At 63.6% G+C, this 56,644-nt stretch carries 56 protein-coding genes and 1 tRNA gene (1 of these 57 cut by a window edge); 30 read left to right on the top strand and 27 right to left on the bottom strand.

The genetic code is table 11. The annotated features are described in order from the left end of the window. From GR167_RS01650 to mazG, 6 genes are all read right to left on the bottom strand, one after another. Positions 1–1,182, bottom strand: the 5' portion of a protein-coding gene (locus GR167_RS01650) for a protein adenylyltransferase SelO (protein ID WP_160971692.1). Its footprint begins 237 nt before the window's first position; the window shows 1,182 of its 1,419 coding nt (coding positions 1–1,182); it begins with the start codon at positions 1,180–1,182; its stop codon lies beyond the left edge, outside the window. 181 nt (positions 1,183–1,363) lie between these two features. Beyond that, positions 1,364–1,810: a GNAT family N-acetyltransferase gene (locus GR167_RS01645; RefSeq protein ID WP_160971691.1), complete on the bottom strand. Its 447-nt coding sequence runs from the start codon at positions 1,808–1,810 to the stop codon at positions 1,364–1,366. Continuing rightward, positions 1,807–2,811 carry a restriction endonuclease gene (locus GR167_RS01640; protein WP_212769791.1) on the bottom strand — a complete coding sequence of 335 codons (1,005 nt, stop codon included), beginning with the start codon at positions 2,809–2,811 and terminating at the stop codon, positions 1,807–1,809. Before GR167_RS01640 ends, GR167_RS01645 begins: the two co-directional genes overlap by 4 nt. Continuing rightward, positions 2,808–3,749, bottom strand: coding sequence for a nucleoside hydrolase (locus GR167_RS01635; protein WP_160971690.1), 942 nt, complete (start codon positions 3,747–3,749; stop codon positions 2,808–2,810). Before GR167_RS01635 ends, GR167_RS01640 begins: the two co-directional genes overlap by 4 nt. A 199-nt stretch (positions 3,750–3,948) precedes the next feature. Further along, positions 3,949–4,962 carry a Fe(3+) ABC transporter substrate-binding protein gene (locus tag GR167_RS01630; protein WP_160971689.1) on the bottom strand — a complete coding sequence of 338 codons (1,014 nt, stop codon included), beginning with the start codon at positions 4,960–4,962 and terminating at the stop codon, positions 3,949–3,951. Positions 4,963–5,043: 81 nt separating this feature from the next. Next, complete coding sequence (gene mazG / locus GR167_RS01625) at positions 5,044–5,889, bottom strand: nucleoside triphosphate pyrophosphohydrolase (protein WP_160971688.1); 846 nt, start codon at positions 5,887–5,889, stop codon at positions 5,044–5,046. Between the two features lie 64 nt (positions 5,890–5,953). Between mazG and GR167_RS01620 the strand changes: the two genes are divergently transcribed. The 3 genes from GR167_RS01620 (at position 5,954) to GR167_RS01610 (ending at position 8,630) form a co-directional block, all read left to right on the top strand. Beyond that, entirely contained in the window at positions 5,954–7,120 is a 1,167-nt protein-coding gene (locus GR167_RS01620) for a M20 aminoacylase family protein (RefSeq protein WP_160971687.1), read from the top strand. 75 nt (positions 7,121–7,195) lie between these two features. Next, positions 7,196–8,155 (top strand): agmatinase, encoded by a 960-nt coding sequence (gene speB / locus GR167_RS01615; RefSeq protein ID WP_160971686.1) that lies wholly within the window; start codon positions 7,196–7,198, stop codon positions 8,153–8,155. Between the two features lie 70 nt (positions 8,156–8,225). Then, positions 8,226–8,630 (top strand): DUF1499 domain-containing protein, encoded by a 405-nt coding sequence (locus tag GR167_RS01610; protein ID WP_370741217.1) that lies wholly within the window; start codon positions 8,226–8,228, stop codon positions 8,628–8,630. Here GR167_RS01610 and GR167_RS01605 read toward each other — a convergent pair. Next, on the bottom strand, positions 8,568–8,852 hold the full coding sequence (locus tag GR167_RS01605; RefSeq protein WP_160971685.1) for a hypothetical protein: 285 nt from the start codon (positions 8,850–8,852) through the stop codon (positions 8,568–8,570). The two genes, GR167_RS01610 and GR167_RS01605, sit on opposite strands and share 63 nt — an antisense overlap. 62 nt (positions 8,853–8,914) lie before the next feature. Here GR167_RS01605 and prfA point away from each other — a divergent pair, with 62 nt between their 5' ends. The 3 genes from prfA to GR167_RS01590 all read left to right on the top strand — a co-directional run bounded on the left by prfA (position 8,915) and on the right by GR167_RS01590 (position 11,634). Then, a complete protein-coding gene (gene prfA, locus GR167_RS01600) occupies positions 8,915–9,964 on the top strand; it encodes a peptide chain release factor 1 (RefSeq protein ID WP_160971684.1) in 1,050 nt (349 codons plus the stop codon). Then, entirely contained in the window at positions 9,961–10,818 is an 858-nt protein-coding gene (gene prmC, locus GR167_RS01595) for a peptide chain release factor N(5)-glutamine methyltransferase (protein WP_370741216.1), read from the top strand. The genes prfA and prmC overlap by 4 nt, the downstream gene beginning before the upstream one ends. A 222-nt stretch (positions 10,819–11,040) precedes the next feature. Beyond that, positions 11,041–11,634, top strand: coding sequence for a DUF4167 domain-containing protein (locus tag GR167_RS01590; protein WP_160971683.1), 594 nt, complete (start codon positions 11,041–11,043; stop codon positions 11,632–11,634). Positions 11,635–11,697: 63 nt separating this feature from the next. Here GR167_RS01590 and rsmA read toward each other — a convergent pair whose 3' ends face one another. From rsmA to lptF, 6 genes are read right to left on the bottom strand one after another with little or no spacing between them, the layout of a single operon-like run. Then, positions 11,698–12,540, bottom strand: coding sequence for a 16S rRNA (adenine(1518)-N(6)/adenine(1519)-N(6))-dimethyltransferase RsmA (gene rsmA, locus GR167_RS01585; RefSeq protein WP_160971682.1), 843 nt, complete (start codon positions 12,538–12,540; stop codon positions 11,698–11,700). Continuing rightward, entirely contained in the window at positions 12,537–13,511 is a 975-nt protein-coding gene (gene pdxA, locus GR167_RS01580) for a 4-hydroxythreonine-4-phosphate dehydrogenase PdxA (RefSeq protein WP_160971681.1), read from the bottom strand. The genes rsmA and pdxA overlap by 4 nt, the downstream gene beginning before the upstream one ends. Before the next feature lie 8 nt (positions 13,512–13,519). After that, on the bottom strand, positions 13,520–14,734 hold the full coding sequence (locus tag GR167_RS01575) for a peptidylprolyl isomerase (protein ID WP_235915808.1): 1,215 nt from the start codon (positions 14,732–14,734) through the stop codon (positions 13,520–13,522). A gap of 17 nt (positions 14,735–14,751) precedes the next feature. After that, positions 14,752–16,917, bottom strand: a complete 2,166-nt coding sequence (locus tag GR167_RS01570; RefSeq protein ID WP_306419540.1) for an LPS-assembly protein LptD — start codon at positions 16,915–16,917, stop codon at positions 14,752–14,754. Then, positions 16,917–18,014, bottom strand: coding sequence for an LPS export ABC transporter permease LptG (gene lptG, locus GR167_RS01565; protein ID WP_160971678.1), 1,098 nt, complete (start codon positions 18,012–18,014; stop codon positions 16,917–16,919). Before lptG ends, GR167_RS01570 begins: the two co-directional genes overlap by 1 nt. Next, positions 18,011–19,123, bottom strand: a complete 1,113-nt coding sequence (lptF, locus tag GR167_RS01560; protein ID WP_160971677.1) for an LPS export ABC transporter permease LptF — start codon at positions 19,121–19,123, stop codon at positions 18,011–18,013. Before lptF ends, lptG begins: the two co-directional genes overlap by 4 nt. A gap of 149 nt (positions 19,124–19,272) precedes the next feature. Here lptF and GR167_RS01555 point away from each other — a divergent pair, with 149 nt between their 5' ends. Continuing rightward, positions 19,273–20,754, top strand: coding sequence for a leucyl aminopeptidase (locus GR167_RS01555; RefSeq protein WP_160971676.1), 1,482 nt, complete (start codon positions 19,273–19,275; stop codon positions 20,752–20,754). Between the two features lie 4 nt (positions 20,755–20,758). Further along, entirely contained in the window at positions 20,759–21,220 is a 462-nt protein-coding gene (locus GR167_RS01550) for a DNA polymerase III subunit chi (RefSeq protein WP_160971675.1), read from the top strand. A gap of 678 nt (positions 21,221–21,898) precedes the next feature. On the opposite strand, the gene GR167_RS01545 is transcribed toward GR167_RS01550, so the two are convergent. Together GR167_RS01545 and hemB are read right to left on the bottom strand one after the other, a co-directional pair. Then, positions 21,899–22,459, bottom strand: a complete 561-nt coding sequence (locus GR167_RS01545) for a lipid-binding SYLF domain-containing protein (RefSeq protein WP_160971674.1) — start codon at positions 22,457–22,459, stop codon at positions 21,899–21,901. Positions 22,460–22,568: 109 nt separating this feature from the next. After that, positions 22,569–23,576 (bottom strand): porphobilinogen synthase, encoded by a 1,008-nt coding sequence (gene hemB, locus GR167_RS01540; RefSeq protein ID WP_160971673.1) that lies wholly within the window; start codon positions 23,574–23,576, stop codon positions 22,569–22,571. Positions 23,577–23,693: 117 nt separating this feature from the next. Between hemB and GR167_RS01535 the strand changes: the two genes are divergently transcribed. Genes GR167_RS01535 through GR167_RS01525 form a run of 3 tightly spaced genes read left to right on the top strand, consistent with a single transcriptional unit; the run spans position 23,694 to position 28,298 of the window. Further along, complete coding sequence (locus GR167_RS01535) at positions 23,694–24,293, top strand: component of SufBCD complex (protein WP_235915807.1); 600 nt, start codon at positions 23,694–23,696, stop codon at positions 24,291–24,293. Next, on the top strand, positions 24,250–27,708 hold the full coding sequence (gene mfd, locus GR167_RS01530; protein WP_160971672.1) for a transcription-repair coupling factor: 3,459 nt from the start codon (positions 24,250–24,252) through the stop codon (positions 27,706–27,708). Before GR167_RS01535 ends, mfd begins: the two co-directional genes overlap by 44 nt. Then, entirely contained in the window at positions 27,705–28,298 is a 594-nt protein-coding gene (locus tag GR167_RS01525) for a GNAT family N-acetyltransferase (protein ID WP_160971671.1), read from the top strand. Before mfd ends, GR167_RS01525 begins: the two co-directional genes overlap by 4 nt. A gap of 80 nt (positions 28,299–28,378) precedes the next feature. On the opposite strand, the gene GR167_RS01520 is transcribed toward GR167_RS01525, so the two are convergent. Genes GR167_RS01520 through GR167_RS01510 form a run of 3 tightly spaced genes read right to left on the bottom strand, consistent with a single transcriptional unit; the run spans position 28,379 to position 30,427 of the window. Continuing rightward, positions 28,379–29,530, bottom strand: a complete 1,152-nt coding sequence (locus GR167_RS01520; RefSeq protein WP_160971670.1) for an HD domain-containing protein — start codon at positions 29,528–29,530, stop codon at positions 28,379–28,381. Continuing rightward, positions 29,527–29,766 (bottom strand): hypothetical protein, encoded by a 240-nt coding sequence (locus GR167_RS01515; RefSeq protein WP_160971669.1) that lies wholly within the window; start codon positions 29,764–29,766, stop codon positions 29,527–29,529. The genes GR167_RS01520 and GR167_RS01515 overlap by 4 nt, the downstream gene beginning before the upstream one ends. A 4-nt stretch (positions 29,767–29,770) precedes the next feature. Beyond that, positions 29,771–30,427, bottom strand: coding sequence for an alpha/beta hydrolase (locus GR167_RS01510; RefSeq protein WP_160971668.1), 657 nt, complete (start codon positions 30,425–30,427; stop codon positions 29,771–29,773). 158 nt (positions 30,428–30,585) lie between these two features. On the opposite strand from GR167_RS01510, the gene iscR reads away from it, so the two are divergent. From iscR to GR167_RS01450, 12 genes are all read left to right on the top strand, one after another. Beyond that, complete coding sequence (gene iscR / locus GR167_RS01505) at positions 30,586–31,047, top strand: Fe-S cluster assembly transcriptional regulator IscR (protein WP_160971667.1); 462 nt, start codon at positions 30,586–30,588, stop codon at positions 31,045–31,047. Between the two features lie 115 nt (positions 31,048–31,162). After that, positions 31,163–32,206 carry a cysteine desulfurase family protein gene (locus tag GR167_RS01500; RefSeq protein ID WP_160971666.1) on the top strand — a complete coding sequence of 348 codons (1,044 nt, stop codon included), beginning with the start codon at positions 31,163–31,165 and terminating at the stop codon, positions 32,204–32,206. Between the two features lie 25 nt (positions 32,207–32,231). Beyond that, entirely contained in the window at positions 32,232–33,779 is a 1,548-nt protein-coding gene (gene sufB / locus GR167_RS01495) for a Fe-S cluster assembly protein SufB (RefSeq protein WP_160971734.1), read from the top strand. A 30-nt stretch (positions 33,780–33,809) separates the two neighbouring features. Continuing rightward, a complete protein-coding gene (locus GR167_RS01490) occupies positions 33,810–34,004 on the top strand; it encodes a hypothetical protein (protein ID WP_160971665.1) in 195 nt (64 codons plus the stop codon). Beyond that, positions 34,001–34,315, top strand: coding sequence for a heavy metal-binding domain-containing protein (locus GR167_RS01485; RefSeq protein WP_160971664.1), 315 nt, complete (start codon positions 34,001–34,003; stop codon positions 34,313–34,315). The genes GR167_RS01490 and GR167_RS01485 overlap by 4 nt, the downstream gene beginning before the upstream one ends. A gap of 2 nt (positions 34,316–34,317) precedes the next feature. Further along, positions 34,318–34,917 (top strand): hypothetical protein, encoded by a 600-nt coding sequence (locus GR167_RS01480; RefSeq protein WP_370741214.1) that lies wholly within the window; start codon positions 34,318–34,320, stop codon positions 34,915–34,917. 35 nt (positions 34,918–34,952) lie between these two features. Continuing rightward, complete coding sequence (gene sufC, locus GR167_RS01475) at positions 34,953–35,708, top strand: Fe-S cluster assembly ATPase SufC (RefSeq protein ID WP_160971663.1); 756 nt, start codon at positions 34,953–34,955, stop codon at positions 35,706–35,708. Then, complete coding sequence (gene sufD, locus GR167_RS01470) at positions 35,708–36,991, top strand: Fe-S cluster assembly protein SufD (RefSeq protein ID WP_160971662.1); 1,284 nt, start codon at positions 35,708–35,710, stop codon at positions 36,989–36,991. Before sufC ends, sufD begins: the two co-directional genes overlap by 1 nt. After that, a complete protein-coding gene (locus GR167_RS01465) occupies positions 36,991–37,488 on the top strand; it encodes a YIP1 family protein (protein ID WP_160971661.1) in 498 nt (165 codons plus the stop codon). Before sufD ends, GR167_RS01465 begins: the two co-directional genes overlap by 1 nt. Continuing rightward, a complete protein-coding gene (locus GR167_RS01460) occupies positions 37,475–38,056 on the top strand; it encodes a Yip1 family protein (RefSeq protein WP_160971660.1) in 582 nt (193 codons plus the stop codon). The genes GR167_RS01465 and GR167_RS01460 overlap by 14 nt, the downstream gene beginning before the upstream one ends. A gap of 1 nt (position 38,057) precedes the next feature. Continuing rightward, a complete protein-coding gene (locus tag GR167_RS01455; RefSeq protein ID WP_160971659.1) occupies positions 38,058–39,278 on the top strand; it encodes a cysteine desulfurase in 1,221 nt (406 codons plus the stop codon). Between the two features lie 100 nt (positions 39,279–39,378). Further along, positions 39,379–39,455 (top strand) — tRNA-Arg (locus GR167_RS01450). A 70-nt stretch (positions 39,456–39,525) separates the two neighbouring features. Here GR167_RS01450 and GR167_RS01445 read toward each other — a convergent pair. Further along, the gene (locus GR167_RS01445; protein WP_160971658.1) at positions 39,526–40,263 is read right to left on the bottom strand and encodes a glutamine amidotransferase; all 738 of its coding nucleotides are present in this window, start codon (positions 40,261–40,263) and stop codon (positions 39,526–39,528) included. A 186-nt stretch (positions 40,264–40,449) separates the two neighbouring features. Between GR167_RS01445 and GR167_RS01440 the strand changes: the two genes are divergently transcribed. Next, positions 40,450–42,102, top strand: a complete 1,653-nt coding sequence (locus tag GR167_RS01440) for a tetrathionate reductase family octaheme c-type cytochrome (protein WP_160971657.1) — start codon at positions 40,450–40,452, stop codon at positions 42,100–42,102. Further along, positions 42,095–42,757 carry a cytochrome b/b6 domain-containing protein gene (locus GR167_RS01435; RefSeq protein WP_160971656.1) on the top strand — a complete coding sequence of 221 codons (663 nt, stop codon included), beginning with the start codon at positions 42,095–42,097 and terminating at the stop codon, positions 42,755–42,757. Before GR167_RS01440 ends, GR167_RS01435 begins: the two co-directional genes overlap by 8 nt. A 94-nt stretch (positions 42,758–42,851) precedes the next feature. Here the strand turns inward: GR167_RS01435 and mepK are convergent, their stop codons facing one another. Further along, complete coding sequence (gene mepK, locus GR167_RS01430) at positions 42,852–43,397, bottom strand: peptidoglycan L,D-endopeptidase MepK (RefSeq protein ID WP_370741225.1); 546 nt, start codon at positions 43,395–43,397, stop codon at positions 42,852–42,854. A gap of 350 nt (positions 43,398–43,747) precedes the next feature. Here mepK and GR167_RS01425 point away from each other — a divergent pair, with 350 nt between their 5' ends. From GR167_RS01425 to GR167_RS01410, 4 genes are read left to right on the top strand one after another with little or no spacing between them, the layout of a single operon-like run. Next, positions 43,748–45,358, top strand: a complete 1,611-nt coding sequence (locus GR167_RS01425) for a L,D-transpeptidase family protein (protein ID WP_503169877.1) — start codon at positions 43,748–43,750, stop codon at positions 45,356–45,358. A 33-nt stretch (positions 45,359–45,391) separates the two neighbouring features. Continuing rightward, positions 45,392–46,483: a UDP-3-O-(3-hydroxymyristoyl)glucosamine N-acyltransferase gene (lpxD, locus tag GR167_RS01420; RefSeq protein ID WP_160971654.1), complete on the top strand. Its 1,092-nt coding sequence runs from the start codon at positions 45,392–45,394 to the stop codon at positions 46,481–46,483. 33 nt (positions 46,484–46,516) lie between these two features. Then, on the top strand, positions 46,517–46,777 hold the full coding sequence (locus tag GR167_RS01415; RefSeq protein WP_160971731.1) for an acyl carrier protein: 261 nt from the start codon (positions 46,517–46,519) through the stop codon (positions 46,775–46,777). After that, the gene (locus GR167_RS01410) at positions 46,774–47,982 is read left to right on the top strand and encodes a beta-ketoacyl-[acyl-carrier-protein] synthase family protein (RefSeq protein ID WP_160971653.1); all 1,209 of its coding nucleotides are present in this window, start codon (positions 46,774–46,776) and stop codon (positions 47,980–47,982) included. Before GR167_RS01415 ends, GR167_RS01410 begins: the two co-directional genes overlap by 4 nt. Positions 47,983–48,062: 80 nt before the next feature. Here GR167_RS01410 and GR167_RS01405 read toward each other — a convergent pair whose 3' ends face one another. Beyond that, positions 48,063–48,650 (bottom strand): invasion associated locus B family protein, encoded by a 588-nt coding sequence (locus GR167_RS01405; RefSeq protein ID WP_160971652.1) that lies wholly within the window; start codon positions 48,648–48,650, stop codon positions 48,063–48,065. A gap of 424 nt (positions 48,651–49,074) precedes the next feature. On the opposite strand from GR167_RS01405, the gene GR167_RS01400 reads away from it, so the two are divergent. Then, complete coding sequence (locus GR167_RS01400; protein ID WP_160971651.1) at positions 49,075–50,625, top strand: helicase HerA-like domain-containing protein; 1,551 nt, start codon at positions 49,075–49,077, stop codon at positions 50,623–50,625. A gap of 119 nt (positions 50,626–50,744) precedes the next feature. On the opposite strand, the gene GR167_RS01395 is transcribed toward GR167_RS01400, so the two are convergent. The 6 genes from GR167_RS01395 to GR167_RS01370 form a co-directional block, all read right to left on the bottom strand. Then, positions 50,745–52,049 (bottom strand): branched-chain amino acid ABC transporter permease, encoded by a 1,305-nt coding sequence (locus GR167_RS01395; RefSeq protein WP_160971650.1) that lies wholly within the window; start codon positions 52,047–52,049, stop codon positions 50,745–50,747. Continuing rightward, positions 52,046–53,056: a branched-chain amino acid ABC transporter permease gene (locus GR167_RS01390; RefSeq protein WP_160971649.1), complete on the bottom strand. Its 1,011-nt coding sequence runs from the start codon at positions 53,054–53,056 to the stop codon at positions 52,046–52,048. The genes GR167_RS01395 and GR167_RS01390 overlap by 4 nt, the downstream gene beginning before the upstream one ends. Next, positions 53,056–53,415: a hypothetical protein gene (locus tag GR167_RS01385; RefSeq protein ID WP_160971648.1), complete on the bottom strand. Its 360-nt coding sequence runs from the start codon at positions 53,413–53,415 to the stop codon at positions 53,056–53,058. Before GR167_RS01385 ends, GR167_RS01390 begins: the two co-directional genes overlap by 1 nt. A 3-nt stretch (positions 53,416–53,418) precedes the next feature. Beyond that, the gene (locus tag GR167_RS01380) at positions 53,419–54,243 is read right to left on the bottom strand and encodes an ABC transporter ATP-binding protein (protein WP_160971647.1); all 825 of its coding nucleotides are present in this window, start codon (positions 54,241–54,243) and stop codon (positions 53,419–53,421) included. Beyond that, on the bottom strand, positions 54,240–55,022 hold the full coding sequence (locus GR167_RS01375) for an ABC transporter ATP-binding protein (protein WP_160971646.1): 783 nt from the start codon (positions 55,020–55,022) through the stop codon (positions 54,240–54,242). Before GR167_RS01375 ends, GR167_RS01380 begins: the two co-directional genes overlap by 4 nt. A gap of 105 nt (positions 55,023–55,127) precedes the next feature. Further along, positions 55,128–56,309: an ABC transporter substrate-binding protein gene (locus GR167_RS01370; RefSeq protein WP_160971645.1), complete on the bottom strand. Its 1,182-nt coding sequence runs from the start codon at positions 56,307–56,309 to the stop codon at positions 55,128–55,130. Positions 56,310–56,644 lie beyond the last annotated feature (335 nt).

Below are 56,644 nucleotides of genomic sequence, written 5' to 3'. Positions count from 1 at the left end.
TTCGCGCCACTTGGTCGCCCAGGTGTCGAACACCACCGGATCGAGGAACTGATCGCGCCCGCCGCCCTGGATCAGCGCCCGGAACGTGTTGGTGAAATCGGCCTTGTTTTCCGCCATCCCGGTCAGCAATTCGCCGATCAGGTCCATGTCGTCCTCACCGGCCTGCGCCAGCCCGATCTTTCGCCCGAAGGCCGCGGCCCATTCGGCCCGGATCAGCCCCGGCATCGCGTTGACGGCAACGGTGAAATCGCGGATCGCCGCGTCGCTGTCGGGCATCAGCGGCACCAGCGATGAGGCCAGCTGCGCCATGTTCCAGGCGATGATATTGGCCTGGTTGTCATAGGCATAGCGGCCGCCGTGATCGATCGAGCTATAGACCGTGACCGGGTGATAGACATCCATGAAGGCCGCCGGCCCGTAATCGATGGTTTCGCCGGACACCGAGGTGTTGTCGGTGTTCATCACCCCGTGGATGAAGCCGATCGACAGCCATTGCACCACCAGCTTCACCTGCCGGTCGATCACCGCGCGCAGGAAATCCAGCGGGGTTTCGGCCTGCGGATAATGGCGGTCGCGGGCATAGGTGAACAGCGCCTGCAGCGCCTCGACATCGCCGCGCGCGGCGAAATACTGGAACGTGCCCACCCGGATATGGCTGTCTGCCACCCGGGTCAGCACCGCGCCGGGCCGGGCGGTTTCGCGGAACACCGGTTCGCCGGTGGTCACCATCGCCAGCGCCCGCGTGGTCGGCACGCCAAGCGCATGCATCGCCTCGCTCAGCACGTATTCGCGCAGCACCGGGCCCAGCCAGGCGCGCCCGTCGCCGCGCCGCGAATAGGGCGTGCGCCCCGAACCCTTGAGCTGAATATCGCGGCGGATGCCGTTTTGATCCACCACCTCGCCCAGCAGCACCGCGCGGCCGTCGCCCAGCTGAGGCGAGAAGCCGCCGAACTGGTGCCCGGCATAGACTTGCGCCAACGGCACCGCGCCCTCGGGCATCGCGTTGCCGGAAAACACCTCGGCCATTTCCAGCGCGCTTCCCGGCGTGATCCCAAGTTCCGTGGCCAGCGCGTGGTTGAACTTCACCAGGTCCGGCCGGTCGACCGGTTCGGGCAAATGCCGGGTGAAGAAACGCGGCGGCAGCGTGATATAGCTGTTATCGAAAGGGATATGCAGGTTCATGGCTTAAACATATGCGTTGAATGCCATTTTCCCAATGGGTCGGGTCGAAGATTGTCGCCGTGACGCGGCGAAATTTGCGAAAATCCATTGCAGGTTGCGCAGGGATGCGGCTTTTAGCGCCGCATCGCGGCAATCTTGCCTGATTTCCTGTGCTTGCGGGCAAGATCGCGCGCGCTGTGCCTCAGAATTCCAGCGTCATCAGCATGTAATCTTCGCGCTCCGCGAAGCGCAGCCGGGAATAGAACCGCCGGGTCTTTTCGTCGTCGCGTTTCACTTCCAGATGCAGCGCCTTCAGCCCGGCCCCGGCCAGCGCCTTGGGCAGCGCGGTCAGCACCTCCGACCCGATGCCGCGCCCGCGGATCGAGGGGCGCAGGTAGATCTCGTCGACGAACCCGTCCATGCCGCCGAATTCCAGCGACCAGCCGAAGCTGATCACGATATAGCCGATCGGCGCCCGCTGCGGCCCGATCAGATAGGCGACGCCATGCGGCGATCCCTCGACGATCGGCTGCAGCCCGGCGATCCGGTCGTCGTCGCTGCGCGCGATGCCGTGTTCTTCGTGAAAGGCCCGCACCAGCGGCAGCAGGCGGTCCAGGTCGTCGGGTCCGGCCAGGTGCAGCGCGGTCATGCGAGCGGCCAATATATTTGTTTGAGCGGGACCATTGCACGCGCCTCAATATCCATTTTCTCGTAGTGTTCGATCACAAGCTCAACCAAATCTTCTAGAGTGAGAAGTTGTAAAGGAATGCTGGCGCGGGCTGCTTCATATCTTGCATCTTTCGAAAATCCCCCGGTCGAAACATAGAGTCCTTTATCCGCAGGATGGCGACCGCCCAGAAAACTTCTTAGCTGTGGAGCGCCAATAGCCCCCTTTCGGTGCTTAACTTCCACCACTATTCGGGGATCCTCTAGCCCAAGAGGATCTGGTGTTGCCCGGATATCTTCACCACGATCTGGGCCAGGTGCGGAAACCTTGGTGTGATAACCCATCGCTCTCAGTAGACCAGCGACGAAATGTTCCATTTCATCGGGTCCCAGCCGCGCCACCATGTCTGAGATCAGCTCGATGCTTCGCTCAGCAATATCCCCTTCAGAAACTGTTTCGATGTTTTGAACCTCTTCGTCTTCTGCGCGGCTCGGTTCTTTACGGCCCTCTAATGCAGCAAAGATTTCTTCTTCGACGAACGGTTTTATCTGGAAAAACGTCAATAGAGAGCCAAGCGAGTAACGCGCCGATTGGCTGAGGGCATCACGATCGACTTCGCCGAGCCATTCCACGAACCGGATATAGGCGTATGTTTCGCCGCCAAGAGACACTTTCGTCTCGTCAAAGACGGCAGGACCTTTGATGAGGCCAACAGCGTATACACGCCTGTTTGAATCGTATGTGATGACATGATCACCGATTTCTATTTCTGAAATGAAACGGGCGATCTGACCGGCTGCGACTCGATTGGTTTGTTCTGACGCATCGGGATAGGCTTTGTGGAGCGCCGCCAGGATCGCATGACTCTCAGGATTTTGTGTAAAGTCACCCGCGACAGACCATCCGATGGCGACCAAATTCATTTCTTGGAACGTGTCGTAGAGTACGCCCTTACGTTCCGCGCGAACCATCCACATCGTCATAGCCGGGCCAGCCTTTCGGTCAGCAATCCGAAGAACCCGTCGGCATCCAGATCGCCCATGAAGGTCGCGTTCGGTTCGCGCCCCGACACCCGCCACCAATCGGCGACGGTCATGCCCAAGGTCAGCTCCGAGGCGGTTTCGATTTCCACGTTGATATGGCGGCCGGTGAACAGCTCGGGCCGGATCAGGTAGGCGGTGACGCAGGGATCGTGCAAAGGCGCGCCCTTTGACCCGTATTTTTCCTTGTCGTAGCGTTCGAAGAAATCGGTCATCTGGGCCACCGCTTCGCCCGCTCGGTTGCCGATGGCGCGGAAGGCATCGTTGCGCGGCTTGGTGACCAGCGCCTTGTGGGTCACGTCCAGAGGCATCACGGTGATTTCCACTCCCGACCCGAACACGATCTTGGCCGCCTGCGGATCGACATAGATGTTGAATTCGGCGGCCGGGGTGATGTTGCCCACCTCGAAATAGGCGCCGCCCATCAGCACGATCTCGCGCACGCGGGTCATGATGTCGGGGGCCTTTTCGAACGCCATGGCGATATTGGTCAGCGGCCCCAGCGGGCACAGCGTCACCGAACCGGCCGGTTCGGCGCGCAGCGTGTCGATGATGAAATCCACCGCGTGGCCGTCCTGCAGCGGCATTTCTGGGTCGGGCAGAACCGGCCCGTCCAGCCCGGTCTTGCCATGCACATGTTCGGCGGTCACCAAGTCGCGGCCCAGCGGCCGGTCGCAGCCCGCGTAAACCTTCACATCGGGCCGCCCGGCCAGTTCGCAGACCTTGCGCGCGTTCAGCGCGGTCAGCTCCAGCGGCACGTTGCCCGCCACCGCGGTGATGCCCAGAACCTCGATCTCCTCCGGGCTGGCCAGCGCCAGCAGGATGGCCACCGCGTCGTCCTGGCCTGGGTCGGTGTCGATGATGATCCTGTGCTTTTCCATGCGCCTCTCCTGTTTTGCCGCGACCCTTTCAGCTTCGGCCACCAAAGTCTAGCGGCGCGCTTGCCGGTCCGTGGCGTAAACCCGCCGGTTTCTTCTTGGCCCAAATACTCACCTGCGCAACGCCGCCGCCCGCACCCGGCCACGAAAAAGGGCGGCACCCTGCGGCACCGCCCCGATCCGGTTCAATCGCACTTGACGATCAGCCGTCGAAATCGACCTCTTCGATGATCCGCAGGGCGGTCGGGCGCAGCCGCGCCAGTTCCATCAGGTTGACGTCGTCGGCGGTGAAGCTGCCCCAGCTTTTGACCAGCTCGCCCGGCTCGGTGCCCGGCGCGATCGGGTATTCGTGGTTGGCCTCGGCATAGATCTGCTGCGCTTCCGAGGAAGACAGGAATTCCATCAGCTTCAGCGCGTTTTCGCGGTTCGGCGCGTTCTTGGTCATCGCCACGCCGGAAATGTTCACATGCGCGCCGCCGCCCTCGAAGACGGGGAAGACGATGTTGACGCTTTCGGCCCATTCCTTCTGTTCCGGGTCTTCCAGCATTTCACCCATGTAATAGGTGTTGCCGATGGCGATGTCGCATTCGCCGGCCCAGATCGCCTTGACCTGCGCGCGATCGTTGCCCTGCGGCTTGCGCGCCAGGTTGGCCTTCAGCCCTTTCAGCCATTCCTTGGCGCCGTCTTCGCCCAGGTGGTGGACGACGGCGGCGGTCAGCGCGACGTTATAGGCATGCGTCCCGGAACGGGTGCAGATGCGGCCCTTCCACTTGGGATCGGCCAGGTCTTCGTAGGTGGTGACTTCGCCCGGTTTCACCCGGTCCTTGCTGGCATAGAGGACGCGGGCGCGGGTGGTCAGCCCCCACCACTGGCCGTCGGGATCGTGATAGGCGGCGGGCACGTTGGCCGACAGGATGTCGCTGTGCACCGGCTGGGTCAGCCCGGCTTCGACCACCGCGGCCAGGCGCGAGATATCGACCGTCAGCACCAGGTCGGCGGGCGAACGTTTGCCTTCGGCGGTCAGGCGTTCGACCATGCCCTTGGCAAGATAGGCCACGTTCACGTCGATGCCGGTTTCCGCCTCGAACGCGTCGGTCAGCGGTTTCAGCAGTTCGGGCTGGCGATAGGAATAGAGATTGACCTCTTCGGCGACGGCCGGTGCCGCCAGGGCGACGCCCAGCGCGGCAAAGGCGAGAGATTTGAGTTCCGTGAACATGCGTGACCTCCGATAGACAGCACTCGTTTCGCCGCGTTTAAAGCCGAGTCTTTCAGTCAGGTCAATGCCCGATTAAAACGATCAGCTTTTTGTGACCCCGGCGTTTTTAATCCCAGCGCGCTGTTCCTCTTTCACTGCGTCCCAAAGCGCGTCCATTTCCTCCAGGTTCGATTGTGCGGGCGTTTTTCCCATCTCGGCCAGTTTGGCCTCGATCCCCTCGAAACGGCGGATGAACTTGGTGTTGGCGGCGCGCAGGGCGGCTTCGGGCTCAACCCCCAGATGCCGCGCCAGGTTGGCCATGACGAACAGCAGATCGCCGAATTCCTCTTCGACCTCGGTCTGGGTCAGTTCATCGCGGGCCTCGACCAGTTCCTCGGCCTCTTCCTTGATCTTGTCGATGACGTGATCGGCATGGGGCCAATCAAATCCCACCCTCGCGGCGCGTTTTTGCAGCTTCACCGCGCGCAGCAGCGCCGGCAAGCCTACAGCGACGCCGTCCAGCGTGCCTTTCTGTTCCTTGCCGGCGCGTTCCGCCGCCTTGATCTTTTCCCAATCCACCGTCTGCTGTTCGGCGGATTTATCGCGGCTCTCGTCGCCGAACACATGCGGGTGGCGCGTTACCATCTTGTCCGACATCGTGTTGGCGACGTCGTCGAAGCTGAACATCCCGGCCTCTTCGGCCATCTGGGCATGAAACACCGATTGGAACAGCAGGTCTCCCAGTTCGCCCTTCAATTCGTCCCAGGCTTCGCGCTCGATCGCGTCGGCGACCTCATAGGCTTCCTCAATCGTATACGGCGCGATGGTGCTGAAATCCTGTTCGATATCCCAGGGGCATCCGGATTGCGGATCGCGCAGCCGGCGCATGATTTCCAGCAATCGCGGCATTCCCCCGTTGGGATCGTGGATCAGCGTGTCATCGGGCATTGCGGCTTCTTTCGTTTTGCGGTTTGGTGCGACCCTGACCGTTCAGAAAGCAGGAGTCCAGTACATGGCCGTGATCAATCGCATCGCCGGGTTCGCCGGGGAAATGACCGCCTGGCGGCGGCACCTGCACCAGCATCCCGAATTGCAGTTCGATTGCTTTGAAACGGCGGCTTTCGTCGAGGAAAAGCTGCGCGAATTCGGCGTGGACGAGATCCATACCGGCATCGCGAAAACCGGCATCGTGGCGCTGATCAAGGGGCAGGGCGAGGGCGGCGTGGTCGGGCTGCGCGCCGATATGGACGCGCTGCCGATCCGGGAAGAAACCGGTGCCGAGTATGCCTCGGTGAAGCCCGGCATCATGCATGCCTGCGGTCATGACGGCCATACCACCATGCTGCTTGGCGCGGCCAAGTACCTGGCCGAGACGCGCAATTTCACCGGCACCGTGGCGCTGATTTTCCAACCGGCCGAGGAGGACGGCGGCGGCGGCGGCGTTATGGTCGAGGAAGGCATCATGGACCGGTTCGGCATCGAGGAGGTTTACGCCCTGCACAACCTGCCGGGCTTCACCGAGGGCGGGTTCTATACCACGCCCGGCCCGATCATGGCGGCGGTCGATACGTTCCACATCAACGTCAAGGGCGTCGGCGGCCATGGCGCGCTGCCGCATGAAACCCGCGACCCGGTGGTGGCGGCGGTGGGCATCGTGCAGGCGATCCAGACGATTTCCAGCCGCAACCATTACGCGCTGGACGATCTGGTGATCTCGGTCACCCAGATCCATACCGGTTCGGCGGAAAACGTCATTCCCGAAACCGCCTATATCAACGGCACCGTGCGCACCTTCGACCCTGAGGTGCAGAAGCTGGTGATTAAGCGGATGCAGGAAATCGTCGACGGGATGGGCCCGGCCTATGGCGTCGAGGCGGAGCTGAATTACGAGGTCTGGTATCCCGCCACGGTGAATAACCCGGCCAAGGCCGCCTTCGCCGCCGGTGTGGCGCGTGAGGTAGCGGGCGAAAACAACGTGATCGCCGACGGCACCCGCGACATGGGGGCAGAGGATTTTTCCTACATGCTGCAGGCCCGGCCCGGCGCCTATCTCTATATCGGCGCGGGCGAAGGCGCGGGGCTGCACCAGCCGGGATTCGATTTCAACGACGATATCGCGCCGGTGGGGGCATCCTTCTTCGCTCGGCTGGTGGAAACCGCGCTGCCGGTCGGCAAGTGACGGGCGAGGGGCGTTGACCGGCGGGGCGAGCTCTGCTTTATGATTTGATCAAATTATTCGGAAGGGAGCAGCCCCATGGCGCTTGAAGATGCAAAACGGCAGATCGACCACGCCTTCACCCGCGAGGACACGCGCGGGCTGAGCTATGAAAACGCCTTTGCCGGCGCGACCTCCTTCCTGCGCCGGCGCTATACCAAGGATCTTACCGGGGTGGACCTTGCCATCACCGGCGTGCCCTTCGATCAGGCGGTGACCAACCGCCCCGGCACCCGTTTCGGCCCGCGCGCGATCCGCGAGGCGAGCACCCTGCAGCCCTACGATCCGCCCTATGGCTGGGGCTACGATCCGCTGGGCACGTTTTCCATCGTTGATTACGGCGATCTGGCGTTCGATTACGCCAAGACCTCGGAATTCCCCGAAACGCTGGAAAGCCACTACCGCACCCTGCTGGATGCGGATGTCGGCACGGTGACTCTGGGCGGCGATCACTACATCGCTTTACCGATCCTCAAGGCCTATGCCGAAAAATACGGGCCGATGAGCGTGATCCAGTTCGACGCGCATTCCGATCTCTGGGCCGATGACGATTACCAGCGGATCGACCACGGCACCTTCATGTACAAGGCGGTGAAACTGGGGCTGGTTGATCCGAAACGCTCGGTCCAGATCGGTATCCGCACCGAATGCGACGACTACCTTGGCATGAACGTGATCGACGCGCGCGAGGTGCATGAAAGCGCGCCGTCCGAGATCGCCCGCAAGGTGCGCGCCATCGTCGGCGACGCGCCGACCTATCTGACCTTCGATATCGACGCGCTGGACCCGGCCTTCGCGCCGGGCACCGGCACGCCGGTCTGGGGCGGTCTGACCTCGGCCCAGGCGGCGATCATCCTGCGTGACCTGGCAGGGATCAACCTGAAAGGCGGCGATATCGTCGAGGTGTCGCCGCCCTATGACACCACTGGCGCCACCGCGGTCGCGGGCGCCCATGTGGCGATGGAACTGATCTGCCTCTGGGGCTGGACGCGGCGTTAAGCTTGCCGTGGCCCCGGGGCCGGTCATCTATGTGCATGGGCACTAAGGAAACGGTGAAAGGGGCAGGGCGGTGAAAACGCTGTCGGTTATCATCCTGTTGCTATTGGCGGCGATGGCCTATGTCCGGCTGTCGCCCAACGATCCGGCGCGCTGGCATCAGCCGGTGCGCGGCGATCAGGACAAGAGTTTCGAAAACGGCGTCATCCGGGTGCTGCCCGGCTCGGCGGAGGATTTCGCGCAACTGCACAAAATCGCCTCGAGCTGGCCGCGCACCAAGGTTCTGGCCGGGTCGGTGGCCGAAGGGCGGATCACCTATGTCACCCGCACCGCTTTCTGGGGCTTTCCGGATTTCACCACCGTAGAACGGCGCGACGGCCAAATCGCACTCTACGCAAGGGCGCGCTTCGGCCGTTCAGACCTTGGGGTCAACGGCAAGCGGGTGCAGGCTTGGATCGACGCTCTGGCGCAGCGATGAGCTGAGGCAGCCTTCGGACACCTCCCGCCACATCGGCACGTTCAGCGACATCTGGCACTGCGCCATGAACATCCGCCCGTCCACCTGCAGGCAGACGGTTTCGCCCAGCTCCACCCGCCCGCCCGACGTGTCGGTGCAATAGCAATCCACCACCTTGCCGCCGATATTCTGATCGGCCAGCGCGGGCGTGGCGAGCAGCAGAAAGACAAGTAGTTTAACCATAATTCCACCCTATCACAGCCGCGCCTCTTGACCAAATTGCGCGAATGGGAAAGAGCAGGGGCATGATATCTCTCGACCGACTACACCAGATCACCAGCCGTTTTGAATTCATCGAGGCGCAGATGGCCGAAGGCACCGGCGATATCGCGGCCCTTGGCCGCGAATATGCCGAACTGCGCCCGGTGGTGGAGCAGGTGAGATCTTATAAGCAGTTGCTGTCAGACCTGGACGAGGCCGAGGCGATGCTGACCGATCCGGAGATGAAGGCGCTGGCCGAGGAGGAATTGCCGGGCCTCAAGGCGCAGCTGCCCGAGGCGGAAAAGGCGCTGCAACTGGCGCTGCTGCCCAAGGACGCCGCCGATGCGCGTCCGGCGATGATCGAAATCCGCCCCGGCACCGGCGGCGACGAGGCTGCGCTGTTCGCCGGTGACCTTCTGCGCATGTATCAGCGCTATGCCGAGGCGCGGGGCTGGTCGTTCCAGATCGTCGACCTGGCCGAAACCGAACTGGGCGGGATCAAGGAAGTCACCGCCCATGTGAAGGGCGAGGGCGTCTTTGCCCGGCTGAAATATGAAAGCGGCGTGCACCGGGTGCAGCGGGTGCCGGAAACGGAATCGGGTGGGCGCATCCATACCTCGGCCGCGACCGTGGCGGTGCTGCCCGAGGCCGAGGACGTCGATATCCAGATCGATGCCAACGATCTGCGCATCGACACGATGCGCAGTTCCGGCGCGGGCGGCCAGCACGTGAACACCACGGATTCGGCGGTGCGGATCACCCATATTCCAACCGGCATCGTGGTGACCTCTTCGGAAAAATCGCAGCACCAGAACCGCGCCATCGCGATGCAGGTGCTGAAGACGCGTCTCTATGACATGGAACGCCAGCGTATCGACAGCGAACGCGCGGCGGACAGGAAATCGCAGGTCGGCGGCGGCGACCGGTCGGAACGCATCCGCACCTATAATTTCCCGCAAGGCCGGATGACCGATCACCGCATCAACCTGACTTTGTACAAGCTCGATCAGGTGATGCAGGGCGACCTGGACGAGGTGATCGACGCGCTGATCGCGCACCATCAGGCCGAACTGCTGGCGGAGATGGAAGGGTGAGCGCGATAAAGGCGCAAACCCCCGGTCAGGCGCTGTCCATCGCTTTGTCGGAGGGGCAGGACAGGCTGGCCGACAAGGACAATCCCGCGCGCGAGGCGCGGCTGCTGCTGGCCCATGCGGCTGGGGTGGATCAGGCGGGGCTGATTTCGCTCGGGCTGGCGGATTTCTCGGACGCGATGATGGAGCGTTATCGCGGTTACCTGGATCGGCGTGCGATGGGGGAACCGGTGTCGAAGATCCTTGGCTACCGCGACTTCTGGAACCACCGGTTCGAGGTCAGCGCCGACGTGCTGGACCCGCGCCCCGATACCGAAACCTTGATCGCGGCGGCGCTGGAAGGGGTGGCGCCGAAACGCATCCTCGACCTGGGCACCGGCAGCGGCTGCATCCTGCTCAGCTTGCTCAGCGAATGGCCGCAGGCCACCGGCGTGGGCGCCGATCTGAGCGACAAGGCGCTGGCGGTTGCCGCGCGCAATGCCGAAAGCCTGGGCGTGGCTAACCGCGCCGAGCTGATCCTGTCGGACTGGTTCGCAGCCATCAAGGGGCGTTTCGACATGATCGTGTCCAACCCGCCCTATATTTCCGAAGCGGAAATGCGCGACCTGTCGCCCGAAGTTCTGAACCACGACCCGCGCATGGCGCTGACGCCGGGGGGCGACGGGCTCGATCCCTATCGGATCATCGCCGCCGGGGCCGCGGATCACCTGACCGAGGGCGGCCGCATCCTGGTCGAAATCGGCTGGAAACAGGGGCCGGACGTGGCGGCGATTTTTCGCGATGCGGGATTTCACGACGTGGAAATCCGCGCCGATCTGGACGGGCGCGATCGCGTCGTTCTTGCAACAGCGGGTTGAGATTTTGCCGACTGCCGCCTGAAAGGGCGGATTTTTACCCTGAATCCCCTTGCGTCCGCAGGCACTTGCGATTACCTAGGGATTGTCGAGGCGCTGGATGCTTTCAACCGCTCCCGCCCGACGCCAAGCCATAAAACGTTTGTGAACCCGGTTGGTAATTGAGCGCAAGAGGCGTGAAACGGGTCCTACGACGCTGAAATGTGAAGGCTGGACAGCAGTAAAATGAGATCTTCCAAATCCCGTTCGCGGTCGAAATCGAGCCGCAACAGTAACCGCAACGTCGGAAATATCGTCAATCGGGTGTTCGACAGCTCGGGCCCCGAGGGCAAGGTGCGCGGGACGCCGCAACAGATTATCGACAAGTACACCCAACTGGCGCGTGACGCGCAGCTGGGCAACGACCGCGTGGCGGCCGAGAATTTCCAGCAGCACGCGGAACATTACCTGCGCATGCTGAGCCAGGCGCAGCGCGAACAGGACGCGCGCCGCGAACAGCAGGAACGCGAAAACCGCGAACGCCAGGCCGAACGCGACCGCGAACGCGCCGCGCGCCAGGAACGCGAAGCCGCGCAACCGGCACGCCAGGCGGCGGATGCCATCATTGACCCGGGCAGCGCCGAACAGCCCGACGTGGTCGATCATTCCGTGGAAGAAGACAGCGGGCTGGTCGAAACCCCCGAGGCGAAGGCCGAAAAGCCCAAGCGGGTCAGCAAACCGCGCAAGCCGCGCGCACCGCGCAAACCCGCGGCCGAGGACGCTGCAGAGGCGCCGAAGGATACGCCCCCCGCACCGGAAGCCCCCGAAGCGGCGGAGTGATCTGCTCAGGATGGATTATCGAAAAGGCCCCGCGAGGGGCCTTTTTCTTGTCCGGGGTTTGCTTCAGCTTTCGGCCAGGTTCCGCGCCAGCGCGCAGAACTGTTCCAGCCCCACGGTTTCGGCCCTATCGGTGGGCTTGATGCCCGATGCGATCAGCCGGTCCTCGATGTCGGGGGCCATGCCCTTCAGGGCCGCGCGCAGCATCTTGCGGCGCTGGTTGAAGGCGCGCGCCACCACCTGTTCCAACTTCTTGGGATCGGCCGGAAAGCGCGGCTCGGGCAGGGCGGTCAGGTTGACCACCGCCGAATGCACCTTGGGCGGCGGGCTGAAGGCTTCGGGCGGCAGGTGCAACACGATCCGCGCCTCGGTCCGCCATTGCGCCAGGAGCGCCAGCCGGCCATAGGCCTTGGACCCGGGGGCGGCGACGATGCGTTCGGCGACTTCCTTCTGGAACATCAGCGTGAGCGAGGTCCAGAACGGCGGCCATTCCTTCGGCGTCAGCCAGCGCACCAGCAATTCCGTGCCCACGTTATAGGGCAGGTTGGCGGCGATGCGGATCGGCGGCGTCAGGTGTTCCAGCGGATCGACATCCAGCGCATCGCCGTTGATCACCTGCAACCGACCCGGATAGGCCTCGGCGATTTCCGCCAGCGCGGGCATGCAGCGGCTGTCCTTTTCAATCGCCAGCACCTTGCGCGCGCCCTCGGCCAGCAGACCACGGGTCAGGCCGCCCGGACCGGGGCCGATTTCCAGCACGTCGCATTCGCTCAGATCGCCCGCCAGACGGGCGATTTTCGCGGTCAGGTTCAGGTCGAGCAGGAAGTTCTGGCCGAGCGATTTCTTCGCCGCGATGCCGTGGCTGTCGATCACCTCGCGCAGCGGGGGAAGCGTGTCTATGCCGCTCATGACGCGGCCCGGTTGGCGGCCATCTTCGCCGCCAGCTTCAACGCCTCGATGGTCGAGGTGATGTCGGCAATCCCCTTGCCCGCGATGTCGAAGGCGGTGCCGTGATCGGGCGAGGTGCGGATGAACGGCAGGCCCAGCGTGACGTTGACGCCGCTGGCGAAATCGATCGTCTTGATCGGGATCAGCGCCTGGTCGTGATACATGCAGATCGCCGCGTCATAGCGCGCCCGCGCCGCCGGGTGGAACATGGTGTCGGCCGATTTCGGCCCGTCCAGCTGCAGCCCCTCGGCGCGCAGCTCGTCCAGCAGCGGGATGATCAGTTCGATCTCTTCCATGCCCATCGCGCCGCCTTCGCCCGCATGGGGGTTCAGACCGGCCACCGCCAGGCGCGGATCGGTCAGGCCGAAATCGCGGCGCAGGGCGGCATCGGTGATGCGGATCGTGTCGGCCAGCAGATCGGCGGTCAGCGCCTTGGGCACTTCCGACAGCGCGATATGGATCGTCACCGGCACCACCCGCAACTCATCACAGGCCAGCATCATCACCACCCGGTCGACGCCCGCCAGCGCGGCAAGGTATTCGGTATGGCCGGGATAGGCGAAATTCGCCCCGTCCTTCAGCGCCTTCTTGTGGATCGGCAGAGTGCACAGCGCCGAGGCCGCGCCGCTTTGCACCAGGTCCACACCGCGTGCGATCACGTCGATCACGCCTTGCGCATTTGCAGGGTCGGGTTGGCCGGGCGTGGCCGGGGCGGGGAAGTCGTGGCGCAGCACCGGCAAGCCGCTGCGGCAGGCCGTTAACGCCTCGCCGGGTGCGGCGATTTCCACCACCGGGGTGCCCTCGGGCAGGTGGCGCGGATCGCCGATGAAGAAGAACGGCAGGCTGTCGCCCAGCTCGCGCCAGGCGCTGCAGGCGATCTCGGGGCCGACCCCGGCCGGTTCGCCGCAGCTGAGCGCGATCGGGCCAGTCATCGGGCGTGTCATTGGTTGGTGATCCTCGCTTCGGAGCGCAATTCTTCGAGGAAGCCGTTGGCGAAGGATTCCAGTTGGCTGTTGCGCAGCTGCATGGACACCTCTTCGCGCGAGGTGTCGCCGGCAGCGGCCGGGGTGCGGCCGCACAGCATCAGGAAGACCAGCTGCTGCCCGTCGGCGCGGGTCAGGTTGGTCGACACTTCGCCCTTGTCCAGCTTGGCCAGTTCCAGCGCGATGTCGCGCGGCAGTTCCGCCGGGGTGGTGCTGACCCGGTCGAGCAATTCGTCGGGCTGGCCGTAATTGACGCCATAGAGATCGTCGCAGGTGTCGACCTCCCCGCGCAGCTTTTCGGCCTTGGCCAGGGTTTCGGGGCTGCGCCCGCCCGGCATGTAATAGGCGGCATATTCGATGGCGGCGATGTCCGGCGCCCTGTAGCCGGTTTCCTGGATGTCGCGCAGCTGGAACACCGCCACGGCGTCCTGGAACGGCAGCGGCGCGGTGGCTTCGCCGGGCGCAAGGCCCAGCAGCAGCGGGCGCAGCGCCGGCGGCAGATTGGTGATCGGCATCCAGTCCAGGCGCCCGCCGTTTTGGCGGCTATTGGCGGCGGAATATTGCCGCGCGGCGTTGGAAAACGCGTCGAAGCTCTTGATCTGGCTGATTTCCTCGGCCACGGCCTGAACCTCTGCCTCGCGGCCCTGCGGCACCGGGATGATGATTTCCGACAGCAGGACCCGCACCGATCCGCCGCCGGAAATGGCTTCCAGCGCCTTGTCGATATCGGCCTCGGAAACCGAAACGCGGCCATTGTACTTGGCGCGGATCAATTCGCGCCAGCCGAGCCCGGAGACGATGAAATCCAGGAAGGTCTGCCTGTCGACCCCGGCCTCTGCCAGCAGTTGAAACAGCTGATCGGGCTTGAGATTGCCGCGGTTGGCGAATTCCGCGACCGCGTTGTCGATGCCTTCCTGGCCGAGCTGGAGCCCGACCGCATCGGTGGCTTCCAGTTTCAGCCGGTCCTCGATCAGCTGTTCGCGCGCCAGTTGGGCACGGTTGCCCGGTACGTTCAGAACCCCCAGCAGCAATTCGCGCTGTTCGATTTCATATTGCGTGATGACCCGGTCGTTGACCTTGATCACCGGATCGAAAAGCCCTTGGGCCAGCGCCGTCACGGGGGCGGTCAGAACGCATCCGACGGCCGCGGCGGCAAAAAGGATCTGGCGCATGGTCTGTTTCATAGTCCCTAGTTCCTGCATGTGCGGGTATAGCTTTTGTCAATGCTGTCAGCGCTAAACCCGGTGAGCCTGACAGTAAAGCCCAAAGAGGTCGACGGTTCGACGATAGTGGAAGAGGTGAAGCGGCGCGAGAGCGAAAGGTTCAGCTGCACGCATTCGTTACGGTAGATCAGCCCGAGACCGGCCTCGGCGGTGCGGTCGGACACGATGTCATAGCGCCAGTCGGCGGTGCCCGACCAGTGGCGCGAAAACCGGTAACTGCCGTCCAGCCACCATTCCGACACGGTGGAGGCGCGGTCTTCGGCGGCGTCGGCCCCGAGCCAGACATAAGAGGCGCCAAAGCCGCCGCGCGGCATTTGCCAGTCGGCGCGGGCCTCGGCCTTGGTGACGTCGAAAGCCTGGTCGCTCAGCAGCGTGCGCGCGCTCAGGGTCAGGCCCCGGGGCGTCTGCACCTGTCCGGCGACCAGAAGGTCCGAACTGGCACCGGCCAGCCCCGAGGTGACGCTGAAATTGCTGTCCGCCGTTTCGCGGTAGACCTGGCCGACGGCGAAGGTCGAGCTGCCGCCGCGCGGGCCCAGCCGGGTCCAGTAGAGGCCAAGCGCCGCCTGGCTGCCGCGTTCGCGCCGGTCGTAGGACGGGAAGCGCGACAGCGACAACAGGTTGCCTTCGTCGAATTCGACCCGGGTGCTTTCGTCGTTAGGCAGGTTGGGGTTGTCCCCGCCGGTCCAGCCGATCATCGCCACCGGTTCGATCACGTGGATGGCGCCGTTGCGGGCGGATTTCATCCAGGGCCAGCGCAGGATCAGGCTGGTCTGCGGCGTCACCACGGTGTCGCGGTCAAGCGCGGTGCTGTCTTGCTGCACGGCAAAGCCGTCCACCGCCAGCCCGGCGTGATATTCGGCGCGGATGCCCGCCGGCAGGGTCCAGCTGTTGCGCCAGCTCAGATCCGCATCGGCGCGGCTGATGTCGCGCCCGTCGATATCCAGATCGGAATAGCGGTAATGCGAATGCGCCCCGAGGCTTAGGCGAGCTTCGCCGCCCAGTGCCTTGGGGAATATACGCTTTTCGTAACTCACTTCGCCGATGATCGTGGGTAGGGTCGAATTGTCCTCGCCCTCGCGCAGGGTCTGGTACGACGTCAGCGCGCCACGGATATATTCGTCGCGTCTGACCCGGGTCAGCGCCGCTTCGCTTTCCAGCCGGTCCTTGTCGGAATAGTCGTATTCGACCAGATAGGCGCGGTCGGTCACCGCTTCGATATTGAAGCTGAGCTTGTAATCGCGCTTGAGGTCGAACAGGCCGTTGCCGAACAGGTAACCGCGGGTGCCGGTATGGATGGTGTCATCCGACAGCGCACCGTTGAATTCGAGCCGGCCGTTGCGGAACGCCTGCCGGTAGCGCAATTCCACCGTCTTGGTCTTGGACGACAGGTAGGGCGTCAGCGTCAGGTCGCGCGAGTCGCCCATCTTGATGAAATAGGGCAGTTTCAGCCCCAGCCCCAGCTGGGTATTCTGCTGCAGTTCGGGGATCAGGAAACCGGTGGCCCGTTCCACCGTCGGGTCGGGCAGCCGCAGCCGGGGCAGCCAGAACACCGGCACGTCCATGATCCGCAATTGCGCGTTCTCGAAGTAGAGCTGGCGGGTTTCCTGGTCATGCGTGGTCTTCTTGGCCCGGATCTGCCACAGCGGCGGGGTCTTGCTGTCGCAGACCCGGCAGGAGGTCGCGGCGACCTTGTAGAGCTGCGAATAGCGCCCGGCGACGCGGCTGATCTGCACCGCGGCCAGTTGAAGCTGCTGGTTCATGATCATCCGCGCACCGCGCAGCAGGCCGTTCTGCAGGCCGAGGTCCAATTCGCCGGATTCGGCCAGGATCACCACGTCTTCGCCATCTGTCAGGGTGATCGGCCCCTCGATGGCCAGCGTATCGGCCTTGCGGTCATAGACGACCCGCGACGCGTTCAGCCGCATGCCGTCGTAGAAGGCTTCGACATTGCCCTCGGCGATCAGCTTGTTGCGGCCGATGAGCCTGAGATTGTCCGCGATCAGCACCGCGTCCTTGGGTTTTTCGGCTTCGGCCCGAGTGCCAGCCTGCGCGTCCTGCTGCGCCAGCACGGGCAGGGCGTGGGCCGGGGCCAGAAGCGCGGCGAGGACAAGCGGCAGAAGACGGCGGTTCATCATCCGTCCTCCATATGCAAAAGCAGGCCGAGCGCAAGCAGAACCGAGGCGACCGGGGGTGCCCAGGCGGCGAGCATGATCGGAATTTGTCCATTTTCACCAAGTATTTGTGCGAAGTTCCTGATGTAATAAAGGCCAAATCCCAGCATGATCGAGGTCAACACCGCGATGCCGGTCCGGCCGAACCGCGTATGGCGCATGGTGAAGGCCGAGGCGATCAGCACCATCGCCATCAAAAACAGCGGCCGGGCCAGTTCCATCTGCAGCCACACCGCGTGGCGGCGGGCGGAAAACCCGGCTTCCTCCAACTGGCCGATATAGCTGGGCAGGTTCCAGATCGAAATCGAACTGGGCAGGCCGAAACTGTCGCGAATGCGTTCCTGCGTCAGGGACGAGGGCAGGGTCATTTCCTCGTGGAATTCCGCCGATCCTTCCGGGTTCAGGGTCGCGTCGAGCGGCCAGACCTTGGCGCGGGTCAGCGTCCACTTGCCCTTTTCCAGCACCGCCCAATCGGCCTGAATGCGGCGCGACGGACCGCCGTCGGGGGCATAGCTGACGAAGGTGACGTCGTAGAAGGTGGTGCCCTCGGGATTGGCGCGGGCGGCGCGGATCACCGTCTGGCCATTATCGCCGCCCTGGCGCAGCCACAGGCCTTCGGCGCTGATCGAAAACACGTTGGCGGCGCCGCTTTTATAGACCTCGTACAATTCGTGATAGCGCTTCGAGGTCGCCGCCACGATCGGATTGAACATCGCCACCGCCAGCGTGCCGATGATCGCGGCCACGATCAGCGGCGACACCAGGCTGCGCAGCGCCGAGCGCCCCGAGGCGCGCACCACCACCAGTTCCGACGATCGCGCCAGACCCAGGAACAGGGTGATCGTGGCCAGGATCATCACCAGCGGCAGGATACTGTAGATCCCTTCGGGCGTGTTCAGCAGCGTCAGTTCGAAAATATCGGTAAGCGGGATGCCCTCGGCCGAAAAGCGGCTGATCTGTTCGACCAGGTCGATCAGCAGCATCAGCAGGAAAAACACCCCGGTGATCCCGGCGAAGATGGTAAAGAACTTGCGCGCGAAATAGAGGTCGAGCTTCATGCCGGTTCCTCCGCCGTCAGGGCCCGCTTGCGCCGCCGCCGCGGCCGTGCCGCCCAGTGCAGCAGGAAGGCCGACATCGCCGCGCCCACCACCGACGGGGCATAGACCAGCGGCCACAGATCGCCATTGGCGCGCACCGCGTCGGTCACCAGCCCTTCGACCAGTTTCACGATCACCAGCAGCACCAGCGCCGCCACGATCTGGCGCCAGACGCCGAAGCGCGAAAATCCGCCGACCAGCAGGGTGGCGAAGCCGATCAGCGCCGACACGACACACAGGAAGGCCTGGTTCACCCGGGAATGCAGTTCCTCGATGGCGCGGTTGGTGCTTTCGCCGGTTTCCGCCGCGATGGCGGCGGGTTCGCGCATCAGTTCCCAGGTCGGGCTGTGCCGGATCTGCCGCACATCAATGTCAGGTGTGCCGATCAATTCGCTGATATCATATGAAAAATCGTTGAAATGCGTGGTGAAGAGCCGGTTGCCGTCGCGCAGGTAGCTTTGCGCCAACCCGTCCACCATGACCAGTTTCACTTTGCCGTCGTCATTGATCAGATAGGCGTTGGCGGCGCTGTAGGTCATCGCCCGTTCCGAACTGCGCCGGTCCGACAGGAACACGTCCCTGAGCGCGCCTTCGGGAGTGATTTCGCGGATATAGAAGGTGACGCCGTCGGCCGGGTGCAAGAACGTGCCCTCGGTCAGCAGCCGGGCGGTGATGTTGCGCGCGATCTCGGCCTCGCGCAGCTTCATCTGGCCCAGGCTGATCGGCACCAGGATATGGGTCAGCACCGACATCATGATCCCGACGATCAGCCCGTAATACAGAACCGGCCGCGCCAGCCGCCAGGGGCTGAACCCGGTGGCCTGCATGACGACCAGTTCGGATTCGCTCGACAATCGGTTGGTGACATAGACCGACCCGGCGAACACCGACATCGGCAGCACCAGCCGGATCACGTTGGGCAGCGTCAGCGCGGTGAATTCCAGGAACACGAAAGCAGACTGACCGTCACCGATCAGTTTATCGAACAGCCGCACCGCCTGGTTGATCCAATAGATCGACACCAGAACCAGCGCGAAAAATCCGAACAGCACCATCAGCTGCGACAGCATATATCTGTCGAATCTGGACACGGGCCCCCCAAGGCAAAGCGTATTATCAGCCGGACGTTACAAGATGTCGCCGGGGGGGAAAACTGCTATCTGGCAATACCGGCGGCAGGGCGCTAGGTATCGGGGGGTAATCATTAGGAGAACACCAGATGACCGCGCCGATTTCCATCCGTTTCACTGCAACCGATCTCGATACCATCGCCGCCCATCGCGGCCGGGTGGCGGTGATCGTCGATGCCGAGGGCAAGCTCGACCCCGGCGCGCGGCGGGTGAACCGGCTGAGCAAGGGCACGTTGGCGCGGTTCGTGGGGTCCGAACGGTTCGAGAAGATGAAGGACGGGCAGGTCGCAACGATCGCCTGCCCGGTGGGGATGGAAGCCGAGGCGCTGGACGTGTTGCGCCTGTCGCGCCGCCCGTCGGAAACGCAAGCCCGCAAGGCCGGTGCCGCGCTGGCCAAGGTCAAGGGCGGCAAGGAACAGCTGGTGCTGGCGGGCAACCTGCGCCGGGTCGAAGACCTGGCCCAGGGGATCGCGCTGCGCGGCTATGATTTCACCGATCACAAGACCGCCGACAAGGACAAGGCCAAGGATGAAAACGCCGAAACTGTGATCGCTTGCTCCAAGCCCGAAGAGGCAACCGAGGCCGCAGCACCGCTGTTGGCGGTGGCCGAGGGCGTGTTCTTCACCCGCGATCTGGTCAATGAACCGGCCAACGTGCTGACCACCACCGAATTCGCCGCGCGGCTGAAAGCGATGACCGATCTGGGCCTGAAGGTCGAGGTGCTAGAAGAAAAGGACCTCGAAAAACTCGGCATGGGCAGCCTGTTGTCGGTGGGCCAAGGCAGCGACAGCCCGTCGAAGGTCGTCGTCATGCAATGGCTGGGCGGTGAAAAGGATGCCGCGCCGCTGGCGCTGGTGGGCAAGGGCGTGGTGTTCGATACCGGCGGCATCAGCCTGAAACCGGCCGCCGGCATGGAAGACATGACCATGGATATGGGCGGCGCGGGCGTGGTCGCGGGCGTGATGCGGTCGCTGGCGCTGCGCAAGGCCAAGGCCAATGTCGTGGGTCTGGTCGGGCTGGTGGAAAACATGCCCTCGGGCAATGCCACCCGTCCGGGCGACGTGGTGAAATCGATGAAGGGCGACACGATCGAGGTGATCAACACCGATGCCGAGGGGCGCTTGGTGCTGGCCGATGTGCTGTGGTACGCGCAGGACCGGTTCACACCCTCGGGCGTGATCGACCTAGCCACCCTGACCGGCGCGATCATCATCGGGCTGGGCCATGAAAACGCGGGCGTGTTTTCCAACGACGACGACCTGTGCAAGGATTTCCTCAAGGCGGCCGAGGCCGCGGATGAAGGCGCGTGGCGGATGCCGCTGGGCCAGGCCTATGACGACATGATCAAGTCGCGCATCGCCGATATCAAGAACACCGGCGGCCGCCCCGCCGGGTCGATCACCGCGGCGCAATTCCTGCAGCGCTTCATCAAGGACGGCATGCCGTGGATTCACCTTGATATCGCGGGCGTCGCCAGCGTGAAAACCGACACTTCCTATGCGCCCAAGGGCGCGACCGGCTGGGGCGTGATGGCGCTGAACCGGCTGGTGTCCGACAGCTACGAGGGCTGATCCTTTGGGGGCCGCGTTTTTCTATCACCTGACCCGGGCGCCTTTGGACGTGACCCTGCCGATGCTGGCGGGCAAGTCGCTTGGCGCGGGCTGGAAGGTGGCGGTGCGCGGTCCCGATCGCGGCCGGATGGAATGGCTGGACCAACGGCTGTGGCAGGGCCCCGAGGACGCGTTCCTGCCGCACGGGCTGTCTGGCGGGCCGCATGATGATTTGCAACCGGTGCTGCTGACCGTGGCGGGCGAGGTTGCGGGCAACGATCCGGCCTGCCTGATGGCGATCGACGGCGCGGCGGTGAGCCCTGAGGAGGTGCAGGCGCTGGAACGGGTCTGCATCCTGTTCGACGGCACCGACGAAGAGGCGGTGCAGGTGGCGCGCGGTCAGTGGAAACAGCTCACCGGCGCGGGCTGTTCGGCGCAATACTGGTCCGAGGAATCGGGAAGGTGGGAGAAGAAGGCGGAAAGCTGAGGGCTGCGAACGTGGCGCCGCGTCATAGGTGCTTGAATTAAGTGGTTAAAGCTAACTCATGCAAACTAATGGATTCTGGGCCTATCGGAAGCCGTGATACTCTAAGACTTGCTCTCTTTTCTTACACAGGGACTAATCAAAACGTAAACTAAATCCGTAAGAACAATTGCGATCAAAATAACCGCCAATACTCGGAACAGACTGAAACCAAACAAGATCACAAGCGGAATTGCGATGGCAGAAAAGACACCAGCCACTAGCCCATAGACTATTGAGCTTAGGCGATAAAAACACCCGCAATTTTCACATTCAATCCATCCATGTTTCATCGCCCATTTCTGCGAGAAAGAAATTTTAACGTCACTACATTTAGGACAAAATTTCACTGGAATTCCCTATTTTGCAAACCGATAAACTAGCTTCAGAAATCTCTGAAGTCGCATTGTGCTAGAGGCTTGCGAATATTTACATCTAAAAATTGATTCTGGCAGCTAGAGTGGCTGCGCATATGAAGATCTTCGGCCATCTGTGATGACGCGGCATCACGCAGCTCTATTTCTAGATCAAACCGAATATGATTTCGTTTCGGTTACGTCAGCTAACTTTCCCGAAAGAAAAACGCCCCGCAGCGGTTATGCTGCGGGGCGTTTTTCGTAAATCGATTAGTCGTCTGCCGGTTTACGGAATGATCCGGGTGTATTTCACGCCTTCCAGCGTTGCCCCGGCCATCAGACCGGCCTGGCCGAAGATCACCGCCACAACCGGCGTGGTCGCGGTGGTGGTGTCGGCGCGCACGTTGCCGCCCTGGTCCTTCAGCACGTATTCCGCATCGGCCCCGGCGGCCCAGCCGGGCGAATGGCGGAACCGCATCAGCGCGTCCTCGGTCATGAAGAACAGGACGTGGGCGAATTGCTGCGCCCCGATCTGCAGCCCGATGCTGCCCTTGGTGGCGGAATAGTAATCCACCGTCGCGCCCTCGACCCGGAGCGCGCCGCGCCCGTATCCGCCGCCGATGCCGAAACCGGCCTCGGTCACCAGCGGCATCACCAGCATGCCGTTGGATTTTTCGGCCAGGTCGCGGGTGTTGGGATAGCGGCCGTAGAGATAATCCAGCGTCTTGTCGACGCGGGCGTCGATGGTGGAACTTGCGGTGCTGCCTACGCCGTTGCCGCAGGCGGCGGTCATGCCGGCGCCCGCCAGGGCGGCCAGCGTGAAGCTGCGTCGTGTAAACTGTGTCATGGTATCGCCTGTTCGTTGCCTGACTGCTTTCCGGCTATGTCTGCCGGTTGCAGGGAAGTATAGGGCGCAACCGGCGCGCTGTCACGCAAATCGCGCCCATATGAGCGGCTTATCGCACGCCGTGAAGTTTCTTCGCCGCGGCGGGCGCGAAATAGGTCAGGATGCCGTCGCAGCCGGCGCGCTTGAAGCACAGCAGGCTTTCCATCATCGCCTTTTCGCCGTCGATCCAACCATTGAGCGACGCCGCCTGGATCATCGCGTATTCGCCCGACACCTGATAGGCATAGGTCGGCACCGCGAAGCGTTCCTTCACCCGGCGGCAGATGTCCAGGTAGGGCATGCCGGGCTTGACCATCACCATGTCGGCGCCTTCGCTGAGGTCGCGTTCGATCAGGCGCATCGCCTCGTCGGTGTTGCCGGGATTCATCTGGTAGGTGGTCTTGTCGCCCTTCAGCGCGCCGCTGGCGCCCACCGCGTCGCGGAACGGGCCATAGAAGGCGCTGGCGTATTTCGCCGAATAGGACAGCAGCATCGTGTCCTTGAAGCCTTCGGATTCCAATGCTGCGCGCATTGCGCCGATGCGCCCGTCCATCATGTCCGAGGGGCCGATGATGTCGACGCCCGCACGGGCCTGTTCCAGCGCCTGCTTGACCAGCGCGTCGACGGTTTCGTCGTTGATCACCTTGCCGTCGACCACGAAGCCGTCATGACCGTCGGCATTATACGGGTCCAGCGCCACGTCCGACATCACCGCGATGTCGATGCCCGCATCCTTGATCGCGCGGGTGGCGCGGTTCGACAGGTTGTCGGGGTTCCAGGCTTCCTCGCAGGTGGAGGTCTTCAGCGACGGGTCGGTATAGGGGAACAGGCAGATCACCGGGATGCCAAGATCGGCGGCTTCGCGGGCGGCCTCGACGATCTTGTCGACCGAACGGCGCATCACGCCGGGCATCGAGGCCACCGGTTCTTCGATCCCTTCGCCGTCGCGCACGAAGACAGGCCAGATCAGATCGCCGACCCCCAAAGTGTGTTCCTGCACCAGCGCGCGGATCTGCGGCGATTGGCGGGTCCGGCGGAAGCGGGTATGGGGGAAGGGGGCCTGACTTTGATATGGCATGGGATGCGTCCTTTCTCAGTGCGACATGGGTGACATGGAATTTCCTGCATCTCAAGGGTAGGAATTGCCGCGCGGGCAAAGTATGCAGTCCGGCAGGAACAGACGGGAAACACGGGATTGACCTGGTATCAGACGCTGAACGAAGTACTGGATCTTCGATCCTTTTCGAACCTGTGGTTCTGGATCGCCCTTGCGGTGATGTGGTCCAGCGCCAGCCACTGGGTGCTGGGCGTGCCCTATGACATGGTGGTGCGCGCCGCCCGCAAGGGGGGCGCGGCGCAGACCGATCTGGAAGACATCACCCGGGTTCAGATCAATCGGCTGCTCTATATCGGCGAAGTATCGGGGCTGTGGCTGACCGGGCTGGTCTGCTTTCTGCTGACCTCGCTGGTGCTGCTGGGCTTCATCTATGGGCTGCAGATCGCGCAGGCGTTGTTCTGCCTGGGCTTTCCGATGACGATCGTCTGGCTGATCCGGTTCCGGGCCGCCCGCCGCATCCGCGCCGAGCAGGTAAACGGAAAGCTTCTGCGCAAATACCTGACCCGGCAACGGCTCTGGACCCAGGTGATCGGGATGATATCCATCTTCGTCACCTCGATGTGGGGCATCTATTCCTCGCTGTCCGACCGCTTCAACGAAGACCACTTCAAACCTCAGGGATACAACATCTTCCATGACGAAGAGCAGACCGTTCATCACCGCGGGGGGCGCGCCTGAGGGCTTCGACGCCAAGCTGATCCTCGACGAGATCGGCAAGTGCGACGGCCCGGTGATCCATGTCGCCCGCGATGACAAACGCATGGCGGCGATGGAATCGGCGCTGCGATTCTTCGCCCCCGACATGCCGATCCTCAGCTTTCCGGCCTGGGATTGCCTGCCCTATGACCGGGTCAGTCCGCATGCCGATATCTCGGCCGCTCGGATGGCGACGCTGGCCGGGCTGGTGCATGGCGCGCCGAAGCAATTCGTGCTGCTGACCACGGTGTCGGCCGCGATGCAGCGGGTGCCCGCGCGCGGCGTGCTGACCGAGGCGGCCTTTACCGCGCGGGTCGACCATCGGGTCGATGAAGGGGCGCTGCGCAATTTCCTGGTCCGGATGGGCTTCACTCAGGCGCCCACCGTGATGGAACCGGGCGATTACGCCATTCGTGGCGGCATCATCGACATCTTCCCGCCCGGAGAGGGCGGGCCGGTGCGGCTCGACATGTTCGGCGACGTTCTGGACGGGGCGCGGCGCTTCGATCCGGTCAGCCAGCGTACCACCGAAAAACTGGAGGTCGTCGAGCTGGCCCCGGTGTCCGAGGTCATCCTCGACGAGGCGGCGATCCTGCGCTTCCGGCAGAATTACCGGCTGGAATTCGGCGCCGCGGGCACCGACGATCCGCTCTATGAGGCGGTCAGCGCCGGGCGCAAGCATCAGGGCATCGAACATTGGCTGCCGTTTTTCCACGAAAAACTGGAAGTGCTGTTCGATTACCTGCCCGACGCGCCGGTGACGCTGGACGACCAGGTCACGCCGTCGCGGCTGAGCCGGTTCGAGACGATCGAGGACCAGTATGAGACCCGCCGCCTTGCCATGGCGCAGAAGGGGCGGATGGATACGGTGTACAAACCGGTGCCGCCGGACCGGCTCTATCTCGACGATGCGTCCTGGGAAGCGGCGGTCGCCGACCGCCGTGTGGTGCAGTTCCACCCGCTGGCGCAGGCGTCGGGCCCCGGGGTGATCGACGCGGGCGGCCGCATCGGGCGCAACTTCGCCCCCGAACGGCAGCTGGAAAACGTCAACCTGTTCGAGGTGCTGGCAGGACACATCCGCGCCCGTATGGACAAGGGGCCGGTGATCGTCGCGTCCTATTCCGAGGGCGCGCGCGAACGGATCGAGGGGCTGCTGGAAGACGAGGACCTGATCGGCGCGGTTTCCGTGCGCGACATCAAGGGCGTCGGCAAGCACGGGCTGCACCTGGCGGTCTGGCCGCTGGAACACGGGTTCGAGGCGCCCGCTCTGACGGTGATTTCCGAACAGGATGTGCTGGGCGACCGGTTGATCCGCAAGCCGCAGAAGAAGCGGCGGGCGGAAAACTTCCTGACCGAAACCCAGTCGCTGAGCCCCGGTGACCTGGTGGTGCATCTCGACCACGGGATCGGGCGCTACGTGGGGCTGGAGGTGATCACCGCCGCCGGCGCCGCGCATGAATGTATCGAGCTGGAATACGCCGAGGGCGCCAAGCTCTACCTGCCGGTCGAAAATATCGAGCTGCTGACCAAATACGGCCATGACGAAGGGCTGCTGGATCGTCTGGGCGGCGGCGCATGGCAGGCGAAAAAGGCCAAGCTGAAGGAACGCATTCGTGAAATGGCCGACCGGCTGATCCGGGTCGCCGCCGAACGCGAATTGCGCCACGCGCCGGTGCTGGAACCGCAGCACCACGCCTGGGAAGCCTTCAGCGCCCGTTTCCCCTATCAGGAAACCGACGACCAGCTGAGCGCGATCGAGGATGTGCTGTCCGACATGACCTCTGGCCGGCCGATGGATCGTCTGATCTGCGGCGATGTGGGCTTCGGCAAGACCGAGGTGGCGATGCGCGCCGCCTTCGTCGCCGCCATGTCCGGCGTACAGGTGGCGGTGATCGCGCCGACCACGCTTCTGGCGCGCCAGCACTACAAGGGGTTTGCCGAACGCTTTCGCGGATTTCCCATCGAAGTCAGGCCCTTGTCGCGCTTCGTTACAGCAAAGGAAGCCAGCGCCACCCGCGACGCGATGGCCCGCGGCACCGCCGATATCGTGGTCGGCACCCATGCTCTGCTGGCCAAGAACGTGAAGTTCAAGAACCTCGGCCTGCTGATCATCGACGAGGAACAGCATTTCGGCGTCGCGCATAAGGAGCGGCTGAAACAGATGCGCTCCGACATCCACGTGCTGACGCTGACCGCGACGCCGATCCCGCGCACGCTGCAACTGTCGCTGTCGGGGGTGCGCGATCTGTCGATCATCGGCACGCCGCCCGTCGACCGGCTTGCCATCCGCACCTATGTCAGCGAATTCGACGCGGTCACCATCCGCGAGGCGCTGCTGCGTGAACATTATCGCGGCGGGCAAAGCTTCTACGTGGTGCCGCGCATTTCCGACCTGCCCGAGATCGAGGAATTCCTGCGCGAACAGGTGCCCGAGGTCAGCGTCATCACCGCCCACGGCCAGATGGCGGCGGGCGATCTGGACGAGCGGATGAACGCCTTCTACGACGGCAAATACGACGTGCTGCTGGCGACGACCATCGTCGAAAGCGGGCTCGACATCCCGACCGCCAACACGATGGTGGTGCATCGCGCCGACATGTTCGGCCTAGCGCAGCTTTACCAGATCCGCGGCCGGGTGGGGCGCAGCAAAACCCGCGCCTATGCCTACCTGACGACGAAACCGCGCGCGAAACTGACCGCCACGGCGGAAAAGCGGCTGCGGGTGCTGGGATCGCTCGACACGCTTGGTGCTGGCTTCACGCTGGCGTCTCAGGACCTCGACATTCGCGGCGCCGGCAACCTCTTGGGCGAGGAACAGTCGGGCCAGATGCGCGATGTGGGTTACGAGCTTTACCAGTCGATGCTGGAAGAGGCGATCGCCAAGATCAAGGCGGGCGAGCTGGAAGGGCTGACCGATGCCGAGGATCAATGGGCGCCGCAGATCAACCTCGGCGTGCCGGTGCTGATCCCGGAAAAATACGTGCCCGACCTCGATGTTCGGCTTGGATTGTATCGCCGTCTCAGTGGCTTGTCCGGCAAAGTTGAACTCGAAGGCTTCGCCGCCGAACTGATCGACCGCTTCGGCAAGCTGCCCAGGGAGGTCAACACGCTGCTGCTGATCGTGCGGATCAAGGAGATGTGCAAGAAGGCCGGGATCGCCAAGCTCGACGGCGGGCCGAAGGGCGCGACGATCCAGTTCCACAACGACAAATTCGCCTCGCCCCAGGGCTTGGTCGAATATATCCAGGCGCAGAACGGGCTGGCCAAGGTCAAGGACAACAAGATCGTGGTGCGGCGCGACTGGAAGCTTGACGCCGACAAGATCAAGGGTGCCTTCGCCATCGCCCGCGACCTGGCGCAGAAAGTGGTGGACGAAAAGAAACGGAAGGGCAAATGAGCATGCAGCCGGGCTTTCACGACATCCCCGCCGGCCATCTGGCCGCCGTGGTCACCCATCTGGAAATGACGGTGCGCCCCGATCCGCGCCCTGAACACGACGCGGGCCTGTCCCTGCGCCGCGTCGACGCGCCCGATCCCGACTGGTACCGCGCGCTCTACCAAAGGGTCGGCGAGGACTGGCTGTGGTTTTCACGGCTGACCATGCCGGAAGCGGAGCTTCAGGCGATCCTGAACGACCCGAAAAACCACGTCTATGTGCTTGAAAAGGATGGCGAAGAGGCAGGTCTGCTGGAGCTCGACTTCCGCCAGGAAAACGACTGCGAGCTGGCCTTCTTCGGCCTCACCCCGGGCGCCATCGGCGGCGGCGCCGGGCGCTGGATGATGAACCGCGCGATCGAGCTTGCCTGGGCCGAACCGATCGCCCGGTTCCACGTGCATACCTGCACGCTCGATCACCCGGCGGCGCTTGATTTCTACCGCCGTTCCGGTTTCACGCCGGTCAGCCGGGAACTCGAAATCGCCCCCGACCCGCGCCTCGACGGCACCTTGCCCGCCACTGCGGCCCCGCACGTGCCGATCCTGCGCTGAGCGCGGATCCGTCCAGCCCTTCTTCTGTTCAAAAATATCCCGGGGGAGTCGTGGCTTGCCACGGCGGGGGCAGCGCCCCCTTACGCCCTTTGATCCAGGAAATCCCGGATCTTTGGCGCGATCCAGTCCCACAGAACCGGCGCGCCATGAGCGACCTTCGCCCCGACCCGCGCCGCGATCGTGTCGTAATCGACGTTATATTCGATCCACGATCCGCCGCCCGAGGCCAGGTTCTGGTTCGGTGGCTGGAACCGGTCCAGCGCCTTGGCGAAACGCGCATCCGGCGTCTCGTTGCCCTCGAATTCCAGCCACAGGGCCAGCAATTCCTCGGCCAGCGGCCCCGGCAGCAGCCCGAAGATGCGCCGCGCCGCTTCCAGTTCCTCGGCCTCTTTCGCCGCCGCGTCGTAGGACCCGAAAATCGGCGCGTCGCCCGCGTCGATTTCCACCAGGTCGTGGATCAGCAGCATGCGGATGACCCGGGCGATATCGACGCCTTCATCGGCATGTTCGGCCAGCACCAGCGCGTAAAGCGCCAGGTGCCAGCTGTGTTCGGCGCTGTTTTCGCGCCGCGATCCGCCGGCGATGCGGGTGGCGCGATAGACCGCTTTCAGCGCGTCGGCCTCGTTCAGGAAGGCGAGGCCGGCCGTCAGGCCGGACGCGCCCGGATCGGCGTTCGCCATCCGCGCCGTCACCTGCGCGTGCATCTCGGGCCAGTCCCGGTGCAGATGCCGCGAGCGGCCCTCCGACAGGTTGCCGCGCACCACCGCGACCTGATCGTCGCGCGGAACCTCGGGCGATACCGCTTGCAGGATCGGCTGCACATGGTCCATCTGCTTGGCGAAACGCGCCTCAAGGCTGTCGCCCGCCTCGAATTCGTCCCACAGCGCGCGCAGCGGCGTGGCCTGATCGGGCGGCAGGATCGCGAACAGTCGGTCGGCGGCGGCGCGTTCGGCCGCTTCCACCTGTTCGGGATCGTGATCGAGGTGGATCGGGTGGTCGCCCGCGTCGATTTCGACCAGGTCGTGCAGCAGGATCATCGCGATGGCGCGGTCGCGATCGAAGTCGCCGAATTGCGGATGATCCATCAGCAGCGCGTAAAGCGCCACGTGCCAGCTGTGTTCGGCGGAATTTTCGGGCCGCGACAGGTCCTGCAGGATGTTCTGCCGGTCCACCTGTTTCAGGCGGCAGGCCTCGGTCAGGAAGGCAAGCTGCGCGTCGAGCCGGGGGCTCACTCCGTCGCCCCTTTCGAGGCGGCCAGCGCGCCCTTCAGGCGGCCTTCAAGGAACTTGCGCGCACGCTTTTCCGCCAGCCGCACCCGGACGGCGGTCATGAACGCCTCTTGCGTGGTCTGCGACGAGGCACCGAGCTGCTTGGCGACTTGATCGATCAGCAGGTCGTCGTTCAGCGCCTCGGCGGCCTCGATCGTGTCGCGGGCCAGCGCATCGGCGAGATCCTCGGCAACGCTCATGGTGTCAGCGGCTGTTTTCGGTCAGCCGGCGTTTCACATAGTCGGTGACCGTGCCGATCATTTCGTCCATGTGTTCGGGCTTTTCGAAGAAATGGCCCGCGCCTTCGATCTGTTTGTGGGTGATGGTGATGCCCTTTTGTTCGTGCAGCTTGTTCACCAGCGCCTCGGTATCGGCGGGCGGCGCCACGCGGTCGGCGGTGCCGTTGATGATCAGGCCCGAGCTGGGGCAGGGGGCGAGGAACGAAAAATCGTACATGTTGGCCGGCGGCGCCACCGAGATGAAGCCGGTGATTTCCGGCCGCCGCATCAAGAGCTGCATGCCGATCCAGGCGCCGAAGCTGAAGCCCGCGACCCAGCAATGCTTGGAATTGGAATTCATCGACTGCAGGTAATCGAGCGCCGAGGCCGCATCGGACAGCTCGCCAATGCCCTGATCGTATTCGCCCTGGCTGCGCCCGACGCCGCGGAAGTTGAACCGCAGCACGGTGAAGCCCATGTTGTAGAAGGCGTAATGCAGGTTATAGACGACCTTGTTGTTCATCGTGCCACCGAATTGCGGATGCGGGTGCAGGACGATGGCAATCGGCGCGTCGCGGTCTTTTTGCGGGTGATAGCGGCCTTCAAGGCGGCCTTCGGGACCGGGAAAAATGACCTCGGGCATTGCGTGCCTGTCTCCTGCATACTAGGTGGGCGGTTATTCTTGACGAATTCGCTCAAGCACCTTAGAATTGTTCTAAATTGCCGGTGGTAAGCCGGGCGGGTTCTAGCGAGATAAGCCTTGCTGGCCTGATCGTCAATCGTTCGCAAAGGAAGACAGCGTTGAAACTCAGTACCAAGGGTCGTTATGCCATGGTCGCCCTGGCCGATATCGCCTTGCAGGACGAAGGCGCGCTGGTCACTCTGGGCGAGATTTCCAAGCGCCAGGACATATCGCTGCCCTATCTGGAACAGCTTTTCGTCAAGCTGCGCCGGGCCGGGCTGGTCGAATCGGTGCGCGGCCCGGGCGGCGGTTACCGGCTGGCGCGGCCGCCCAGCGAAATTCGCGTGGTCGAGGTGCTGTCGGCGGTCGATGAAACCGTGGACGCGATGCACAAGGGCGCGGGCGCCAGCGGCGCCGCGTCGGGGTCGAAGGCGCAGTCGGTGACCAACCGGCTGTGGCAGAGCCTGTCGGCGCATGTCTATGTCTTCCTGCACCAGGCGCGGCTGTCCGACGTGGTGGGCAATGAACTGGCCCCCTGTCCGGCGGTGCCGAACCTGTTCGACGTGGTGGACGAGGAATGAGAGTTCGCGCTCATATCGCTTTGCGCGCGCGGCGGGGGAAGGGGGCGCTGCCCCCTCTTGGCCTTTGGCCAATTCACCCCCGAGGTATTTTCGCCAAGATGAAACCGGGGGCGTGATGGGGCGGGTTTACCTGGATCATAACGCCACCACGCCGCTGCGGGCCGAGGCGCGCGAGGCGATGATCGCGGCGATGGACGTGTTCGGCAATCCGTCCTCGGTCCATGCCGAGGGGCGCGCGGCGAAGGCGGTGGTTGAGAAGGCACGCGGCCAGGTGGCTGCGGCATTGGGGGCCGAGGGGGCCGATGTGGTCTTTACCTCCTCCGCGACCGAGGCGGCGGCGTTGTTCTGCGCCGGGCGCGGCTTTCATGGCGCCTGGGTCGAACATGATGCAGTTGCGTCCTGGGTTAAACCGGACCTGCCGGTGGATGCGGCGGGGCGGGTGACGGTCGCCGATCCGGGGAGTGCGGTATTGCAGCTGGCCAATTCGGAAACCGGCGTGTTGCAGGATCTGCCCGAGGGTTTGGCGCTCAGCGACATGACGCAGGGTTTCGGCAAGCTGCCGCTGGCCTTCAACTGGTCGGGGGCCACGGCGGCGCTGATTTCGGCGCATAAGCTGGGCGGGCCGAAGGGCGTCGGCGCCCTGGTGATCCGGCGCGGCACCGATGTGGCGGCGCAGCTGAAAGGCGGCGGGCAGGAAATGGGCCGGCGCGCGGGCACCGAGAACGTGATCGGCATCGCAGGGTTTGGCGCGGCGGCGGAAGCGGCGGCGCGCGATCTGTCGGATGGCAAATGGGCGCGGGTGGCGGAGCTGCGCGACAAGATGGAAGCGGCGATTTCGGCGGAAGCGCCGGAGACGGTGTTCATCGGGCGCGGTTCGAAACGTCTTCCCAACACCAGCTGTTTCGCCACGCCGGGCTGGAAGGGCGAAACGCAGGTGATGCAGATGGACCTGGCCGGGTTCGCGATCAGCGCCGGATCGGCCTGTTCGTCGGGCAAGGTGCGCGCCAGCAAGGTATTGACCGCCATGGGATATGGCGAAGACGTGGCCGCCAGCGCGATCCGGGTATCGCTGGGGCTGGAAACGACAGAGGACGACGTGATGCGCTTTGCCGACACCTGGCTGGCGAAGCAGAAGAAATTCCACGCCCGCGCGGCGTGAACCGAGACGCGAATTGGAGAAGATGATGACTGTTGTGGAAAACCCCACCGGGGCAGACAAGGTGAAGGAAGGCGTCGATCAGGAAACGGTCGATGCCGTTCGCGAGGTCGGCGGCAAATACAAATACGGCTGGGAAACCGAGATCGAGATGGAATACGCGCCCAAGGGCGTGAACCCCGATATCGTGAAGCTGATTTCGGACAAGAACGGCGAACCGGAATGGATGACCGAATGGCGGCTGCAGGCCTTTGCCCGCTGGCAGCAGATGGAAGAGCCCAAATGGGCGATGGTCAACTACCCGGAAATCGATTTCCAGGACCAGTATTATTACGCGCGCCCGAAATCGATGGAGGAAAAGCCCAAGTCGCTGGACGAGGTCGATCCCAAGCTGCTGGCCACCTATGAGAAACTGGGCATCCCGCTGAAGGAACAGATGATCCTGGCGGGCGTCGAGAATGCCGCCGACAACCCGTTCGACGGGCAAGACGGCGAACGCAAGGTCGCGGTGGACGCGGTGTTCGATTCCGTCTCCGTCGGCACGACCTTCAAGGCGGAACTGGAAAAGGCGGGCGTGATCTTCTGCTCGATTTCCGAGGCGATCAAGGAACATCCCGAGCTGGTGAAGAAGTACCTCGGCAGCGTCGTGCCGCAGTCGGACAATTTCTATGCCACGCTGAACAGCGCCGTCTTCTCGGACGGGTCGTTCGTTTACGTGCCGCCGGGCGTTCGCTGCCCGATGGAACTGTCGACCTATTTCCGCATCAACGCGGAAAACACCGGACAGTTCGAACGCACGCTGATCATCGCCGACAAGGGCTCCTACGTGTCCTACCTGGAAGGCTGCACCGCGCCGCAGCGCGACACCGCGCAGCTGCACGCCGCCGTGGTGGAGATCATCGTCGAGGAAGACGCCGAGGTGAAATACTCGACCGTGCAGAACTGGTATCCGGGCGACGAGGAAGGCCGGGGCGGTATCTACAACTTCGTCACCAAGCGCGCCGATTGCCGTGGCGACCGGGCCAAGGTGATGTGGACCCAGGTGGAAACCGGGTCGGCCGTGACCTGGAAATACCCGTCCTGCATCCTGCGCGGCGACGACAGCCAAGGCGAATTCTATTCCATCGCCATCGCCAACAACATGCAGCAGGCCGATACCGGCACCAAGATGGTGCACCTGGGCAAGAACACCAAGTCGCGCATCGTGTCGAAAGGCATCAGCGCGGGCCGCGCGCAGAACACCTATCGCGGGCTGGTGTCGATGCACCCGAAGGCGAAGAGTTCGCGCAACTACACCCAGTGCGACAGCCTGCTGATCGGCGATAAATGCGGCGCCCACACGGTTCCCTATATCGAGGTGAAGAACAATTCCTCGCGGGTGGAACACGAGGCGACCACGTCGAAAGTGGATGACGAGCAGCTGTTCTACTGCCGCCAGCGCGGTATGGACGAGGAAGAGGCCGTGGCGCTGGTCGTCAACGGGTTCTGCAAGGACGTGCTGCAGGCGCTGCCGATGGAATTCGCGATGGAAGCGCAGCAGCTGGTTGCGATTTCTCTGGAAGGGTCGGTGGGCTAAGGCCCGCCCGCTGGGGACACCGGGGGACACATGGCGCATCTGGCCAAGACATTGCTGAGCTATCTGGCGGAGGGGCTTGCCCCCATCCGCCCGATCCGCATTGCCGAGGTCTGGGGTTCCGAACCCAAGGACGCCGCCCGCGCAGCCTTGGACAAGGCCAAGACCGGACCGGCGGTGTTCAGCGCGTATTCTCAACCCCATCTTCCCGAGGAGTACCCGGCATGATCGTGACCACCACCAATTCCATCGAGGGCCGCAAGATCACCTCCTACAAGGGGATCGTCGTGGGCGAAGCGATCATGGGCGCTAACGTGGTGCGCGACATGTTTGCCGGGATCACCGATATCATCGGCGGTCGTTCGGGCGCCTATGAAAGCAAGCTGCAGGACGGACGCGACACCGCCCTGCGCGAAATGGAACAGCGCGCGGCGGCGCTTGGCGCCAACGCGATCGTCGGCGTCGATCTGGATTACGAAGTGGTGGGGCAGTCGATGCTGATGGTCGCGGCATCTGGCACAGCCGTGGTGGTGGAATAAGCGTGGATAAACGCCCCGATATCCCCAGCCGTCCCGAGCTGACGCTGCCCGAGGCAGAGGCGATTGCGCTGAGCAAAGCCTATGCCGGGGCGCAGTGCATCCTGGAATATGGCAGCGGCGGGTCCACCGTGATGGCCGCCGAGCTGGGCAAGTTGGTCTGGTCGGTGGAAAGCGATCCGGACTGGGCGCAGATGATGCGCGATTACTTCGCCGCCAATCCGCCGCTTGGCGAGGTGCATATCGTCCATGCCGATATCGGCCCGACCAAGGAATGGGGCCACCCGGTCGATGACAGCGAATGGAAGCAATTCCCGCGCTACCCGCTGGCAGTTTGGGACAAGCCGGGCTTCAGCCATCCCGACGTGGTGCTGGTCGATGGCCGGTTCCGGGTCGGCTGCGCCTTGGCGACCGCGTACCGGATCACCCGTCCGGTGACGCTTTACTTCGACGATTACGGCGACCGCAAACGGTTGCACGTGATCGAGGATTTTCTGGGCAAGCCGGACGAGATGATCGGCCGGATGGCCCGTTTCGACATCACACCAACCCCTGTGCCGCGCGACAAGCTGCTCAGGGTGGTTCAACTCATGATGCGGCCCTGACCGGCCGCCACGCGAACAGGAAAAGGAAAGACGAGATGCTGGAAATCAAGAACCTGCAGGTCAAACTGGAAGACGAGGACAAGCAGATCCTCAAGGGGCTGAACCTGACCGTGGAAACCGGCAAGGTCCACGCGATCATGGGGCCGAACGGGTCGGGCAAATCGACCCTGTCCTATGTCCTGTCGGGCAAGGACGGCTATGAGGTCACCGGCGGCGAAGCGATCATGGATGGCGAAGACATCCTCGACATGGAACCCGAAGAACGCGCCGCTGCGGGCCTGTTCCTGGCGTTCCAGTACCCGGTGGAAATCCCCGGCGTCGGCAACATGACCTTCCTGCGCACCGCGGTGAACGCGCAGCGCAAGGCGCGCGGCGAGGAGGAAATGTCCTCGACCGAATTCCTCAAGGTGGTGCGCGCCAAGGCGAAAGACCTGAAGATCGACGCCGACATGCTGAAACGCCCGGTGAACGTGGGCTTCTCGGGCGGCGAGAAGAAGCGCAACGAAATCCTGCAGATGGCGATGCTGGAACCGAAGATGTGCATCCTCGACGAAACCGATTCCGGGCTCGACGTGGACGCGATGAAACTGGTTGCCGAAGGCGTCAACGCGCTGCGCAGCGAAGGCCGGTCCTTCCTGGTGATCACCCACTACCAGCGCCTGCTGGATCACATCACCCCCGACGTCGTGCACATCATGGCCGACGGCCGGATCGTCAAGACCGGCGGCCCCGAGCTGGCGCTGGAAGTCGAAAAGAACGGCTATGCCGACATCCTGGCGGAGGTGGCGTAATGGCGTTGACGCAAACCAAGCTGGACGCGACCGAGGCGCGGCTTGCAGGATTGTGCCTGCCCGCCGGTCCCGCATGGCTGACCGAGGCGCGCGAGGGCGCGCTGGCGCGTCTGCGCGCGATGGGTCTGCCCGGGCGGGGTGACGAATACTGGAAATACACCCGGCCCGACACCCTGGTCGCCCCCGAGGTGACCAAGGCGGCGCTGTTCGAGACCGAGGAGGCTTGCGTTTTCGGCGAAGTCGACCGGCTGCAGATCGTGTTCGTCGACGGCGTCTTCGATGCGGCGGCCAGCGACGACCTGACCGGCGAAGGCATCGAGATTTCGCGCCTTGCCGATGTGGCGGCCGATATCCATTGGGCCAAGGACCTCTACGGCGTGCTGGAAACCAACGGGCAGGACCCGGTGGAACGTCCGTTGGCGGCGCTGAACAGCGCCTTCGCCACCGATGGCGTGCTGATCCGGGTGACCGGCACCGTGTCGAAGCCGGTGAACCTGACCTATTTCCACCGTTCGGAAACCTCGGACGCCATTCTGCACCACGTGGTGAAGCTGGAAGAGGGCGCCGAGCTGACCCTGCTGGAAAACGGCCCCGCCGCAGCACGCTTCAACAAGGTGCTGGAGGTCGAGGTCGCCGACAAGGCGCGCTTCCACCACATTCGCACCCAGGGGCGCGACCACGAACGCCGCGCGGCCACGCATATCTTTGCCCGTCTTGGCGCGGAAAGCCTGTTCAAATCCTTCACGCTGACCGCCAACGGGGTGATGACGCGCAACGAATGCGTGATCGAACTGACCGGTGACGACGCGGTGGCGCATGTGGCAGGCGCCTGCATGGGTGACGGCGATTTCCACCACGACGACACCGTCTTCATCACCCATGACGCGGTGAATTGCGAAAGCCGCCAGGTGTTCAAGAAGGTGCTGCGCAACGGTGCGACCGGCGTGTTCCAGGGCAAGATCCTGGTCAAGGAAGGCGCGCAGAAAACCGACGGCTACCAGATCAGCCAGTCGCTGCTGCTGGACGACGACAGCCAGTTCCTGGCCAAGCCGGAGCTGGAGATTTACGCCGACGACGTGGCCTGTTCGCACGGGTCGACCAGCGGCGCGATCGACGAAACCGCGTTGTTCTACCTGCGCTCGCGCGGTGTGCCCGAAGACCAGGCCACCGACCTGCTGGTGCAGGCCTTCCTCGCCGAAGCGGTCGATGAGATCGAGGACGAGGGACTGCGCGACGAAATCGTCGGCCGGCTGCAGGGCTGGCTGCAGCGCCGGCGCGGCTGATGTCGGTCACCCGCGATATCATCGAAACCTACAAAGGTCCGGGCCGCGTCGTGGCCCGGATGGTCGCGCGCGGCCCGCGTGAAGACCGGGCGCTGGTCATCCTGATGATCGGTTGCGTCATGGTCTTCATCGCGCAATGGCCGCGGCTGGCGCGGCAGGCCTACATGACCGGGGAAGAGCTGGACATGCTGCTGGGCGGCACGCTGCTGGCGTGGCTCTTCATCATGCCGCTGCTGCTTTACGTGATGGCCTTCATCGCCCATATCGGCGCGCGGCTCTTCGGCGGCAAGGGCACCGGGTATGGCGCGCGGCTGTCGCTGTTCTGGGCGTTGCTGGCCTCGTCGCCGGTGCTGCTGCTGCACGGGCTGGTGGCCGGATTCATCGGCGGCGGTCCGGCGCTGGACGGGGTCGGCATCCTGTGGCTGATGCTGTTCGCCTGGTTCTGGATCAGGGCGCTGATCTGCATCGAATGGGGGACCGACGATGAACCTGCCTGATCCGAAGCAACTGGCGATCGACACGCTGCGCGACCCGCGCAGCGCCGCGCGGCAGATTCTTGAACTGCGGCTGGACACGTCCCTGCTGTGGACCGCGCTGGCGCTGATCGTGGTGCTGAACGCGATCCTCAACGGGGTGACCCTGCCGCTGATGGTGGTGCCCGACATGGTGCCCGCCGCCTTCGCCTCGCCCTGGATGTTCGCGATGATCCTGGGCGGCGGTATCGTCATCGGCACTTTCATCCTGACCTGGATCGGCCAGATGATGGGCGGCAAGGCGCAGCTTTCCGATATGCTGGCACTGGTCGTCTGGCTGCAGGGGCTGCGGCTGCTGGTGCAGGCGGTGGTGTTCCTGCTGTTCTTCGCGGTGCCGATGCTCAGCGATATCCTGGCGTTGGTTGCCGGGCTGTGGGGCATCTGGATCACCGTTGCCTTCATCGACGAAGCGCAGCGCTTCGGGTCGATCTTCAAGGCGATCATGGTGCTGGTCGCGTCGATGCTGGGCATCGCGATCGGCCTTTCCTTCTTCCTGCTCCTGATCGGAGCCTCATCCGTTGGGATGTCCTGAGATGTATGACGTTGAAAAAATCCGCGCCGATTTCCCGATCCTCGCGCGCGAGGTGAACGGCAAGCCGCTGACCTATCTCGACAACGGCGCCTCGGCGCAGAAACCGCAGGTGGTGATCGACGCGATCACCCAGGCCTATTCCCACGAATACGCCAACGTCCACCGCGGGCTGCATTACCTGTCGAACCTCGCCACCGACAAATACGAGGCGGTGCGCGGCAAGGTCGCGCGTTTCCTCGGCGCGCCGGACGAAGACGAGATCGTGTTCAATTCCGGCACCACCGAAGGCATCAACATGGTCGCCTACAGCTGGGCGATGCCGCGGATGCAGGCTGGCGACGAAATCATCCTGTCGGTGATGGAACACCACGCCAATATCGTGCCCTGGCATTTCCTGCGCGAACGCCAAGGCGTGGTGCTGAAATGGGTCGATGTGGACGCCACCGGCGCGCTGGACCCGCAGAAGGTGATCGACGCGATCACCCCCAAGACCAAGCTGATCGCCATCACACAGTGTTCCAACGTGTTGGGCACCGTGGTCGACGTCAAAGCGATCTGCGACGCGGCGCGCGAAAAGGGCGTGCCGGTGCTGGTCGACGGATCGCAGGGCGCCGTGCACATGCCGGTCAACGTGAAGGAGATCGGCTGCGATTTCTACGCGATCACCGGGCACAAGCTTTATGGCCCCTCCGGGTCCGGCGCGATCTATGTGCGCAAGGAACGGATGGCGGAAATGCGTCCGTTCCTCGGCGGTGGCGACATGATCCGCGAAGTCAGCAAGGACGCGGTGAGCTATGCCGATCCGCCGATGAAATTCGAGGCCGGCACCCCGGGCATCGTGCAGACCATCGGCATGGGCGTGGCGCTCGACTACATGATGGATCTCGGGATGGAAAACATCGCCGCGCATGAGGCCGGTCTGTGCGCCTATGCGACCGAGCGTCTGACCGGGCTGAACTGGCTCAACGTGCAGGGCAATGCTTCGCACAAGGCGGCGATCTTTTCCTTCACCATGAACGGCGCGGCCCATGCCCATGACATTTCGACGATCCTCGACAAGAAGGGCGTCGCGGTGCGCGCAGGCCATCACTGCGCCGGGCCCTTGATGGATCACCTGGGCGTGTCGGCGACCTGCCGGGCGTCGTTCGGGCTCTACAACACCAAGGCTGAAATCGACACGCTGGTCGAGGCGCTGGAACTGGCGCACGAGCTGTTCGGCTGACAGGCCGGTCCGGGCGGGCTGTCCCGCCCGGATTTTTTTACCGTTCCGGGGCGGGTTACCGATTGCACCCGGAAATCGCTTGCGCTAATCAGAGCGCCAGGCACCCATAGCTCAGCTGGATAGAGCGCTGCCCTCCGAAGGCAGAGGCCTCAGGTTCGAATCCTGATGGGTGCGCCACTTTTCACCAGAAATTTAAACCGGGCGCGCTGACACCGGATTTCTAATGTTCGCATGGGCGGGCAGCGGTTCAACCGCCGTAGCGCGTCACGAAATTGCGCAGGATGATTTCCGGCTGATGCACATCGGCGGCGCGGCACATGGCGATCAGGTCGTCTGCCTCGTCGGGGTGGAAATAGCCCTTGTTCCTGTACAGCCGGATGCGCAACTCGAACACCGAACTGTCGGCCTCGGGGTGGAACTGCGTGGCGTAGACGTTTGATTTGTAACGGATCATCTGGAACGGGCAGGGGCCGGAGCTGAGCAGATGCACCGCCCCGTCGGGCAGGTGCTGCAGGGCTTCCTTGTGGCCGACAAAGGCGCCGAACCCGTCCGCGACACCGGCCAGCAGGGGATCGGCCGCGCCCGCGCCGGTCAGGTTGCAGGTGACCGCACTGACCGGTTCGCCGAAACGGTCCTTGCTGACTTTGGCGCCGAGGTGATGGCCCAGGATGCCGATGCCATAGCAACAGCCCAGGAACGGGATGTCGCCTTCGGTGATGCGCGGCATCAGCGACAATATCTGGTCCTCGATCCGCGCCTCGACCGGGTCCTTGGTTTCTGCCGGGTCGGACACGCAGCCCGGCCCGCCGCCGACGATCACCCCGGCGTAATCGGCAAGGCCGAGATCGGGCAGGCTTTGCTGATCGAGCCTGATCCGATGGGTTTGCCCCGCCGCGATGCCGCCCTTGCGCAGGAAGGCGTCATATTCGTCGTCGGCGGCTTGCGCCTCGGGGCGCAGTTGCAGGATCAGGAAGGGTTTGGTCATGGTTCACGTCCTTGCAGGTCGCTTTTTGGGTAGCGCGTTGCGGGACGTGGATCAATCATTGCGCAAACCCGGCGGGGCCGCCGCTAAAATCCATAGCTGTGGTACATGTTTGATCTGGATCAACGACGTAGCCGCAAATTTCCATGCTGACTGCAATGAGTTACGTCCAGCCAGGGGGGCCGAGCCATGCGTTACAACCTGTTCACCGGATCGGTGGCGGCCGTCCTGCTGGGACTGGCCGGGATCACCGGCGCCTGGGCGCAGGATACGGCGGCGCCGCAAATCCCCGGCTCGGGCAGCACGGCAGACCATTCCAAGTTCGAAATCCTGCAGAAGGATTTCCAATCCGGCCCCGAAGTGACCGAAGCCTGCCTGTCCTGCCATACCGAGGCCAGCGACCAGGTGATGCATTCGATCCATTTCCAATGGGATTTCACCCATCCCGAAACCGGCCAGCAGCTGGGCAAGTCGAACGTGATCAACTCCTTCTGCGGCTCGGTCGCGGGGAACGAGCCGCGCTGCACCTCGTGCCATGCCGGTTACGGCTGGGAAGACATGTCGCAACCGCCGCCGCAGCAATCCAATGCGGTCGATTGCCTGGTCTGTCACGACCGGTCCGGCCAATACACCAAATCCGCCACCCTGGCGGGGAATCCGCCGCTGGCCCCGGTGCCGCAAGGCATGAAGACCATCACCGGCGCCGATGCCTGGCCGGTGGACTTGGCCAAGGCGGCGCAATCGGTGGGGATGCCGGGGCGCGACAACTGCGGCAACTGCCACTTCTACGGCGGCGGCGGCGATAACGTGAAACACGGCGATCTGTCCTCGGCGCTCTACAGCCCGGCGAAATCGGTCGATGTGCACATGTCGCCCGAGGGCGAGAACTTCACCTGTTCGACCTGCCACGTCAGCGATCAGCACCAGTGGGACGGGTCGCGCTATGCCACCCATGCCTCGGACATGGTGGGCACCGGCAAGCCGGGATCGGCCCGCACCGTGTCGACCTGCCAAAGCTGTCACGGCACCGACCCGCACCCGGCCAATATCAAGGGCATGAAGCTGAACGACCACACCGACAAGCTGGCCTGTCAGACCTGCCACATTCCCGAATTCGCCCGCGGCGGCGTGGCCACCAAAACCTTCTGGGACTGGTCCACCGCCGGCCGGCTGAGCCCCGAAGGCAAGCCGATCGCGGAACATAACTTCACCCAGTCGGACGGCAAGGAACTGCACACCTACCTGTCGACCAAGGGCGATTTCGAATGGGAAGAGGACGTGGTGCCCTATTACGCCTGGTTCGACGGCCAGGTGGAATACACCACCGCCGACCGCGTCATCGATCCCAGCAAGCCGGTCGAGGTCAACCCGATCAAGGGCGATCCCGATGACGGCGTGTCGCGGATCTGGCCGTTCAAGCGGATGGTGGGGCGCCAAGCCTATGACACCGAGCTGAACCACCTGGTCTATACCCATGTCTGGGGCCCCACGACCGACACCGCCTTCTGGACCAATTTCGACTGGGCCAAGGCGATCGACGCGGGGATGAAGGCGGCAGGCGCCGAATATTCCGGCAAGTTCGATTTCGTCGACACCTATATGTACTGGCCGACCACCCACATGGTCGCGCCCGCCGCCGACGCGGTGCAATGCGAGGAATGCCATAGCAAGAACGGCCGCATGGCCGGTCTGACCGGGGTCTATCTGCCCGGCACCGACAGCACCGGCATCGTCGGGCTGCTGGGGCGGTTGATGGTGCTGGCGGCGATCGCGGGCGTTCTGTTCCACGCGGCGCTGAGGGTGATTTCCGGCAAGGGTAAAGGAGGGCACAAGCATGACTAAGCGCTGCGTCAAGGTCTATCCCAGGTTCGAACGGTTCTGGCACTGGTCGCAGATGACGCTGATCATGGCGCTGCTGTTCACCGGGATGGGGCTGAACGGGGTTCATTCGTTGATCCCCTTCGGGCCGGCGGTGATGCTGCACACGATCATCGCGTTTGCGCTGATGGCGCTGTGGGTGTTCGCCGCCTTCTGGCTGTTCACCACCGGAACCTGGCGGCAGTTCATTCCGACCACCGAAGGGATGTTCCAGGTCGCGCGTTTCTATGCTTACGGCGTCTTCAAGGGCGAAGAGCACCCGTACAAGAAAATCTTCTGGCGCAAGCACAACCCGCTGCAGGCGGCGACCTATTTCTTCCTGAAATGGGTGATCTTCCCGGTGATCTGGATCACCGGCCTGGCCTATCTCAGCTATAATTTCTGGGGCACCGGGGCAGAGGGCGCGCAGGCGCTGTGGGTGGTGTCCAACCTGCACTTGCTGACCGCCTATGTGATCGTCGTCTTCATCATCGTTCACGTCTATCTGCTGACCGTGGGCCACGGGTTCCGCCAGCATGTGAAGCCGATGATCACCGGCTATGACGATATCGACCTGACGCCGGAGCAAGAGGCGTATCTGGAAACCAACGAGCCGGGGCGGCTGAAGCCGGAATGCTGAGTGGGGCGCGCCCCGCCACCACTCGACAAAGAAAAAACCCGTCCGGATCGGACGGGTTTTTTTATTCGGGGATGAATGGGTTTCGTCTGTTTGCTTACGCGCCCCAGGTGCGGATCGGGCCGCAATCCATGTGCACGAAATTCGACCGCGAATAGCGGCCGACCCCGCCTGCCGAACAGGCCGCGGCGGCGCGCGCCATCTGGCTGACCGACCGCGACGCCAGCCGCAGGTCGGCGGCCTGGCCCTGCATGTGCAGCGAATTCTTGGCAACGCCGCGCGATTTCGACCGCAGCATGGCGTTGGTCTGCGGGCTGCGATAGCCCGACAGCAGCATGTAGGGTTCGGTCACATCCAGCAGGTTATGCGACGCGGCCATGATATCGATGGTGCGCGCGTCGATCTGCTTGGTGGTGTTGGTGCGCCAGTCGCGCATGAAGTGGGTGATTTCCTTCAACGCGTCGGGAATATATTCGCCCTCGATCCAGTAGATCATGTCCAGCTTTTCGCCGGTCCGGCCGGAATACATCTTGATCCGGCGGATATCGCCGGAGCCTCGAAGAAAGCCCGCTGCGTTGGAAAACGTCGGTGCCGCGGCGATCGTGGTGGCCGCAAAAGCGCCCAGCAGCCCACGCCGCGTCAAGCTCAAAGAGCTGTTTATAGTCATAGTAGCGCCCGTCCTGTCGCTGTCCTGTTGTCCGCGATGTTACGCGGAACCTGCCATCTCATCCCCAGATGCAGGCTTTTTATTACATACAAGAAACATTCCACCAAGCGCCGTTTTGGCGCGAAATGCGCATTTCAAGAGGATTCGGCGATTTTTTGCTGATAAGTGCTAAAATGTGATCGGGGGGCGGCCAAACCGCTGCACAACTGCACCAGCGCGGTCGAGATGCCGCAGTTGGAGCAAATGTGAATGGACAGAGTGGGCAAATTTCGCGAGATATGGTCGTTATATAGAAACCAGCTGATTACCGAAGGGACGTTCCCGTGCTGCCTTTGACCCGTTCTTCTTTTTCCCGTTTCGCAGCGGCTTGCCTGACCGCCTGTGTGCTGTCCTCGGTTGCGCCGCAGCCGGTGCAGGCGCAGATGCCGGCCTTCGGTCAGGCGGTTGCCGAATATGCCTCCGATGATCGTGAACTGGCGCGATTTTACCGCGAAAACGGTTTCGGCGCGGTCTGGACCGGCGAGGGCGAAGAATTCCGGCAACGGCGCCAGGCGCTGATTTCGGCACTGCAGGGCGCGGCGACCCACGGGCTGCCGGTGGCGCGTTACGACGCCGACGGGCTGATCGCGCAGATGCGCGCGGCGAAGACCCCGCGCGATCGCGGCATGCTCGACGTGGCGCTGTCCAAGGCTTACCTGCGCTATGCCCGCGACGTGCAGTCGGGCATCCTGAAGCCGTCCAATATCGACGAAGGCATGGTGCGCACGGTCAAATACCGCGACCGGGCGGAAAACATGGCCGACCTGATCAATGGCGATCCGGCCAAGGTGATGCAGAAACTGCCGCCGCAATCGCATGAATATATCCGCCTGCGGAAGGAAATGCTGCGGCTGCAGGGGCTGATGGCCCATGGCGGCTGGGGCGAAACCGTGCCCGGCAAGAAACTCGAACCCGGCGACCGGGGAGCTTCGGTGGTCAAGCTGCGCAACCGGCTGATGCGGATGGGCTATCTGGGGCGCAGCGCCACGATGGTCTATGACAAGCAGATCGAATCCGCGGTGCAGATGTTCCAGGCCGATCACGGGCTGTCGACCGATGGCGTGGCCGGGGATTCGACCCTGTCGGAAATCAACGTGCCGGTGGAACAGCGGCTGCATTCGGTGATGGTCGCGATGGAACGCGAACGCTGGCTGCCGCAGGATCGCGGCGCGCGCCACGTTCTGGTCAACCTGACCGATTTCACCGCCAAGATCATCGACGACGGCAAGGTTACGTTCGAAACCCGCTCGGTGGTCGGCATGAACCAGCATGATCGCCGCAGCCCGGAATTTTCCGACACGATGGAACATATGATCGTCAACCCGACCTGGAACGTGCCCCGGTCGATCGCGGTCAAGGAATACCTGCCGATGCTGCAGAAGGACCCGAACGCGGTCAGCCACCTGCGGCTGACAGATGCGCGCGGCCAACTGGTCAATCGCGGCGAGGTCGATTTCACCCAGTTCGACAAGGGCAACTTCCCCTTCGACATCAAGCAGCCGCCGTCGAACCGCAACGCCCTGGGGCTGGTGAAATTCATGTTCCCCAACCCGCAGAACGTTTATCTGCACGACACCCCGGCCAAGAGCCTGTTTTCGCGCGAAACCCGCGCCTACAGCCACGGCTGCATCCGGCTGCAGAAACCGTTCGAATTCGCCTATGCGCTGCTGGCGCGGCAGACCGACGATCCCGAAGGGACCTTCCACGACGTGCTGAAGACCGGGCGCGAGACCAAGATCGACCTGGTGCAGAACATCCCGGTGCACATCATCTATCGCACCGCCACCGTTCCGGCCAAGGGCAAGGCGCATTACCGCCGCGACGTTTACGGCCGTGACGGCAAGATCTGGAACGCGCTGGAACAGGCAGGGGTGGCCTTGGACGCGGTTCGCGGCTAAGTCTGTCCCCGGAAGATCACCGGGGACAATCGCATGAGCCACAGCATCAAGGAAATCGCGGCCGCTTTGGGGGCCGAGGCGTTCGGCAATACCGATCTGATCGTGTCCGGCGTGGCCGAACCGGCGATGGCACAGGCCAGTGACCTGGCGCTGGCGATGAAGCCCGATTTCGCTGCCGGCCTGTCCAAGGGGCAGGCGCGCGCGGCGATGCTTTGGGCCGGGGCCGATTGGCAGGCATTGGGGCTTGAGGCGGCGATCACCGCGCCGCGGCCGCGTTTCGCCATGGCGGGGCTGTCGGCGATGATGGACCCGGGGCAGGGGTTTGCGCCGGGTATTCACCCCTCGGCCGTGATCGATCCTTCGGCGCAGCTTGGCGATGACGTTTCCATCGGCCCGCTGACGGTGATCGGCGCGGGCGCCCGGATCGGCGCCGGATCGGTGATCGGGCCGCAATGTTTCATCGGCAACGATGCAGTGCTGGGCGAAGGCGCCTATCTGCGCGAAGGGGTCAAGATTGGCGCCCGGGTGACCATCGGCGCACGCTTCATCGCCCAGCCCGGCGCAGTGGTGGGCGGCGACGGGTTTTCCTTCGTCACGCCCGAGGAATCCACCATCGAACGGGTCCGCGACAGCCTGGGCGATCAGGGTGACCTGGCGTCGCAAAGCTATGCCCGCATCCATTCGCTGGGCAGCGTCAGCATCGGCGACGATGTCGAACTGGGCGCCAACAGCTGCATCGACCGCGGCACCGTGCGCGATACCCGCATCGGCAACGGGGTGAAATTCGATAACCTCGCCCAGATCGGCCACAACGTGGAAATCGGCAACGACTGTTTGATCTGCGCCCAGGTCGGCATCGCCGGTTCGTCACGTATCGGTCATAATGTCGTGTTAGGCGGCCAGACCGGTGTCAGTGATAACCTGTTCATTGGCGATCACGCGATCACCGGGGGCGCGACCAAGGTTCTGGCCAATGTGCCGGCCGGGCGCGTCATGCTGGGTTACCCGGCAATGAAGATGGAGACCCATATCGAGGTCTACAAAGGGTTGCGCCGCCTGCCGCGCCTGTTCAGGGACGTGGCGGCGTTGCAGAAAGCTGTTTCCAAGTCGGCAAAGACCGACTAAATGACCCTCAATCACGAGGAGAAGGCCGGGATCATGAGCATCAAGGACAAAGTGATCGAAATCATTGCAGAACAAGCGGTTCTGGAGCCATCGGACGTCACGATGGAGAGCACGCTGGAAGACCTGGGCATCGACAGCCTGGGCTTGGTGGAAAGCATCTTCGCCATCGAGGAAGCCTTCGACATCACCGTGCCGTTCAACGCCAACGAACCCGAGCAGAGCGATTTCGACATCTCCTCGGTTGCCGCCATCATCGGCGGGATTGAAAAACTGGTGTCCGAGCAAGCCGCATGAACCGCGTCGTCATAACCGGCGCAGGGACGATCAACGCGCTTGGGCATTCGGTGGCGGAAACGCTGGATGCCATGAAGGAAGGCCGCTGCGGCATCGGGGATCTGGAATTCCGCGATGTCGACCGGCTGGCGATCAAAATCGGCGGCCAGGTCAAAGACTTCGAGGCCGACGGCCGATTCAACCGCCAGCAGATGACGCTTTACGACCGCTTCACCCAGTTCACCCTGGTCGCGGCCGAGGAAGCGATGGCGCAGGCCGGGCTGGAATTCACCGGTGAACTGGCCGCAAAGGCCGGTGTCGTGCTGGGCACGGCGGGCGGCGGCGTGTCGACCTGGGACGACAATTACCGCGCCGTCTACGAAGAGGGAAAGAACCGGGTTCACCCCTTCGTCGTGCCCAAGCTGATGAACAACGCTGCGGCCAGCCACCTGAGCATGAAATACAACCTGAAGGGCCCGTCCTTCACCGTGTCGACCGCCTGTGCGTCGTCGAACCACGCGATGGCGCAGGCGTTCCAGATCGTGCGCTCGGGCATGTCCAAGGCGATGGTCACCGGCGGGTCGGAATCGATGCTGTGCTTCGGCGGCGTGAAGGCCTGGGAAGGTCTGCGGGTGATGTCGAAGGAAGCCTGCCGCCCGTTCAGCGCCAACCGCAACGGCATGGTGCAGGGCGAAGGCGCGGGCGTCTTCGTCTTCGAGGAATACGAACACGCCAAGGCGCGCGGGGCGGAAATCCTGTGCGAAGTGGTGGGCTATGCCATGTCCTCGGACGCCTCCGACATCGTGATGCCGTCGAAACAGGGCGCCGCGCGAGCGATTTCCGGTGCGTTGCAGGATGCAAGGATCAACGCCGATCAAGTCGGCTACATCAACGCCCACGGCACCGGCACGGCGGCCAATGACAAAACCGAATGCGCGGCGGTGGCCGATGTGTTCGGGCCGCATGCCGACAAGCTGATGATTTCGTCGACCAAGGCGATGCATGGCCACCTGATCGGCGCCACCGGCGCAGTCGAAATGCTGGCCTGCATCATGGCGCTGCGCGACGGGGTGATCGCACCCACCATCGGGTACGAGGAATTCGATCCCGAATGCGCGCTGGACGTGGTCCCGAACGAGGCGCGCGAGGCCTCGGTCGATTACGCCCTGTCCAACGCCTTCGCCTTTGGCGGGCTGAACGCGGTGATGGCGCTGAAAAAGGTCTGATCGCGAGGCCGCAGATGCCGTGCAGTAAAAGAAAAGGCCGCCCTTCGGGGCGGCCTTTCGCATTTCCGGAACCTGTCGGCTTACTGCCCCGGGTTCGGGGCCACCTTGTCATAGGCGGCGGTGAAGCCCTTCAGCGACATGTCGACGACAACTTGCTGATTGGGCGCAACGAAGGGCACGATCGAAATCGTCGCCTTGGAGCCGCGCTTGAATTCGGCGATTTCTTCGGCGCGCAGACCGATGCGGGCATAGCAGCCCAGACGGTCGCAGACCGAGAACGGGTAGCGTTTTGCCTGCTGGCCGTCGACCGCCAGGGTCAGCTGCGCCGTCAGCAGGGTTTCCAGCGGCACCGCGATCACCGCGCCGGCTTCGGCCTCGCCGCCGGCTTCCAGCTTGAACAGGCGGATGGTGGCCAGCATGCCGCCGTCTTCGCCCTTCATTTCCTGCAGCAGCTGGCAGGGTTCGTCATCGGTGCCGGTGCGCAGGCATTCCAGCTGCCAGTCGCCCGAGCTTTCGCGGATATAGGGTTCGACCTGCGCCTGTTCGCCCATGCTCAGGCCCGGAGTTGCTGGCTCCGCTGCCGGTTGCTGTTCGGCGTCCTGCGCGAAGGCGGCCCCGGCCAGGCTCAGTGCCGCGACGACCGGAAGAATGTTCAGAAATTTGGGCATGTTATCCCCATCTGTTGCTCGGTTTGCGATGTCATGGCTCTAACATGACCGTCGCGGAGTGTCAGGCGGGAAAACATACCGCAGTGACAGGAAATGGCAAATTCCCGCCAAGGCACGACAGTCGGGGCAAAATAAGAAAAGGGACCGCGAACGGGTCCCTTTTCCGATGTTTTTTATCTCCCCGTCGGACTGGCCGACTTAGTCATTAACGAGACGCTAGGACGTTTGTAACAATCCGTCAACAGGCTTTGCCGAGAAAGGTTACAAAAAGAGGCGCCGCCCCGAAACACGGGGCGGCCAGTACGACAGGGAGGAGGAATTCACCGCCCCGACACCGGCTATGGTGAATTTTTTCACTGTGACACGAAGGGGTTAACAATGTATTTTAGGGACAGATGGAAGTGATTAAACAAGAGGCATTCTGGTGCAGGACAGTATCTTTATCGGCGGTGGCGGCGAAAATTACGGGGAAAAACAGGGGCTGAAGCTGAAATATGCAAATCGCCACGGGCTGATCGCCGGGGCGACGGGCACCGGAAAGACCGTGACGCTGCAAATCATGGCCGAAGGGTTTTCCGCCATGGGCGTTCCGGTCTTCCTGTCGGACGTCAAGGGAGACCTGTCGGGGCTGGCCGCTGCCGGATCGCCCGAATTCAAGCTGCATGACGCCTTCATGGACCGCGCCGGCAAGATCGGCTTCGACGATTACAGCTACCAATCCTTCCCGGTCACCTTCTGGGACCTGTTCGGCGAACAGGGCCACCCGGTGCGCACCACGGTGGCCGAAATGGGCCCGCTGCTGATTTCGCGCCTGCTGGAGCTGAGCGAGGCGCAGGAAGGCATCCTGAACATCGCCTTCCGGCTGGCCGACGAACAGGGGCTGCCTTTGCTGGACCTGAAGGACCTGCAGGCGCTGCTGGTCTGGGTCGGCGAAAACCGTGCCGAGCTGAGCCTGCGCTACGGCAATATCTCGGTCCAGTCGGTGGGCGCGATCCAGCGCCGGCTGCTGGTGCTGGAAAACCAGGGCGGCGCGAAGCTGTTCGGCGAGCCGGCGCTGGAACTGGCCGACCTGATGCGCACCGACCTGGACGGCCGCGGCCGGATCAACATCCTGGCCGCCGACAAGCTGATGGGATCGCCGCGGCTGTACGCGACCTTCCTGTTGTGGCTGCTATCGGAACTGTTCGAGGACCTGCCCGAGGTGGGCGATCCCGACAAGCCCAAGCTGGTCTTCTTCTTCGACGAGGCGCATCTGCTGTTCGACGACGCGCCCAAGGCGCTGGTCGACAAGGTGGAACAGGTGGCCCGGCTGATCCGGTCCAAGGGCGTGGGGGTGTATTTCATCACCCAGAACCCGGCCGACGTGCCCGAGGATATCCTCGGCCAGCTCGGCAACCGGGTGCAGCACGCGCTGCGCGCTTTCACCGCGCGCGACCGCAAGGAATTGCGGCTGGCGGCGGAGACCTATCGCGACAATCCCCGTTTCGACACCGAGGAAGCGATCCGCGAGGTCGGCGTCGGCGAGGCGGTGACGTCGTTCCTGGCCAAGAAGGGCGTGCCCGGCGTGGTCGAACGCACGCTGGTGCGACCGCCCTCGTCGCATCTTGGCCCGATCGATGCGGCCGCGCGCAGGCGGCTGATCGACGCCTCGCCCGTGGCCGGGAAATACGAGGTGCTGCAGGACCGCCATTCGGCCTATGAAATCCTGACCAAGCGCGCCCAGGACGCCGCGAAGGAGGCCGAAGCGGCCGAACGCGCCGAGGAAGAGGCCGAGGAGATGGAGCGCGAATTCAAGGCCGCGCGGCGCTATTCCGGCAGCCGTGTGAAGCGGTCGTCGTCGCGCTCATCCCGCAGCAATACGCGCGGCGACACGGTGGGCGAGGCACTTGGCAAGGCGCTGGTCAAGGAATTGCGCGGCACCACCGGGCGGCGCATCGTGCGCGGCATCCTGGGCGGGCTGTTCAAGGGCAAGTGAGACCGGAGGGCGGGCAGGGGGCGCTGCCCCCGCCGCCTGAAAATCGAAGCGATTTTCAGACGACTCCCCCGGGATATTTTTGAACAGAAGAAGCAGAAAGGGCCCCGAAGGGCCCTTTTTCATTTCTCCGGGATCAGGCCGCGTGGGCTGAACCTGAGCACCAGAAGCAGCACCAGCCCCATCGTCAGCAGCCGCATATGCGCGGTGCTGTCCAGCAGATGCGCCTTCAGTGCGCTGTCCTCGGCCATGCCAAAGGTGATCAGCTGCATCAACCACTGGCCCAGCGGTTCCACCTGGACCCAGAGGAACCAGATCAGGAACCCGCCCAGCACGGAGCCGATATTGTTGCCCGAACCGCCGACGATCACCATCACCCAGATCAGGAAGGTGAAGCGCAGCGGCTGGTAGGTGCCCGGCGTCAGCTGCCCGTCCAGCGTGGTCATCATCGCCCCGGCGATGCCGCAGATGGCGGAGCCGAGGATGAAGACCTGCAGGTGGCGGCGGGTGACATCCTTGCCCATCGCCTCGGCCGCGGCTTCGTTGTCGCGGATCGCGCGCATCATCCGGCCCCAGGGCGAATGCAGCGCCCGCTGCACCATCCACAGCAGGATCAGCAGCACCACGGTGAACAGCGCCGCGTAAAGCAGCTTCACCCACAGCGTCGAGGCGGTGGTGGCGTCGAGCCCGAGGCCGGCGGCGCGCTCGACGAAGGCCGGGCTGGCCTGCAGGTCGACCTCGTAGGGCACCGGGCGGGGCAGGCCGATCACGTTCTTCACGCCGCGCGCCAGCCAGTCTTCGTTCTTCATCACAGCGATGATGATCTCGGCGATGCCCATCGTGGCGATGGCCAGGTAATCGGAGCGCAGGCCGAGGGCCGTCTTGCCGATCACCCAGGCGCCGCCCGCAGCCAGCAGCCCGCCCACCGGCCAGGCCAGCAGCACCGGCAGGCCAAGCCCGCCGATATTGCCCGCGGAGGCGGAATTGATCGCCTCGACCGCGCCGACCGCCGGGTCGAAGACCCCGCGATAAAGGAAGAAGCCCGCGATCAGGATCGCCAGAACCGCCAACGCGCGCGCCTTGCCCGGCGCCATGCGGGTATGGGCCAGCACGGCCGCGACCACGGTCGCCGCCCCCAGAACCAGCGCCAGCAGGATGCGGAAGCCGCCGGCGCTCCAGGCTTCGGGGATCGGATCGGTGGACACCAGAACCGTGGCCAGCCCGCCAAGCGCGACAAAGCCCATGATGCCGACGTTGAACAGCCCGGCAAAGCCCCATTGCAGGTTCACGCCCAAGGCCATGATAGCGCTGATCAGACCCATGTTGAGGATCTGCAGGGCGGTGTTCCAGCTTTGCATGAACCCGGTCAGCACGATCATCAGCCCGACGATGGCGAACAGGCCGGTTTTCTTCATCATGTCGTTCATACCGCTTTCCCCTTGAAAAGGCCGGTCGGCTTGAACAGGAGCACGATCACCAGGATCGCGAAGCTGACGGCGAATTTATAATCCGTGGACAGAAGCTGCACCAACCCGTCCGGGGCCAGGCTGTCGGGCAACAGATAGCCCAGCACCTTCTTCCAGGCATAGGTGATGGTGACCTCGGAAAAGGCGATCACGAAACCGCCCGCGATGGCGCCCAGCGGGCTGCCGAGGCCGCCGACGATTGCCGATGCGAAGATGGGCAGCAGCAGCTGGAAATAGGTGAACGGCTTGAAGGTCTTGTCGAGCCCGTACAGCGTGCCCGCCACGGTGGCCAGCGCCGCCACGATCAGCCAGGTGTACAGCACCACCCGTTCGGGGTTGATGCCCGACAGCAGCGCCAGGTCTTCGTTATCCGAATAGGCGCGCATCGATTTTCCGGTGCGGGTGCGGTTGAGGAACCAGAACAGCAGCGCCACCGCGATCACGGCCACCACCACGGTGATGCCCTGGGTGGTCTTGATCGCCAGCCCTTCGCGCAATCCCGTCATCTCTTTGAAATCGCGCGCCGAGATGATGAATCGTTCGCCGTCGGCGAAGCGCTGATCGTTGGGGCCGATGATGAAGCGGACAAGCCCGTTCATGATGAACATCACGCCCATCGACGCGATCACCAGGATCATCGGCTTGGCCTTCTGTTCGCGGTAGAACCTATACACGACCCTGTCGGTGCCCACGATCAGAAGCGCGCAGGCGATGATGCCGAAGGGCAGCGCCAGCAATGCGGTGGGCAGCGGCCCGAACGTGATGCCCATCGACTGGAACCACCAGGTGAACAGCACCACCACCATTGTGCCAAACGCCATGGTGTCGCCATGGGCGAAGTTGGAAAACCGCAGGATGCCGTAGATCAAGGTCACCCCGAGCGCGCCCAGAGCCAGCTGGCTGCCATAGGCGATGGCGGGGATCAGAACGAAGTTGGAAAGCGCCACAATGGCGTTCAGGAAATCCATCAGACCTGCCCCTCACACTGTCCGGAATATCTTTTGCCCCGGTTGCCCAGATAGACGAACTGTCCGTCCGCCTTCAGGTCCAGCCGGTGCTGTCCGCCGAAGGCTTCGACGCGCCAACGCTTGTCGCTGCCTTCAAGGCTGTAATCGGCCGAATAGGGGCCTTGCTTGTCGATCCACAGCCGGTTGTAGCCGTTTTGTTTCCTCACCTCGATTTCGAGGGAAGAGGGCGCGCACATCGCCTCGGCATCGCCGCGGCATTGCTCCTGCGCAAGGCAGCGCAGGGTGCCCGCGGCGGCGACGGAGGCCCCGCAGGTCAGCGCGGCAGCCAGCAGGGTCGATTTGAATGCTAGAGTATTCATCGCTCAGCCCCCCAGGAAACTCTGCCGCACTTCCGGGTCGGCCAGCAATTCCTTGCCGGTGCCGGTATGGGCGTTGGCGCCTTGTACGAGAACGTAACCTTTGTCCGCGATTTCAAGCGCTTGCCGGGCGTTCTGTTCCACCATCAGGATGGAGATGCCGGTGCGGGCGACCTCGATGATGCGGTCGAACAATTCGTCCATCACGATCGGGCTGACGCCTGCGGTGGGTTCATCGAGCAGCAGCACCTTGGGCTGGGTCATCAGCGCCCGGCCGACCGCCACCTGCTGGCGCTGGCCGCCGGACAATTCGCCCGCCGCCTGGTTGCGCTTTTCCTTCAGGATCGGGAACAGGTCATAGACCTGCGCCATGGTATCGCGGAAATCGTCGGTGCGGATGAAGGCGCCCATTTCCAGGTTTTCCTCGACCGTCATCGAGGTGAAGATGTTGCTGGTCTGCGGCACGAAGCCCATGCCCTTCGCCACCCGCGCCTGCGGGGTCAGGTCGGTGATGTCTTCTCCGCCCAGCCGGACCGAGCCCTCGCGCAGATGCAGCATGCCGAAGGTCGCCTTCATCGCGGTCGACTTGCCGGCGCCGTTGGGGCCGACGATGACGGCGATTTCGCCGCGGTTCACCGCGATGGTGCAATCATGCAGGATGTCCGGCCCGGTCTTGCCATAGCCGCCGGTCATGCTGTCGCCGATCAGGAAGGCGTGCCCGGTGTTCATTTCATGGTCGGTGCCGGTGGCCGCGGTCATCGTGCTGCCGCTCGGGTTGGTGATCGTGCGGTCCTTGTTGCCGCGATCGTCCTGATAGGGGTTGCTGGTCATGCGCCCACCTTGTCCTTGTTCTTCAGGCCGGTGCCCAGATAGGCCTCGATCACCTGTTCGTTGGCCTTGATCTCGGCCAGGGTGCCCTCGGCCAGGACCTTGCCCTCGGCCATGCAGATCACCGGGTTGCACAGCTTTTCGATGAAATCCATGTCGTGTTCGATCACCACGAAGGTGTAGCCACGTTCCTGGTTCAGCTGCTTGATCGCGTCGGCGATGGTATAAAGCAGGGTGCGGTTCACGCCCGCGCCGACCTCGTCGAGGAACACGATCTTGGCGTCGACCATCATGGTGCGGCCCAGTTCCAGCAGCTTCTTCTGGCCGCCCGATACCTCGCCCGCCTTCAGGTCGGCGATGTGTTCGATGGTGAGGAATTCCAGAACCTCGTCGGCCTTGGCGCGCAGCGCGCGTTCCTCGTCGGCGATCCGCTTGCGCCCGAACCAGGTGTTCCAAAGGGTTTCGCCCGATTGCGTGCCTGGCACCATCATCAGGTTTTCCCGGCAGGTCATCGAGGAAAATTCATGCGCGATCTGGAAGGTGCGCAGCAATCCCTTGTGGAACAGGTCATGCGGCGGCAGACCGGTGATGTCTTCGCCATCCATCGTCACGCGACCGGAGGTCGGTGGGAGAACGCCGGCGATGACATTGAAAAGAGTGGTTTTTCCAGCCCCGTTCGGGCCGATCAGCCCGGTGATGGAGCCCTGTTCGATGGTCAGGGACGCGCCGTCCACGGCGTGAAAACCACCGAAATGCTTATGGACGTCTTCAACGACGATCATCAGCTTCCCCCGTCTTGGCGCGATTTTGCGCCTTTTTCGTTGTCAGTTATACCAGAACAGCCCGGCAATTGCGGCCGGGCTGTTCAAATCTCTCAGGGCCGGATCTTAGCGATACTTCACCGTGGTGATCTTGCCGTCCTTGAAGGTGATCTGGCGGTAGTTGCCTGCCGATTCACCGGGACCGATCAGTTCGACGGCGGTTGCGCCGACGTAATCGATGTCACCGCCGCCGGCGATGATGTCCAGCGCCTTGCCCAGCTCGCCGGGATAGATCTTTTCACCCGGTGCGTTGGCGACGTCCATGACCTTGGACTTGTAGTCGCCCGGTTCTGCCGAACCGGCCGCCTGCATCGCCAGCATGATCAGAGCGGCAGCGTCGTAGGATTCCGGGGTGAAGGGCGAGGTGGCGTCGAATGCACCGCCGACCTGTTCGACGAATTTCGCCGCGCCCGGGCTGTCGGTGCCGGGGTGCTGACCGGTCGAGCCTTCGACTTCCGAACCGAAGTTGTCTTCCAGCGCCTGGCCGATCATGCCGTCGGGGAAGTGGAAGCTGTCGAATGCGCCCATGTCCAGCGCCGCGCGGACGATGCCGGCACCGCCCTGGTCGACGTAACCCGCGACGACCAGACGCTGACCGCCGGCCGCTGCCAGTGCCGCGACTTCCGCGGTGTAGTCGGCCTTGCCGTCTTCATGCGCGGCGTTGATGGTCACGGTGCCGCCCATGCCTTCGTAGGCAGCCTTGAAGCTGTCGGCCAGACCCTTGCCGTAGTCGTTGTTGGTGTAGGTCAGCGCGACTTCCTTGATGCCTTCTTCCATCAGGATTTCGCTCATCACGACACCCTGGCGGGCATCCGACGGGGCGGTCCGGAAGAACAGGCCGTTGTCTTCGGCTTCCGACAGGGCGGGCGAAGTGGCCGAGGGCGAAATCATGACCACGCCGTTCGGCACGGCGACGTTGGCCAGGATCGCACCGGTGACGCCGGAACAGTCGGCGCCCATGATGCCCTTGACGCCTTCGGCGGTGACCAGGCGTTCGGCGGCCGCGGTGGCCGCGCCTGCGTCGACGCAGGTCGAGTCAGCACGCACCGGCGCGACGGTGGCGCCGCCCAGCAGCTTGCCGCTGTCGCTGACTTCCTTCATCGCCAGCTCGGCGCCGTCGGCCATCGAGGGCGTCAGGGATTCGATCGGGCCGGTGAAGCCCAGGATCACACCGAGTTTGATTTCATCGGCCATCGCGCCGCCAGCCATCAGGGCGGTTGCGGCGGTCGCCATAAGCATTTTTTTCATAAGTCTTCTCCCGTGTTGGAACATAGGTCCGGTGCGAACCCTATCGCCGGTTTCCGGAAATGAAAAGTACTCAGGAATACCCAATAGCCGGTAGGGACGCGGTGATCGGACCGCTGCTGCATCCGCCCCGGCGCGGATGGCCGAAAGGACGTTTTGTAACCAATTCACGACAATAATTGCTTGTTTTGCCACTTTTACGATGGTGAAATTCCAGCAATGCAACCCGACAATCCCGAAGCTGATCTGCAAAGCGGGAGGCAATTGCGCTCTGACCCGTCGCGATCCGAAACAGGGTGACGTTGGGGCAATCGTCCAGTGATGCGAATCTATTGGGC

This window comes from Thalassovita mangrovi (assembly GCF_009857745.1).
GTDB classification, from domain to species: domain Bacteria; phylum Pseudomonadota; class Alphaproteobacteria; order Rhodobacterales; family Rhodobacteraceae; genus Thalassobius; species Thalassobius mangrovi.
This window is presented reverse-complemented; position numbering and strand designations above follow the sequence as displayed.

Coding starts and splice junctions, on each gene's coding strand:
- GR167_RS01545 (WP_160971674.1), bottom strand. CDS start 22,459: ATGACACAGTTTACACGACGCAGCTTCACGCTGGCCGCCCTGGCGGGC.
- speB (WP_160971686.1), top strand. CDS start 7,196: ATGGCGCTTGAAGATGCAAAACGGCAGATCGACCACGCCTTCACCCGC.
- GR167_RS01575 (WP_235915808.1), bottom strand. CDS start 14,734: ATGCGCCAGATCCTTTTTGCCGCCGCGGCCGTCGGATGCGTTCTGACC.
- GR167_RS01500 (WP_160971666.1), top strand. CDS start 31,163: ATGGGGCGGGTTTACCTGGATCATAACGCCACCACGCCGCTGCGGGCC.
- GR167_RS01510 (WP_160971668.1), bottom strand. CDS start 30,427: ATGCCCGAGGTCATTTTTCCCGGTCCCGAAGGCCGCCTTGAAGGCCGC.
- pdxA (WP_160971681.1), bottom strand. CDS start 13,511: ATGACTGGCCCGATCGCGCTCAGCTGCGGCGAACCGGCCGGGGTCGGC.
- GR167_RS01590 (WP_160971683.1), top strand. CDS start 11,041: ATGAGATCTTCCAAATCCCGTTCGCGGTCGAAATCGAGCCGCAACAGT.
- GR167_RS01515 (WP_160971669.1), bottom strand. CDS start 29,766: ATGAGCGTTGCCGAGGATCTCGCCGATGCGCTGGCCCGCGACACGATC.
- sufC (WP_160971663.1), top strand. CDS start 34,953: ATGCTGGAAATCAAGAACCTGCAGGTCAAACTGGAAGACGAGGACAAG.
- GR167_RS01645 (WP_160971691.1), bottom strand. CDS start 1,810: ATGACCGCGCTGCACCTGGCCGGACCCGACGACCTGGACCGCCTGCTG.
- GR167_RS01410 (WP_160971653.1), top strand. CDS start 46,774: ATGAACCGCGTCGTCATAACCGGCGCAGGGACGATCAACGCGCTTGGG.
- GR167_RS01570 (WP_306419540.1), bottom strand. CDS start 16,917: ATGAACCGCCGTCTTCTGCCGCTTGTCCTCGCCGCGCTTCTGGCCCCG.
- GR167_RS01490 (WP_160971665.1), top strand. CDS start 33,810: ATGGCGCATCTGGCCAAGACATTGCTGAGCTATCTGGCGGAGGGGCTT.
- GR167_RS01405 (WP_160971652.1), bottom strand. CDS start 48,650: ATGCCCAAATTTCTGAACATTCTTCCGGTCGTCGCGGCACTGAGCCTG.
- mazG (WP_160971688.1), bottom strand. CDS start 5,889: ATGCCCGATGACACGCTGATCCACGATCCCAACGGGGGAATGCCGCGA.
- GR167_RS01460 (WP_160971660.1), top strand. CDS start 37,475: ATGAACCTGCCTGATCCGAAGCAACTGGCGATCGACACGCTGCGCGAC.
- GR167_RS01385 (WP_160971648.1), bottom strand. CDS start 53,415: ATGAATACTCTAGCATTCAAATCGACCCTGCTGGCTGCCGCGCTGACC.
- GR167_RS01555 (WP_160971676.1), top strand. CDS start 19,273: ATGACCGCGCCGATTTCCATCCGTTTCACTGCAACCGATCTCGATACC.
- lptF (WP_160971677.1), bottom strand. CDS start 19,123: ATGCTGTCGCAGCTGATGGTGCTGTTCGGATTTTTCGCGCTGGTTCTG.
- GR167_RS01440 (WP_160971657.1), top strand. CDS start 40,450: ATGCGTTACAACCTGTTCACCGGATCGGTGGCGGCCGTCCTGCTGGGA.
- GR167_RS01640 (WP_212769791.1), bottom strand. CDS start 2,811: ATGACGATGTGGATGGTTCGCGCGGAACGTAAGGGCGTACTCTACGAC.
- GR167_RS01435 (WP_160971656.1), top strand. CDS start 42,095: ATGACTAAGCGCTGCGTCAAGGTCTATCCCAGGTTCGAACGGTTCTGG.
- prfA (WP_160971684.1), top strand. CDS start 8,915: ATGATATCTCTCGACCGACTACACCAGATCACCAGCCGTTTTGAATTC.
- hemB (WP_160971673.1), bottom strand. CDS start 23,576: ATGCCATATCAAAGTCAGGCCCCCTTCCCCCATACCCGCTTCCGCCGG.
- sufD (WP_160971662.1), top strand. CDS start 35,708: ATGGCGTTGACGCAAACCAAGCTGGACGCGACCGAGGCGCGGCTTGCA.
- GR167_RS01485 (WP_160971664.1), top strand. CDS start 34,001: ATGATCGTGACCACCACCAATTCCATCGAGGGCCGCAAGATCACCTCC.
- GR167_RS01620 (WP_160971687.1), top strand. CDS start 5,954: ATGGCCGTGATCAATCGCATCGCCGGGTTCGCCGGGGAAATGACCGCC.
- lptG (WP_160971678.1), bottom strand. CDS start 18,014: ATGAAGCTCGACCTCTATTTCGCGCGCAAGTTCTTTACCATCTTCGCC.
- GR167_RS01455 (WP_160971659.1), top strand. CDS start 38,058: ATGTATGACGTTGAAAAAATCCGCGCCGATTTCCCGATCCTCGCGCGC.
- GR167_RS01445 (WP_160971658.1), bottom strand. CDS start 40,263: ATGACCAAACCCTTCCTGATCCTGCAACTGCGCCCCGAGGCGCAAGCC.
- rsmA (WP_160971682.1), bottom strand. CDS start 12,540: ATGAGCGGCATAGACACGCTTCCCCCGCTGCGCGAGGTGATCGACAGC.
- GR167_RS01635 (WP_160971690.1), bottom strand. CDS start 3,749: ATGGAAAAGCACAGGATCATCATCGACACCGACCCAGGCCAGGACGAC.
- GR167_RS01380 (WP_160971647.1), bottom strand. CDS start 54,243: ATGACCAGCAACCCCTATCAGGACGATCGCGGCAACAAGGACCGCACG.
- GR167_RS01370 (WP_160971645.1), bottom strand. CDS start 56,309: ATGAAAAAAATGCTTATGGCGACCGCCGCAACCGCCCTGATGGCTGGC.
- mfd (WP_160971672.1), top strand. CDS start 24,250: ATGACGAAGAGCAGACCGTTCATCACCGCGGGGGGCGCGCCTGAGGGC.
- GR167_RS01465 (WP_160971661.1), top strand. CDS start 36,991: ATGTCGGTCACCCGCGATATCATCGAAACCTACAAAGGTCCGGGCCGC.
- GR167_RS01415 (WP_160971731.1), top strand. CDS start 46,517: ATGAGCATCAAGGACAAAGTGATCGAAATCATTGCAGAACAAGCGGTT.
- GR167_RS01375 (WP_160971646.1), bottom strand. CDS start 55,022: ATGATCGTCGTTGAAGACGTCCATAAGCATTTCGGTGGTTTTCACGCC.
- GR167_RS01390 (WP_160971649.1), bottom strand. CDS start 53,056: ATGGATTTCCTGAACGCCATTGTGGCGCTTTCCAACTTCGTTCTGATC.
- lpxD (WP_160971654.1), top strand. CDS start 45,392: ATGAGCCACAGCATCAAGGAAATCGCGGCCGCTTTGGGGGCCGAGGCG.
- GR167_RS01605 (WP_160971685.1), bottom strand. CDS start 8,852: ATGGTTAAACTACTTGTCTTTCTGCTGCTCGCCACGCCCGCGCTGGCC.
- GR167_RS01525 (WP_160971671.1), top strand. CDS start 27,705: ATGAGCATGCAGCCGGGCTTTCACGACATCCCCGCCGGCCATCTGGCC.
- sufB (WP_160971734.1), top strand. CDS start 32,232: ATGACTGTTGTGGAAAACCCCACCGGGGCAGACAAGGTGAAGGAAGGC.
- GR167_RS01630 (WP_160971689.1), bottom strand. CDS start 4,962: ATGTTCACGGAACTCAAATCTCTCGCCTTTGCCGCGCTGGGCGTCGCC.
- GR167_RS01395 (WP_160971650.1), bottom strand. CDS start 52,049: ATGAACGACATGATGAAGAAAACCGGCCTGTTCGCCATCGTCGGGCTG.